This is a genomic window from Frankia sp. Mgl5 (assembly GCF_023242985.1).
Taxonomy (GTDB): domain Bacteria; phylum Actinomycetota; class Actinomycetes; order Frankiales; family Frankiaceae; genus Parafrankia; species Parafrankia soli.
Map to the genome: position 1 here is coordinate 1 of NZ_JALKFY010000809.1, position 57671 is coordinate 57671.

At 71.9% G+C, this 57671-nt stretch carries 50 protein-coding genes (1 of these 50 running past the window's edge); 33 read left to right on the top strand and 17 right to left on the bottom strand.

Annotation, left to right across the window (positions count from 1 at the left end; genetic code table 11):
* The 4 genes from MXD62_RS39925 to MXD62_RS30440 all read right to left on the bottom strand — a co-directional run.
* Positions 1–144, bottom strand: a 144-nt coding sequence (locus tag MXD62_RS39925) for a TetR family transcriptional regulator (protein ID WP_308301354.1), incomplete at its 3' end; no start/stop codon positions are given.
* 382 nt (positions 145–526) lie between these two features.
* Positions 527–1003 carry a VOC family protein gene (locus MXD62_RS30430; RefSeq protein WP_248832810.1) on the bottom strand — a complete coding sequence of 159 codons (477 nt, stop codon included), beginning with the start codon at positions 1001–1003 and terminating at the stop codon, positions 527–529.
* On the bottom strand, positions 981–1901 hold the full coding sequence (locus MXD62_RS30435; protein WP_248832811.1) for an SDR family oxidoreductase: 921 nt from the start codon (positions 1899–1901) through the stop codon (positions 981–983). The genes MXD62_RS30430 and MXD62_RS30435 overlap by 23 nt, the downstream gene beginning before the upstream one ends.
* A 25-nt stretch (positions 1902–1926) precedes the next feature.
* Positions 1927–3390: an aldehyde dehydrogenase family protein gene (locus MXD62_RS30440; protein WP_248832812.1), complete on the bottom strand. Its 1464-nt coding sequence runs from the start codon at positions 3388–3390 to the stop codon at positions 1927–1929.
* Between the two features lie 150 nt (positions 3391–3540).
* Between MXD62_RS30440 and MXD62_RS30445 the strand changes: the two genes are divergently transcribed.
* Entirely contained in the window at positions 3541–4401 is an 861-nt protein-coding gene (locus MXD62_RS30445) for a mycofactocin-coupled SDR family oxidoreductase (RefSeq protein ID WP_248832813.1), read from the top strand.
* A 16-nt stretch (positions 4402–4417) separates the two neighbouring features.
* Here MXD62_RS30445 and MXD62_RS30450 read toward each other — a convergent pair whose 3' ends face one another.
* Positions 4418–4729 (bottom strand): hypothetical protein, encoded by a 312-nt coding sequence (locus MXD62_RS30450; protein WP_248832814.1) that lies wholly within the window; start codon positions 4727–4729, stop codon positions 4418–4420.
* A gap of 110 nt (positions 4730–4839) precedes the next feature.
* Between MXD62_RS30450 and MXD62_RS30455 the strand changes: the two genes are divergently transcribed.
* From MXD62_RS30455 to MXD62_RS30475, 5 genes are all read left to right on the top strand, one after another.
* A complete protein-coding gene (locus MXD62_RS30455) occupies positions 4840–6012 on the top strand; it encodes an amidohydrolase family protein (protein WP_248832815.1) in 1173 nt (390 codons plus the stop codon).
* Between the two features lie 34 nt (positions 6013–6046).
* A complete protein-coding gene (locus MXD62_RS30460; RefSeq protein WP_308301352.1) occupies positions 6047–7747 on the top strand; it encodes an OB-fold domain-containing protein in 1701 nt (566 codons plus the stop codon).
* Positions 7748–7849: 102 nt separating this feature from the next.
* Positions 7850–9082: a CaiB/BaiF CoA-transferase family protein gene (locus tag MXD62_RS30465; RefSeq protein WP_248832817.1), complete on the top strand. Its 1233-nt coding sequence runs from the start codon at positions 7850–7852 to the stop codon at positions 9080–9082.
* Between the two features lie 71 nt (positions 9083–9153).
* Positions 9154–9342, top strand: a complete 189-nt coding sequence (locus MXD62_RS30470) for a ferredoxin (protein WP_248832818.1) — start codon at positions 9154–9156, stop codon at positions 9340–9342.
* 85 nt (positions 9343–9427) lie between these two features.
* Positions 9428–10627, top strand: a complete 1200-nt coding sequence (locus MXD62_RS30475) for a cytochrome P450 (protein WP_248832819.1) — start codon at positions 9428–9430, stop codon at positions 10625–10627.
* 135 nt (positions 10628–10762) lie between these two features.
* Here the strand turns inward: MXD62_RS30475 and MXD62_RS30480 are convergent, their stop codons facing one another.
* The gene (locus MXD62_RS30480; RefSeq protein ID WP_248832820.1) at positions 10763–11539 is read right to left on the bottom strand and encodes an SDR family NAD(P)-dependent oxidoreductase; all 777 of its coding nucleotides are present in this window, start codon (positions 11537–11539) and stop codon (positions 10763–10765) included.
* A 111-nt stretch (positions 11540–11650) separates the two neighbouring features.
* Here MXD62_RS30480 and MXD62_RS30485 point away from each other — a divergent pair, with 111 nt between their 5' ends.
* The 8 genes from MXD62_RS30485 to MXD62_RS30520 are packed head-to-tail and all read left to right on the top strand — an operon-like array spanning position 11651 to position 20562.
* Positions 11651–12766 (top strand): acyl-CoA dehydrogenase family protein, encoded by a 1116-nt coding sequence (locus MXD62_RS30485; protein ID WP_248832821.1) that lies wholly within the window; start codon positions 11651–11653, stop codon positions 12764–12766.
* A 2-nt stretch (positions 12767–12768) separates the two neighbouring features.
* On the top strand, positions 12769–14001 hold the full coding sequence (locus MXD62_RS30490; protein WP_248832822.1) for an acyl-CoA dehydrogenase family protein: 1233 nt from the start codon (positions 12769–12771) through the stop codon (positions 13999–14001).
* 20 nt (positions 14002–14021) lie between these two features.
* Positions 14022–15206 carry an acyl-CoA dehydrogenase family protein gene (locus MXD62_RS30495; protein WP_248832823.1) on the top strand — a complete coding sequence of 395 codons (1185 nt, stop codon included), beginning with the start codon at positions 14022–14024 and terminating at the stop codon, positions 15204–15206.
* A gap of 50 nt (positions 15207–15256) precedes the next feature.
* A complete protein-coding gene (locus tag MXD62_RS30500) occupies positions 15257–16255 on the top strand; it encodes an LLM class flavin-dependent oxidoreductase (RefSeq protein WP_368862470.1) in 999 nt (332 codons plus the stop codon).
* Between the two features lie 14 nt (positions 16256–16269).
* Positions 16270–17106 carry a sugar phosphate isomerase/epimerase gene (locus tag MXD62_RS30505; protein ID WP_248832825.1) on the top strand — a complete coding sequence of 279 codons (837 nt, stop codon included), beginning with the start codon at positions 16270–16272 and terminating at the stop codon, positions 17104–17106.
* Positions 17107–17121: 15 nt separating this feature from the next.
* On the top strand, positions 17122–18288 hold the full coding sequence (locus tag MXD62_RS30510) for a thiolase family protein (protein WP_248832826.1): 1167 nt from the start codon (positions 17122–17124) through the stop codon (positions 18286–18288).
* Positions 18289–18296: 8 nt separating this feature from the next.
* Positions 18297–19385, top strand: a complete 1089-nt coding sequence (locus tag MXD62_RS30515; RefSeq protein ID WP_248832827.1) for an LLM class F420-dependent oxidoreductase — start codon at positions 18297–18299, stop codon at positions 19383–19385.
* 28 nt (positions 19386–19413) lie between these two features.
* On the top strand, positions 19414–20562 hold the full coding sequence (locus MXD62_RS30520) for an acyl-CoA dehydrogenase family protein (RefSeq protein ID WP_248832828.1): 1149 nt from the start codon (positions 19414–19416) through the stop codon (positions 20560–20562).
* On the opposite strand, the gene MXD62_RS30525 is transcribed toward MXD62_RS30520, so the two are convergent.
* Positions 20548–21417 (bottom strand): IclR family transcriptional regulator, encoded by an 870-nt coding sequence (locus MXD62_RS30525; RefSeq protein ID WP_248832829.1) that lies wholly within the window; start codon positions 21415–21417, stop codon positions 20548–20550. The genes MXD62_RS30520 and MXD62_RS30525 overlap by 15 nt on opposite strands.
* Before the next feature lie 65 nt (positions 21418–21482).
* On the opposite strand from MXD62_RS30525, the gene MXD62_RS30530 reads away from it, so the two are divergent.
* The 8 genes from MXD62_RS30530 (at position 21483) to MXD62_RS30565 (ending at position 29442) form a co-directional block, all read left to right on the top strand.
* Positions 21483–22298 (top strand): crotonase/enoyl-CoA hydratase family protein, encoded by an 816-nt coding sequence (locus MXD62_RS30530; protein WP_248832830.1) that lies wholly within the window; start codon positions 21483–21485, stop codon positions 22296–22298.
* Entirely contained in the window at positions 22295–23515 is a 1221-nt protein-coding gene (locus MXD62_RS30535) for a CaiB/BaiF CoA-transferase family protein (protein ID WP_248832831.1), read from the top strand. The genes MXD62_RS30530 and MXD62_RS30535 overlap by 4 nt, the downstream gene beginning before the upstream one ends.
* A gap of 80 nt (positions 23516–23595) precedes the next feature.
* The gene (locus MXD62_RS30540; RefSeq protein ID WP_248832832.1) at positions 23596–24396 is read left to right on the top strand and encodes an SDR family oxidoreductase; all 801 of its coding nucleotides are present in this window, start codon (positions 23596–23598) and stop codon (positions 24394–24396) included.
* A 29-nt stretch (positions 24397–24425) separates the two neighbouring features.
* Positions 24426–25529: a phosphotransferase family protein gene (locus MXD62_RS30545; RefSeq protein WP_248832833.1), complete on the top strand. Its 1104-nt coding sequence runs from the start codon at positions 24426–24428 to the stop codon at positions 25527–25529.
* 71 nt (positions 25530–25600) lie between these two features.
* Positions 25601–26434, top strand: a complete 834-nt coding sequence (locus MXD62_RS30550; RefSeq protein ID WP_248832834.1) for an enoyl-CoA hydratase/isomerase family protein — start codon at positions 25601–25603, stop codon at positions 26432–26434.
* A gap of 224 nt (positions 26435–26658) precedes the next feature.
* A complete protein-coding gene (locus MXD62_RS30555) occupies positions 26659–27633 on the top strand; it encodes an NADPH:quinone oxidoreductase family protein (protein WP_248832835.1) in 975 nt (324 codons plus the stop codon).
* A gap of 95 nt (positions 27634–27728) precedes the next feature.
* Positions 27729–28493, top strand: a complete 765-nt coding sequence (locus tag MXD62_RS30560) for a crotonase/enoyl-CoA hydratase family protein (RefSeq protein WP_248832836.1) — start codon at positions 27729–27731, stop codon at positions 28491–28493.
* Positions 28494–28635: 142 nt separating this feature from the next.
* Positions 28636–29442: an enoyl-CoA hydratase/isomerase family protein gene (locus tag MXD62_RS30565; RefSeq protein WP_248832837.1), complete on the top strand. Its 807-nt coding sequence runs from the start codon at positions 28636–28638 to the stop codon at positions 29440–29442.
* A 109-nt stretch (positions 29443–29551) separates the two neighbouring features.
* On the opposite strand, the gene MXD62_RS30570 is transcribed toward MXD62_RS30565, so the two are convergent.
* From MXD62_RS30570 to MXD62_RS30605, 8 genes are all read right to left on the bottom strand, one after another.
* Entirely contained in the window at positions 29552–30262 is a 711-nt protein-coding gene (locus MXD62_RS30570) for an ABC transporter ATP-binding protein (protein ID WP_248832838.1), read from the bottom strand.
* Positions 30259–33228 (bottom strand): branched-chain amino acid ABC transporter permease/ATP-binding protein, encoded by a 2970-nt coding sequence (locus MXD62_RS30575; protein ID WP_248832839.1) that lies wholly within the window; start codon positions 33226–33228, stop codon positions 30259–30261. The genes MXD62_RS30570 and MXD62_RS30575 overlap by 4 nt, the downstream gene beginning before the upstream one ends.
* 35 nt (positions 33229–33263) lie before the next feature.
* A complete protein-coding gene (locus tag MXD62_RS30580) occupies positions 33264–34538 on the bottom strand; it encodes an ABC transporter substrate-binding protein (protein ID WP_248832840.1) in 1275 nt (424 codons plus the stop codon).
* Positions 34539–34929: 391 nt separating this feature from the next.
* On the bottom strand, positions 34930–35694 hold the full coding sequence (locus tag MXD62_RS30585; protein WP_248832841.1) for an SDR family NAD(P)-dependent oxidoreductase: 765 nt from the start codon (positions 35692–35694) through the stop codon (positions 34930–34932).
* Positions 35691–36992 carry an acyl-CoA dehydrogenase family protein gene (locus MXD62_RS30590; RefSeq protein WP_248832842.1) on the bottom strand — a complete coding sequence of 434 codons (1302 nt, stop codon included), beginning with the start codon at positions 36990–36992 and terminating at the stop codon, positions 35691–35693. Before MXD62_RS30590 ends, MXD62_RS30585 begins: the two co-directional genes overlap by 4 nt.
* 156 nt (positions 36993–37148) lie before the next feature.
* Complete coding sequence (locus MXD62_RS30595; RefSeq protein WP_248832843.1) at positions 37149–38288, bottom strand: acyl-CoA dehydrogenase family protein; 1140 nt, start codon at positions 38286–38288, stop codon at positions 37149–37151.
* Positions 38289–38431: 143 nt separating this feature from the next.
* Entirely contained in the window at positions 38432–39670 is a 1239-nt protein-coding gene (locus MXD62_RS30600; protein WP_248832844.1) for a MaoC family dehydratase N-terminal domain-containing protein, read from the bottom strand.
* 114 nt (positions 39671–39784) lie between these two features.
* Positions 39785–41320 carry a class I adenylate-forming enzyme family protein gene (locus MXD62_RS30605; RefSeq protein WP_248832845.1) on the bottom strand — a complete coding sequence of 512 codons (1536 nt, stop codon included), beginning with the start codon at positions 41318–41320 and terminating at the stop codon, positions 39785–39787.
* A 275-nt stretch (positions 41321–41595) separates the two neighbouring features.
* On the opposite strand from MXD62_RS30605, the gene MXD62_RS30610 reads away from it, so the two are divergent.
* Complete coding sequence (locus MXD62_RS30610) at positions 41596–42744, top strand: acetyl-CoA C-acyltransferase (protein WP_368862471.1); 1149 nt, start codon at positions 41596–41598, stop codon at positions 42742–42744.
* 63 nt (positions 42745–42807) lie between these two features.
* Positions 42808–43575, top strand: coding sequence for an SDR family NAD(P)-dependent oxidoreductase (locus MXD62_RS30615; protein WP_248832847.1), 768 nt, complete (start codon positions 42808–42810; stop codon positions 43573–43575).
* 81 nt (positions 43576–43656) lie between these two features.
* On the opposite strand, the gene MXD62_RS30620 is transcribed toward MXD62_RS30615, so the two are convergent.
* A complete protein-coding gene (locus tag MXD62_RS30620) occupies positions 43657–44454 on the bottom strand; it encodes a FadR/GntR family transcriptional regulator (RefSeq protein WP_112106175.1) in 798 nt (265 codons plus the stop codon).
* Between the two features lie 134 nt (positions 44455–44588).
* Between MXD62_RS30620 and MXD62_RS30625 the strand changes: the two genes are divergently transcribed.
* On the top strand, positions 44589–44786 hold the full coding sequence (locus MXD62_RS30625; RefSeq protein ID WP_248832848.1) for a hypothetical protein: 198 nt from the start codon (positions 44589–44591) through the stop codon (positions 44784–44786).
* Here MXD62_RS30625 and MXD62_RS30630 read toward each other — a convergent pair.
* Entirely contained in the window at positions 44764–46074 is a 1311-nt protein-coding gene (locus MXD62_RS30630) for an SRPBCC family protein (protein WP_248832849.1), read from the bottom strand. The genes MXD62_RS30625 and MXD62_RS30630 overlap by 23 nt on opposite strands.
* 68 nt (positions 46075–46142) lie before the next feature.
* Between MXD62_RS30630 and MXD62_RS30635 the strand changes: the two genes are divergently transcribed.
* From MXD62_RS30635 to MXD62_RS30670, 8 genes are all read left to right on the top strand, one after another.
* Positions 46143–46796, top strand: a complete 654-nt coding sequence (locus tag MXD62_RS30635) for a TetR/AcrR family transcriptional regulator (RefSeq protein WP_248832850.1) — start codon at positions 46143–46145, stop codon at positions 46794–46796.
* Between the two features lie 293 nt (positions 46797–47089).
* Positions 47090–52036, top strand: a complete 4947-nt coding sequence (locus MXD62_RS30640) for a diguanylate cyclase (protein WP_248832851.1) — start codon at positions 47090–47092, stop codon at positions 52034–52036.
* A gap of 63 nt (positions 52037–52099) precedes the next feature.
* Positions 52100–53368, top strand: a complete 1269-nt coding sequence (locus MXD62_RS30645) for a WD40 repeat domain-containing protein (protein WP_248832852.1) — start codon at positions 52100–52102, stop codon at positions 53366–53368.
* 98 nt (positions 53369–53466) lie between these two features.
* Positions 53467–54090 (top strand): TetR/AcrR family transcriptional regulator, encoded by a 624-nt coding sequence (locus tag MXD62_RS30650; protein WP_251082554.1) that lies wholly within the window; start codon positions 53467–53469, stop codon positions 54088–54090.
* Positions 54091–54295: 205 nt separating this feature from the next.
* Positions 54296–55513: an acetyl-CoA C-acetyltransferase gene (locus MXD62_RS30655; protein WP_248832854.1), complete on the top strand. Its 1218-nt coding sequence runs from the start codon at positions 54296–54298 to the stop codon at positions 55511–55513.
* 15 nt (positions 55514–55528) lie between these two features.
* Positions 55529–56284: an SDR family oxidoreductase gene (locus MXD62_RS30660; protein ID WP_248832855.1), complete on the top strand. Its 756-nt coding sequence runs from the start codon at positions 55529–55531 to the stop codon at positions 56282–56284.
* 1 nt (position 56285) lies between these two features.
* On the top strand, positions 56286–57065 hold the full coding sequence (locus tag MXD62_RS30665; RefSeq protein WP_248832856.1) for an SDR family oxidoreductase: 780 nt from the start codon (positions 56286–56288) through the stop codon (positions 57063–57065).
* On the top strand, positions 57065–57671 hold the 5' portion of the coding sequence (locus MXD62_RS30670) for a phosphotransferase family protein (RefSeq protein WP_248832857.1). It continues 416 nt past the right edge of the window; 607 of the gene's 1023 nt are visible here — the first part of the coding sequence; the start codon lies at positions 57065–57067; its stop codon lies beyond the right edge, outside the window. The genes MXD62_RS30665 and MXD62_RS30670 overlap by 1 nt, the downstream gene beginning before the upstream one ends.

Below are 57671 nucleotides of genomic sequence, written 5' to 3' on the forward strand. Positions count from 1 at the left end.
TCCGGCGGCGGCCGCGGTCTCATCGATCGTCGTCGCCTCGTAACCCTTGCGGGCGAACAGGTCCATCGCGACGGACACCAGCTCGGCCCGCACGGCCCGCCGGGTGCGCTCACGGACCCCCAGCTCTCCAGACGCCTCAGCCATCACTTTTGCACTGTACCCCGCACCATAACTGCTTGGCGATGTCCAGAGTGGTACTGAGTGCAGTTTTTGGCGCAGAGTACGACGCGGTGGCCCGGGACATACGCCGAGCCGGCACGCTCGGGTGAGGTGTTCGCCCCTGGCGGTGGCCTGGGCAACCGTTCCGAGCTCGCTCGGCCCGGTCGCCGGCACGGCGGTGAACGGTGGCGGTCAGGCGCCGCGCTGGAGCGAATCGACGATCTTCGTCAGGTCCTGGATGAGCCCACAGGCGGTCTCGACGTCGATTCCGTAGCGACTGACGTCGGTGGCCGGTCCGCAGGTCGTCGACGATTCGCGGGTGGTCCAGGGCGGAGCGCCGATGTCGCGGCGAGACGCACAGCTACCCTCAGTGGCGGGGGAGCTGTGCGAACAGTTCCCTGCCTTCATCGTGGCGGAACACGAACTCGCTGAAGTGCCCGATCCCCGGGCGGGTGTCGGCGTAGATCGCCGACAGTCCCAGCCGCTGCGAGAAACGCATCGGGATCTCGATGCCCGCCGCCTGGAACCGCTCGGCCAGCTCGTCGAGCGAGGCCACGTCGTCGACGAGATAGCCCAGGTGGTGCAGGCTGATGCCGCCGTCGGGCCGCAGCGCGTCGAGGTAGATGCCCTCGCGGCCGGGCACCGGTTCGATGATCTCCACCATCACCCCGCGGCTGTAGGCGAGCGCGATCTGCGAGCCGGGCGGTCCGCCCGGCTCCGTGGTGTCGATCCGGCGGAACTCGGCTACCTGGTGGTCGTCCCGGAACCGCGCGATCGCGCCCTCCAGGTCGCGGGTGACGTAGCCGAGCTGGAAGAAGTTCTCAGGCTGGATCGAGGGTGACATGAGGCTCGCTCACAGGAGTCGGCTGGCTGGCGGGACGGGGGGCGGCGGCCGGATGACGCCTGGCGGCGACGATGCCGCCGTCGACGCGCAGGTCGCACCCGGTGATGTAGCTGGCGCTGTCGGAGACGAGGAAGTCGATCGCGGCCGCGATGTCGGCGGGCATGCCCAGCCGCCGCAGCGGGGTCACCTCCGCGGCCGCGGCGGCCAGCGGGTTCGCCGCCATCTCCTGGCGGCCCATCGGGGTCAGCACGGTGCCTGGCGAGACCGACAGGATGCGGGCACCGCGCTCGGCCCAGGCACCGGCGGACCGTTCGACCAGCCGTAGGACCCCGCGCTTCGACGCTCCGTAGGCGCGCACGGCGAAGAAGTAGGGGGTCGGGTTCGGGTCGGCGGCGAGCAGGAGCCGCTCCAGCTCGACGGCGAGGCCACCGGCGTGCGGGTCGTCGAGCACGGCGTCGACCTCGGCCGACGAGCTGAAGGTGTGGGCCGCCACCGAGCCGATGCAGACCGCCGAGCTGCCGGGGACGGCCAGCGGCAGGAACGCGTCGAGCAGGTGCGCCGTCCCGCGGAGGTTGACCTCCACGATCGTCCGCGGGCCGGCGAGGGCGGGGGAGAGGCCGGCCGTGTGGACCAGCGTGCCCAGGGTGCCGGCCTCGCCCACCGCCGCGGCGAGCCGCTGGACGCTGTCCGGGCTCGCCACGTCGGTGGCGACGGAGAGGGCGATGTCGTAGCCCTCTTCGGTGAGGCTGTCGTGCAGCGCGGCCAGCGCGACCTCGTTGCGGCCGGACAGGACGAGCCGGTAGCGCACGCCGAGCCGCCGGGCCACGGCGCGGCCCGTTCCGCCGTAGGCGCCGGTGATCACGGCTAAGGATTTTCGACTGGTGCCGATCAGGTTCATGACTTCGCCCGAGTCTCCGGCCCGCTCAGCGGGCGCTCCAGATGATGCTCTTGGACAGCAGGAACTCCTCGAGGCCGAACTCGCCGCGCTCGAGCCCGAGCCCGCTCTGCTTGTAGCCGCCGAACGCGGTGTGCGGGCTGGAGCCCGCACCGCCGCCGTTGATGTAGATCATGCCGGTGCGCAGCCGCTTGGCGATCTCGTAGGCGCGTACCGGGGACTGCGCCCAGACCCCGCCGCCGAGCCCGAACTCGCTGTCGTTGGCGAGCCGGACCGCCTCGTCGTCGTCGTCGAAGGCGATCACGACGCCGACCGGGCCGAAGAACTCCTTGCGGGCGACCGTCATCGAGTTGTCGACATCGACGAACAGCGTCGGCTCGACGAAGAACCCCTTGTCGAGATGGGCGGGCCGGCCCCCGCCGTAGGCGACCTGGGCGCCCTCGGCGCGGCCGGCGGAGATGAGGCTCTCGACCTTCGCCCGCTGGGCCGCGCTGATCAGCGGTCCCATGGTCGTGGCGGGGTCGGCCGGGTCGCCGACCGTGATGTGATCAAGGCTCTGCTTGACCAGGCCGACGAGTTCGTCGAGACGTGAGCGGTGCACCAGCGTCCGGGTCAGCAGGCTGCAGCCCTGGCCGGCGTGGGTGGTCATGCCGTTGACGATCGTCGGGACGACGAGGTCGAGGTCGACGTCGGCGGTGATGATGTTGGCGGACTTGCCGCCGAGCTCGAGCACGACCTTCTTCAGCGACTGCGCCGCCTGGGCGTAGACCAGCCGGCCCACGGTGTCGGAGCCGGTGAAGCTGACGATGTCGACCCCGGGATGGGTGGTCAGCGCCTCGCCGGCCGCTATGCCGCCGCTCACGATGTTGAGCACGCCGGGCGGCAGGCCGGCCTCGTCGGCCATCTCACCCAGGACGAACGCCTCGAGCGGGGTGGTCGGCGCCGGCTTGAGGACGACCGTGCACCCCGCGGCCAGTGCCGGGGCCAGCTTCAGGATGTTGAGGAAGAGCGGGAAGTTGTAGGCCGAGATGAGCGCGGCGACGCCGTAGGGCTCGCGACGGACGACCCCCTGGGCGAGCGTCGGCCCCACCGTCGGCAGCATCGCCCGCTCGAACGGGAACTGCCGCAGCACCCGCTCAGCCATGTCCCTGAAATGGTGGAGTGGGACGCTGACCTGCAGCGTGTCGGCCAGGGCACGCGTCGAGCCGGCCTCTCGGACGCTCAGTTCCTTGAGCTCGTCGACGCGTCGCTCCATGACGTCGGCCATGCGCAGCAGCACGGTGGCGCGCTCGTTGGCGGTGAGCGTCGGCCACGGGCCCTCGTCGAAGGCCCGTCGGGCGGCGGCGACGGCCCGGTCGACGTCGTTGGCGGTCCCGTCGGGGACGGCGCCGATGACCTCTTCGGTCGCCGGGTTGAGGACCTCGAGGACGCCGTCGCCGTCGCTGTCCCGCCACGCGCCGTCGATGTACAGCTGGTAGGTCAGCGCCGACATCGGATACCACCCTCTTAGAACACTAGAATAATTGATTGAACTATTTTAGTATGGCGGCAGTCACAGGCGAAGGCAAGCAGCTCACGTGGGGTCGGGCCGAGGTCGGCGCGGGGCGCGGCGTCCTCGGGCACAAGGGACAGGAGCACATCCGTGGGACGCATGGACGGCAAGGTCGTCTTCATCACCGGTGCGGCGCGTGGCCAGGGGCGGGCGCACGCCGTCCGGGTAGCGGCGGAGGGAGGCGACGTCGTGGCCGTCGACCTGTGCGCCGACATCGCCTCCACGCCCTACCCGATGGCGACCCGGGACGACCTGGACGAGACGGCCCGCCTGGTCAAGGAGCGCGGCGGCCGCGTCGTCGCGCAGGTCGCCGACGTCCGCGACCGGGCCGCGCTGGCCGCCGCCGTCGCCGAGGGCATCGCCCAGTTCGGCCGGTTGGACGGCGTGGTGGCCCAGGCCGGCATCTGCCCGCTCGGTACGACGGCGCCGCAGGCCTTCGTCGACGCGGTCAGCGTCGACTTCGGTGGCGTCTTCAACGCCGTCGACGTCGCCCTGCCCCACCTGCAGCCCGGGGCCTCGATCGTCGCGACGGGGAGCCTGGCCGCGTTGATCCCCGGCACATTGGACAACGCGGCCAAGGGGTCCGGCGGCCTGGGCTACGCCTGGGCCAAGCGGGCGGTGGCGTCGCTGGTCCACGACCTCGCCGTCGTGCTGGCCACCCAGAGCATCCGGGTGAACGCCGTGCACCCGACCAACGTCAACACCGACATGCTGAACAACGACGTCATGTACCGGGCGTTCCGGCCGGACCTGGCCGAGCCCACCCTCGCCGACGTGCTGCCGTCGTTCCCGGCCATGACCGCGACGGGCGACCCGTACGTCGAGCCCGAGGACATCGCCGACGCGGTCCTCTTCCTGCTCTCCGACGAGTCCCGCTTCATCACCGGCACCCAGCTCCGCGTCGACGCGGGAGGCTACGTCAAGCTGCGGCCGCAGGTGCCCGCCTTCTGACGGCCCGCCCGACGCGTCACTCCTCGGGAGGTGCGGCCGTCCCGTCGGAAGGCGGGTCGGCCCGGCCGGGGGGGACGTAGGTGAGGAAGCCGGTCTCGCCGGGCCTCGCCGCCGCGTTCCGGCTGTTGCGCGCCAGCGCGGCGCGCAGGGCTGTCAGGCGGGCCTCGGCGGCGGCACGCCGCTCACCCGCATCCGCATCCTCTGTCGCGGCCAGCGCGGCGAGCGAGGCCTCGACAGCCGCGATCTCCGCCCGCAGCCGGTCGCCCGTCTCGTCGAAGTTCAGCAGGTCGTGGTCGTCGTCCAGGGGTCTGGTCGGCTCTTTCTCCATGCATCGCTCCTCGGGTGGAACGCGGGCTGTACCAGTGGCGCTATCGTGCAATGTAGTACAATAGGTTATATGATCGACAGCACAATCGAGGGGACCTGAAGGGACGCTGGATGCCACTCCAGGACTACATGCAGATCATTTCGGTCGACGATCACCTCATCGAACACCCGCGGGTCTTCGCCGATCGGCTCCCGCGGAAGTTCCTGGACGCGGGCCCGCGCATCGTCGAGGACGAGCAGCGCCGGCACGTGTGGCACATGGAGGACCAGGTCTTCCCGTACATCGGGCTGAACGCGGTCGCCGGCAAGACGCCCGAGGAGTTCGGGATGGAGCCGCTGCGCTTCGACGACATGATCCCGGGCTGCTACGACCCGGTCGAGCGGGTCAAGGACATGGACCTCGACGGGATCCAGGCCGCCTGCTGCTTCCCGTCGTTCCCCGGCTTCGGTGGCCGGGTCTTCATGCGGGCCAAGGATCCCGAACTGGGGCTGGCCTGCGTGCGGGCCTGGAACGACTTCAGCATCGACGAGTGGGCGGCGTCGGCGCCCGACCGGTTCGTGCCGCTGGCCCTGCTCCCGCTGTGGGACCTCGACCAGGCGGTGGCCGAACTGCGCCGGGTCGCGGCCAAGGGTGCCCGTACCGTCTCGTTTCCCGACAGCCCGGTCCCGCTCGGGCTGCCGTCGTTCCACGACGACCACTGGGGCCCGCTGTGGGACGTCCTCGAGGAGACCGGGATCCCGGTGAGCCTGCATTTCGGCTCGGGCAGCTTCGTGCCCGGCTTCAACTTCTCGGCCGCCGCGCTCTCGCCCAACCCGCCCGCGCCCGGCCAGGCGCCCCCCGCGACGTCGTTCGCCCTCTACGCGACCAACCTGATGTGGTCGACCGTGGACCTGCTGTTCTCCGGGCAGCTGCAGAAGCACCCGGGCCTGAAGTTCATGCTCTCAGAGGGTGGCATCGGCTGGCTCCCCTACATCGCCGAGCGGACCGACTGGGTCTGGGGCCGCCACCGCTACTACCAGCCCATCGACTTCGACACCCGCCCCAGCGAGCTGCTCCGGAAGCACTTCTGGGGCTGCTACATCGACGACCAGTTCGGGCTGACCAACCGGCACGCGATCGGTGTCGACCGGATCTGCGTCGAGATCGACTACCCCCACTCGGACTCCATGTGGCCGAACAGCCGCAAGGTGATCGCCGAGTCACTCCTCGACGTACCCGACGACGAGGCCCACAAGATCGTTGAGCTCAACGCCCGTGACGTCTTCGACTTCCCGCGTTCCTGAGCGGGCCGGAGCCCCTGCCGCGGGCCCGGCTTCCGTGGGTGCGCCTCCCACCGGTGCATCTCTTACCGGCGCAGCTTCCACCGGCGCGGCTCCCGTCACGCGGCCGCGGCCACAACCGACGCTCGCCAGCAGCGAGTTCTGGACGTCCGGTGCGGACGGTGTGCTGCGCATCCTCCGGTGCGGGGACTGCGGGGCCTACACCCATCCGCCGCTGCCGCGCTGCCGTGTCTGCCGCGGCGGCGCGGTGACGATGGCGGCGGTCTCCGGTCGTGGGGTGGTCGCCGGGTTCACCGTCAACCACCAGCAGTGGTTACCCGACTTCCCGCCGCCGTACGTGGTGGCGGTGGTGGCGCTCGCGGAGGATGACGGCGTCCGGCTGACCACCAACATCGTCAACTGCGAGCCCGGCGACGTGCGCGTCGGCCTGGCGGTGCGGGTGCTGTTCGAGCAGGCCGACGACGTCCACCTCCCGCTGTTCGAACCGGATCCGGACCGCGCGGGCGAGGTGCTCGCGGTGCCCGAGCCGCGCGAGCTGGCAGCGGCGGCGAGGCCGGTGTCGCCGGCGAGGTTCGAGGAGAAGGTGGCCCTCACCGGCGTCGGCCAGTCGCGGGTGGGCCGCCGGCTGATGGTCGACCCGCTCGAACTCACCGTCCAGGCGTGTCTGGCGGCGGTCGAGGACGCGGGGCTCACGCTCGACGAGATCGACGGGTTGTCCACCTACCCGGGCCGGGTCGGCGGGCCGGGCATGTCCGAGGGCGGGATAGCACCGCTCGCCGAGGCGTTGCAGCTGCACCCGACCTGGATCAACGGGGCGGGGGACACGCCGGGCCAGGCCGGGGCGATCATCGCGGGGATGCTGGCGGTGGCCGCGGGGCTGTGCCGTCACGTGCTGTGCTTCCGGACAGTGTGGGAGTCCTCCCACGCCGCGCTCGTCCGCGCCGGCAGGTGGGACGCGCCGGCCGGCCGGGCCACCGGCATGTTCGAGGAGCGGGCGCCGTACGGCGCCATGTCGGCCGCGAACTGGATAGCGCTCCAGGCTTCGCACTACTTTCACCGCTACGGCGGCGACCGGTCGACGCTCGGCTGGATCGCGGTCACCGCGCGCGACAACGCGAGCCGCAACCCCGAAGCCGTGTATCGCGACCCGTTCACGATCGAGGACTACCTCGCCGCGCGGCTGGTCTCGACTCCGTTCGGCCTCTACGACTGCGACGTCCCGGTGGACGGCGCCGTGGCCGTCGTCGTCTCGGCCGTCGAGACCGCCCCCGACCGCCCGCGGCCCGCGGTGCTGGTCGACGCGGTCGGCACCCAGATCCTCGAGCGGATCAGCTGGGACCAGGACACCCTGACCCACGAGCCGCAGACCCGAGGACCCGCGCGCCACCTGTGGACCCGGTCGTCACTGCGTCCCGACGACGTCGACGTCGCGCTGCTCTACGACGGGTTCACGTTCAACGCGCTGTCCTGGATCGAGGGACTCGGCTTCTGCGAGCCCGGCGGTGCGCGCGAGTTCATCGACGAGGGCCGAGGGATCGCCCTGGACGGTCGGCTGCCGCTGAACCCGCACGGCGGCCAGCTCTCCGCCGGGCGGCTGCACGGCTTCGGCTTCGTCCGCGAGGCGATGCTCCAGCTGCGCGGCGAGGCGCGCGGGCGGCAGGTCGCGGACGCCGAAGTGGCCCTGGTCAGCACGGGCGGCGGCGCGCCGGGCAGTGCGCTGCTGCTGAGACGGGCCTGACCCGCCGTCGAGCTCCATAGCCGAGCGACCGACAGACCGGACCGATCGACCGCCCGCCCGCTTCGCGGGAGCACAGCCGGAACCGAGGAGATCCAGAGAACCATGCAGCTACCGATGCAGGGCGTCCGAGTGCTCGAGGTGGCCCAGTTCACCTTCGTCCCGGCGGCGGGTGCGATCCTGGCGGACTGGGGCGCCGATGTCATCAAGGTCGAGCATGCCGTGCGCGGCGACGGACAGCGCGGGCTCACGAACGTCCTGGGCGTCGACGCGATCGCGAAGGGCAGCAGCTTCTCGCCGATCGTCGAAGGCCCGAACCGGGGCAAGCGCAGCGTCGGGCTGGCGCTGGAGAATCCGGAAGCCCGCGAGATCCTCGACGAGCTGATCAAGCAGAGCGACGTCTTCCTGACCAACTTCCTGCCCGACGCGCGCGCCAAGCTGCGGATCGAGCTCGACGACGTCCGCAAGGTCAACCCGGAGATCATCTACGTGCGCGGCTCCGGCTTCGGCACCCGCGGCCCCGAGGCGGGCAAGGGCGGCTACGACATGACCGCCTTCTGGGCCCGCGCGGGCGGCGGGGCGGGAGCCACCCCGCCCGGCGCCGACCGGCTGGCACCGATGCCCGCGGGCGGGTTCGGCGACAACATCGGCGGCATGACCATCGCCGGCGGCGTGGCGGCGGCCCTGTTCGCCCGCGCCACCACGGGGGAGACCTCGGTCGTCGACGTGTCCCTGCTGGGTGTCGGGGCCTGGGCGACGCAGTTCACCGTCAACCTGGCGCTGATGGCCGGCGGTCCGCCGCCGCGGCCGCCCGCCCCGCGGCACGGCTCGGCGCGCAACCCGCTGGTCGGCCCCTACCGCACCGCCGACGACCGGTGGCTGCTGTTCTCGATGCTGCAGCCCGGTCGCTACTGGGCGGAGTTCTGCGAGGTCGCGGGGCGGCCGGAGCTCGTCTCCGACGAGCGGTTCGACACGGTCGAGAAGCTGATGGACCGGGCGCCCGTGGCGGCCGAGATCGTCGCGGAGATCATCGGCGGGCGGACCCTCGAGGACTGGCTGGCCAGGCTCGCGCACATCGAGGGCCAGTGGGCCGTCGTCCAGGACGCCTGGGGCGTGGCCAACGACGTCTCGCTGCGGGCCAACGGCATGATCGCGACGGTCGAGGACGCCGAGGGCGTGCCGAGGGAGCTGGTGGCCAGCCCCGTGCAGTTCGACGAGCAGGCGGTCGCGTTGCGTCGGGGGCCGCTGTTCGCCGAGCACACCGACGACGTCCTGCGCGATTTCGGGCTCAGCGACGAACGGCTGATCGAGCTCAAGCTGGCCGGCGCGATCACCTGATGACGGGCGCCGACCTGCGCGGACGAGCGACCTGCGCGAACGAGCACAGTGAGGCGGAGAGGAGAGGTTCGATGCGGGTGACTATCGATATGGACAAGTGCTCCGGCCACGCGCGTTGCTACGGGACCGATCCGGAGCTGTTCCAGATCGACGACATCGGCTACGCGTCGCGACCGGAGTTCGAGGTGCCGGCGGGGGGCGAGGACACGGCGCGCGAGGCCGCGGCCGCCTGCCCCGAGCGTGCCATCACAGTGCGATGACCCGGCGACGGCCGCGTCAGTCAGCGGCCGGAGCCCGGCCGCTCACCAACCGGCTCACCATCACCAAGCCACGGAGGGAGTCCGCATGTCTGTTACCGAACCGGCGCCGAGCCGGTGCCCGGCCGTGACCTATTCACCCCACGAGCAGCGTCCGGTCGGAGAGTGGACCGCCTTCTTCGACCAGCTGCGCGACGAGGCGCCGGTGGTGCGCAATACCTTCGCCAACGGCTACTACGTGCTCACCCGGTACGAGGACATCCTCAGTGCCTACCAGGACACCGAGACCTTCTCGACCCAGGCGGTCACGGTCCTGGAGCCGGACCCCAGCTACCGCTGGATCCCGCACATGCTCGGCGGCGACGAGCACCGGCAGTGGCGGCGGCAGCTCGGCCCCTACTTCTCGCCGCGGGCGATCGAGGGGCTCGATGACCGGATCCGGGCGCGGGCGGTCGGGCTCATCGAGTCGTTCGTCGACCGCGGGTCCTGTGACGTGATCAGCGACTTCTCGTTCCACTTCCCGACGACGATCTTCCTCGAGCTGATGGGGCTCCCGGTCGGCGACCTCGACCGGTTCATGGCCTGGGAAGCCAACATCCTGCACTCGAACGGCTCGACGCCCGAGGAGATCGCCGACAACCGCATGACGGCGATGGCGGCGGTGTATGAGTACTTCGGCGAGGTCATCGCCGATCGCCGGCGCAGGCCCGGGGACGACCTGGTGAGCCACGCGATCGCCTTCAAGGTCGACGGCCGGCCGGTGACCGACGACGAGGTCCTCTCCTACTGCTTCTTCATGTTCATGGCGGGTCTGGACACCGTCGCGGCCGCGCTCGGCTATTCGCTCTACCACCTCGCGACCCATCCCGAGGACCGGGCGCGGATCGTGGCGGACCCGGGGCTGATCCCGTCGGCCATCGAGGAGATCCTGCGGGCCTACGCGTTCACCATCCCGGCGCGCAAGGTCACCAGGGACATCGAGGTCGCCGGCTGCCCGATCGCGGCCGGATCGATGGTGCAGCTGCCCATCAAGGCGGCGATGCGCGACGGTGACGCCTTCGCCAGCGCCTCGGAGGTGCTGATCGACCGCAAGCCGAACAACCACATCGCCTTCGGTGCCGGCCCGCACCGCTGCCTGGGTTCGCACCTCGCGCGCCACGAGCTGGCGATCGCGCTGGAGGAGTGGCACAAGCGGATCCCCGACTACCGCCTCGCGGACGGCGCCGTCATCACGGAGGTCGGCCGTAGCTCCGGTCCCGACACGGTGCCGGTCGTCTGGGCACGGTAACGGGCGGGTGCGGGCCAGCCGCGAGACCGGGCACGCCCGGCGGCTGGCCCGCTCGTCCGGCGACGGGCGGTCAGCAGATCACCGAGCTGGGCGCGCCCGTCGCGCGGTTCCGGCCGCCCGCGGCCGCGTCGTCGGTCACGCGCCCTTGGGCGTGAACCGGAGTGCGCCGTCGAGGCGGATCGTCTCGCCGTTGAGGTAGACGTTCTCGGCGATCTGCTGGGCGAGCTGGGCGTATTCCGCCGCGCGTCCCATGCGCTTCGGGAAGGGCACGGCCGCGCCCCAGTAGGCGTCGAGCTGCTCCGGGTCGGCGTTGCGGAAGGCCGGGGTCAGGAAGGTGCCGGGCGCGATGGTGACGACCCGGATCCCGGCGGGGGCGAGGTCGCGCGCGAGCGGCAGCGTCATCGCGACGATGCCGCCCTTCGCCGCGCTGTACCCCGCCTGGCCGATGGTGCCGTCGAAGGCCGCGATGGAGGCGGTGTTGATGATGACGCCCCGCTCGCCGTGTTCGAGCGGCTCCGAGCGGGCGATCGCCGCCGCCGCCAGCCGGTCGATGTTGTAGGTGGACGCCAGGAAGATGTCGAGCACGCGGGTGAACGACGCCTGCGGCGCCGGGGCGTTCGACTTGTCGAGGGTGCGCTGGCCGCCCGGCCCGCCGTGGGCGACGACGGCGATGCGCAGCGGGCCCAGCTCGGTGGCCTGGTCGAGGGCCGCCTGGATGGACGCCTCGTCGGTCACGTCGGTGCGCGCGAAGGCCGCGCCCTCGCCGAGTTCCTCGACGACCGCGCGGCCCTTGTCCTCGTCGAGATCGGCGACGAGGACCTTCGCGCCCGCCGCGTGCAGTCGTCGTGACGTGGCGGCCCCGAAACCGCCCCCGCCGCCGGCCACGAAAGCCACCGCGCCCCTGATCTCCATCGCCGTACCGCCCTCTTCCGTTGTCCGTCGATCCCCGTGACGCCAGCTTACAGTTGAACAATTAAACTGAAATAGTTATATTGCGCCAGAGGGTAGAGGGGAGGGCAGCTCATGAGGCTCAGCTTCACCGCCGAGCACGAGCAGTTGCGGCGGGCCGTCCGCGATTTCCTGGCGGAGCGGTCGCCGGCGGCCGCGGTCCGGCGCCTGATGGACTCGACCGCCAACCGCGACGAGGACGTGTGGACCCGGCTGGCCGAGGAGCTCGGCCTGGTGGGCCTCGGCCTGCCCGAGCAGTACGGCGGTTCCGGCTTCGGCGAGGTCGAGATCGGGATCGTGCTGGAGGAGATGGGCCGGGCGCTGCTCGTGGCCCCCTACCTGAGTACCGCCGTGCTGGCGGGTCAGACCCTGGCGAGGTCCGACGACCAGGAGGCGCGGCAGCGGTGGCTGCCGGGGATCACGGCCGGCGCGCTGACCGCGACGCTGGCGGTCGCCGAGGAGTCGGGGTCGTGGGAGCTGACCGACCTGGCGACGAGCGCCGAGCTACGCGGCGGGCAGTGGCTGGTCTCCGGCACGAAGCACTACGTCCTCGACGGCCACAGCGCCGACCTGCTCCTGGTCGTGGCGCGGGCCGCGGACGGGACAGGGGTGTTCGCGGTCGAGGGGGCGGGCCCGGGCGTCGTTCGGGCCAAGCTCGACAGCCTCGATCCGACGCGGGATCTCGCCTCGGTCGTCCTGCGGGAGGCACCCGCGGTCCGGGTCGGCGGGGGCCGGGACGCGACGGTGTGGCTGGGAGAGGTCTACAACCGGGCGCTCGCGGCCCTGGCGTCGGAACAGATCGGCGGCGCGGCGCGGTGTCTTGAGCTCGCCGTCGACTACGCGAAGGTGCGGGAGCAGTTCGGTCGGCCGATCGGCTCGTTCCAGGCGATCAAGCACAAGTGCGCCGCCCTGCTCGTCGAGGTGGAGAGCGCCCGCTCGGCGGTCTACCACGCCAACGCCGCACTGGCCGTCGACGACCCGGAGGGGACGGTCGCCGCGGCCGTCGCGTCGGCGTACGCGTCGCGGGCGTTCACCCTCGCCGCCAAGGAGTGCATCCAGATCCACGGCGGCATCGGGTTCACGTGGGAGCACGACGCGCACCTCTTCCTGCGGCGGGCGAAGTCCTCCGAGCTGTTCTTCGGGGCACCGCGGGCGCAGCGCAGCCGGCTCGCGGACCTGGTCGGGATCTGACGATGACCATGACGCCAGAGGGCTCCGACCGATCCGCCGAGACCACCAGCGAGACGACCACCGAGACCGTCGCCGGGCCGGACAGCGACGAGGAGTTCCGCACCCGACTGCGGGACTTCCTGGTGACCCGGCATCCGGGGCGCCCGCCGAAGAAGCCGGACGAGCGGCTCGCCTGGACCAGGGCCTGGCTCGCGACCCTGTTCGACCACGGCTACGCCGGCCCCAGCTGGCCGCGTGAGTTCGGCGGGATGGATCTGCCGTTCGGGCGGCAGGTGATCTACCAGGAGGAGCTGGCCCGGGCGCGGGTTCCCGGCCCGCTCGGCACCGGCCTCGGCATCGCCGCCCCGACGATCATCCGGTACGGCACGCAGGAGCAGAAGGAACGCTGGCTCGCGCCGATGCTGCGCGGCGACAAGATCTGGGTGCAGGGGTACTCCGAACCCGGCGCCGGCTCGGATCTGCCGAGCCTGCGCACCACCGCCCGCCGGCAGGGCGACGACTACGTCGTCAACGGCCAGAAGGTCTGGACGTCGCACGCGACGAGCGCCGACATCATCTTCACGCTCGTCCGGACCGGCACGCAGCAGAGCCGCCAGCGCGGCATCAGCTACCTGATCGTGGACGCGCACGGGTCCGGCGTCGAGGTGCGGCCGCTGCGCGACCTGACCGGCGGGTACCTGTTCGCCGAGGTGTTCTTCGACGACGTCCGGGTACCGGTCGCCGACCGGATCGGGGCCGAGAACGAGGGCTGGCCGCTCGCGCGGACCAGCCTCGGGCACGAACGCGCCGCCGGGGCGATGAACCAGGCCGCGCTCTACCGGCGGGTGCTCACCGAGCTCGAGCAGCTCGCGCGGGAACGGGGCCTGCTGGGGGACGCGGTCGTCCGGGACCGGTTCGCGGACCTGGAGATCCGGGTGCGGGTCATGCGCTACAACGCCCAGCGGGTCATCTCCGACATCCTGGCCAAGGGCGAGCCGGGCCCGACGTCGTCGGTGTCCCGGCTGCTGATCACGGAGTTCGAGCAGGAGATCCACGAGCTCGCGGTCGACCTGCTCGGGCCGGCCGGCCTGTTGCTCAAGACCGAGCCCGGGTCGGTGCAGGGTGGGCGCTGGCTGCACGGATTCCTGCGGACCAGGGCGTCGACGATCGGCGCCGGCACCCGCGAGATCCAGCTCAACACGCTCGCCGAGCAGGTGCTCGGACTTCCGTACGACCCGGCGATGCCGCCGCGCTGATCATCGTTTGAGGAGACTCCATGCGGTTGGAGACCAGTCCGGACCTGGTGGAGTTCCGGGCCGAGGTTCGCGCGTTCATCGCCGAACACGGCCCGGGACCGCGCCGGCGCACGGGGGTCCGCGCGCCCGAGCCGGAGGAGATGCCCGGCCTGCGGGCCTGGATCGGAAAGCTTTACGCCGCCGGCTACCTCGGCCAGGCCTGGCCCGTCGAGTACGGCGGCCGGCCGGGCGCCCGCCCGGAGCACGGGTTCATCGTCGCGGAGGAGCTCGCGCGGGCCCGTACCTGGGGCGAGGTCGGCGCCGCGGCGCTCGCGGCCGGAGCGCTGATCGGGTTCGGCAGCGAGGAGCAGAAGCGGCGCTTCCTGCCGCGGATCCGGACCGCCGAGGACCTGTGGTGTCAGCTGTTCAGCGAACCGGGCGCGGGCAGCGACCTGGCCGCCCTGTCCACCCGGGCGCGCCTCGACGGTGACCACTACGTCGTCGACGGGCAGAAGGTATGGACGACGAACGGCCACCACGCCGACCTGGGCTACCTGCTGGCGCGCACGAGCACGGACGGCCCCAAGCAGGCCGGCATCACCGCGTTCGCGATGGACATGCGCAGCCCGGGCGTCGACATCCGCCCGCTGCGCGAGATCACCGGCACCAACGACTTCAACGAGGTGTTCCTCGACGGCGTGCGGATCCCGGTCGAGCGGGTGATCGGCCGGGTCGACGACGGCTGGCGGGTCGCCAACCTGAGCCTCGGCCACGAACGCAGCGGTGTGGGTGCCCGGGGGGTCGAGCTGTTCGGCCAGCTCGACGACCTGTTCGCGCTCGCCGAGCAGGCCACCGTCGGCGGCGGGCCCGCCCTGGCGGACGGCGCTACCCGCCAGCGGCTCGGCCGGCTCGCGACCCGCGTCCACGTGGCCGACAAGATGAGCAAGGCGGTGCAGTCGCGCATGGTCAACCGCACCGAGGACCCCGCGGACGCGCCGCTGGCCAAGGTGTTCTACAGCGAGGTCAACCTGGAGGCGGCCGAGACCGGCGTCGCCCTGCAGGGCATCGGCGGCATCGGCGTGGACGAGGACGCCCCCTGGGCGGACGGCTGGTGGCAGGACGCCTTCCTCTACGCCCGTGCCTACACGATCGCCGGCGGTGCGAACGAGGTGCTCAGGACGATCGTCGCCGAGCGGGCGCTGGGACTGCCGAGGGACAAGCGTTGACCGCGAGCGAGATCGGCGTCGCGGTCGAACCGGCAGGTCGGCGGTACGGCATGCCGTGGCGCGGGGCGGACGCCGCGCGGGCGGCCGAGCAGGCCGGCATGACGGCGTTCTGCAGCGGCGAGTTCGTGGACCACGAGGCCTACGCGTCGCTGACCGAGATGGTGCTCGGCACCGAGCGGGCGCTGGTCGGCCCGGCCATCGCGTACGCGTTCGCGCGCACGCCGTACGCCCACGCGGCGGGAATCCGCAGCGCGTGGGCGCATGCCCCCGGGCGGGTGTTCCTCGGTCTCGGCTCGGGGGCCTACCGCATCAACCGGGACTGGTTCGGCGTCGAGGCCGACCGCCCGGTGGCGCGGATGGCGGACCTGGTCGGGGCGATCCGGGCGTGGCTGCACGCCGAGAACGGTCAGCCGGTGACCTACGACGGCGAGTTCTACCGGATCGCCGCGTCGGTCGGCGCGCCCGTCCTCGGCCGGATCGACGCCCCGATCCTGCTCGCCGGGTTCAACCGGCTGATGGCGGCGACCGCCGCGCGGGTGGCCGACGGGGTCGTCGGGCACGGGCTGTTCACCCGTACCTGGTGGGACGACGTGGTGCGGCCGGCGATGGCGCGGGGCGCGTCCGACGCCGCGCGGGACACTCCGGCGCTCGAGCACGGCTGGGTGATCACCGCGATCGACGACGATGACCCCGGGCGCGCGGTCACCGACGCCCGACGGATGATCGCGTTCTATCTGACCGTCAAGACCTACGACCCGTACGTCGCCCATCACGGCTGGACCCGGCAGGTCGAGGCGATCCGCGAGGCCTTCGCGCGCCGCGACAGCGACGCCATGGCCGCGGCGGTCACGGACGACATGGTCGAGCAGATCGCGATCTGCGGCACCACGTCCGACGGCCGCGCGGCACTCGCCCGTCGCGGTGACTCGCTGCCGCGCGACGTCGCCTACCTCGCGCCGCCGTCGTACCTGGTCAGCGGCCGTCGAGGCCGGCGCTACGCGCTCGCGAGCCTCGGCCTGCTCGACGGTTCCTCCCCGGCACAGCGGTGAGTGCGCACCCGCGGGTGTCGGTCAGCGGGCTGTGCTTCCCGGAGCTGTCCGCGCCTGACACCCTGGAGGCCGTCGCGGCGCTCGGGGTCACGAACGCCTCGCTGACCGGGGCGAAGGTGCGCGCCGCCGGCGCCGAGGCCGTCGCCGCCGCGAGTCGTCGGCACGGCGTGCGCGTGGTGACCATGACGGCGGCGCTGGGCCTTGATCTGCGGCCCGGCGCCGAGACTGTCGCGGCACAGCTCCGCAACGCGCGCGTGGACGTCGACAACGCCGCCGCCGTCGGGGCGGGCACGGTGTACGGGCTCACCGGCCCTCGTCCGGGCGCGGACTGGGACGCGGGGGCCGCGGCCTACGCGGACGCCGTCACCGAACTCGTCGACCACGCCGCCGGGCGCGGGGTGACCCTCGCGGTCGAGCCGGCGAACTGGCTCTACGCCGACCTCACGTTCGTCCACTCGTTCCACGACGCGCTGCGGCTCGCCCGCCGGGCCGGGATGGGCGTGTGCCTCGACCTGTTTCACGTCTGGACCGAAGGCGGACTGCGGGCGGAGATCGCCGCCAACGCCGACGCCGTCGTGCACGTGCAGCTCAGCGACATGGTCCTCGGCGACCGGACGCTGCCGTGCCGAGCCGTGCCCGGCGACGGCGACGTACCCCTGGCGAGCCTCGTGGGCTGGCTGCTCGAGGCCGACTACCAGGGCGTTTTCGACTGCGAGCTGAGCGGGCCGCGGATCGACGCGCTCGGGACCCGGACGGCGGCGGCCCGGTCAGTCGCCTGGCTGACGGGCCTGCTCACCGACCTCACCGACCCTCGGCGCCTGACAAGCCCGGCGCCCGAATCAGATCGTTAGAGGAGAGGTACAGCCATGGCCCAGGCCGTGATCGTCAGTGCGGTACGCACGCCCATCGCGACGTCGTTCAAGGGGACGCTGAGGGACACCTCGGCCGAGGACCTGGCCACGGCGGTCGTCCGGGCCGCGGTGGACCGTTCGGGGCTGGCGCCGGAGGACGTCGACGACGTCATCCTCGCCGAGGAGCTGGCGGGCGGCGGCGACATCGCCAGGTACGCCGCCTTCGCGGCCGGGCTGACGGCGGCGCCGGGCCAGGCCGTCAACCGCCACTGCGCGGCGAGCCTCGCGGCGGTGGGCAACGCGGCGGCGACGATCCGGGCCGGGATGGACCGCGCGGTCGTCGCCGGGGGCACCCACTCCTCGTCGATGAACCCGAAACTGTCGTGGCGGGTGCCCGGATCGGACGAGCCGCGCGCCGGGTTCAACCCCACGTTCCCCTACTACGAGGGCGCCACCGACGACGTGACCCTCGCCGTCGGCTGGAACACCGCGCTGGAGGTGGGCATCACCCGCGCGGAGCTGGACGCCTGGGCCAAGCGGTCCCACGACCGGGCGATCGCCGCGATCGACGCCGGCGTCTTCGACGACGAGATCGTCCCGATCGACGTCGTCGCGGCGGGGGAGAAGATCCGCTTCGCCGTCGACGAGCACCCGCGGCGGGGCTCGACGCTGGAGAAGCTGGCCACGCTGAAGCCGCTGCACCCCGAGATCGAGGGCTTCGGCATCACCGCGGGGAACGCGAGCGGCGTGAACGACGCCGCCGCGGCCCTGATGCTGGTCAGCGACGACCTCGCCCGGGAGCGGGGCCTCACCCCGCTGGCCCGGGTGCGAGCCTGGGCGGCACTCGGGGTGGCGCCGCACCGCACCGGGATGGCCGGGGTGGAGGTCATCCCGCGGGTGCTGGAGCGGGCCGGGATCGAGGTGGCCGACGTGGACGCCTGGGAGATCAACGAGGCCTTCGCCTCGGTGCCCATCGCCGCCTGCCGCCTGCTGGGGATCCCGGAGGAGCTGGTCAACCAGTACGGCAGCGGTTGCAGCCTCGGGCATCCGGTCGCGGCCTCCGGGGCGCGGATGCTGACCACGCTGACGCACCACCTGCGCCGGCGCGGCGGCGGGATCGCCGTGGCGGCGATGTGCGCCGCGGGCGGCCAGGGCGGCGCAGTGGTCATCGAGGCGCCGTGAGGGTCGGGATGCCGCTGAAGTACTCCGGCGGTTTCACCGAGACCGTCGCGGACCTTCGCGACTTCGAGGCGGCCGGGCTCGACCTGGTCATGCTCCCGGAGGCCTACAGCTTCGACTCGGTGAGCCAGCTGGGCTACCTGGCGGCCCGGACCTCGACGGTGCTGCTGGCCACGAGCATCCTGAACATCTACTCGCGCACCCCGGCCCTGCTGGCGATGACGGCGGCCGGGCTGGACTACGTGTCCGACGGCCGCTTCGTGCTCGGCCTGGGCGCGTCGGGGCCGCAGGTGATCGAGGGGTTCCACGGCGTGCGCTACGACGCCCCGCTCGGGCGCACCCGCGAGGTCGTCGAGATCTGCCGGGCGGTCTGGCGGCGCGAGCCGCTCAGCTACGACGGCCGCCACTACCGCCTGCCACTGGACGCCGCGCACGGCGGCAGCGGCCTGGGGAAGCCGCTGAAGCTGATCAACCATCCGGTCCGGTCCGCGGTGCCGATCGTGCTCGCCGCGCTGGGACCCAGGAACGTCGAGCTGGCCGCCGAGATCGGCGACGGGTGGGAGCCGATCTTCTACCTCCCCGAGGCGGCGCCGGCCGCCTTCGGTGAGTCGCTGGCGGCCGGTCGGGCCCGGCGGGCGAGCGCGTTGGGGCCGCTCGACGTCGTGGTGCCCACCCAGCTGCTGATCAGCGACGACGCGGAGGAGATCGAGACCGCCCTCCAGGCCGTGCGCGAGCACCTCGCGCTCTACGTCGGCGGCATGGGCGCCCGGGGCAGGAACTTCTACAGCGAGCTCGCCGGCCGCTACGGGTTCGCGGCGGCGGCCGCCGAGGTGCAGGACCACTACCTCGCCGGGCGCAGGGCGCAGGCCGCGGCCGCGGTGCCGGAACGGCTGGTGCGCGGGGTCTCGCTGATCGGACCGCCCGGCTATGTGCGGGAGCGGGTGGCGGCGTTCGCCGAGAGCGGGGTGACGACGCTGAACGGGCTGCCGCTGGCCGGCACCCACCGCGGGCGGCTCGCCGACGTCGAGCGGCTCAAGGAGTACGCGTCGTCGGCGCTTCCCGGACATTACCGTGATAGGTATAATGAGCTAACTAATTGATTGCTATCGCGTGGGGTGAATGATGTCGATGGTTCTCCTCGGTGACGAGGAACGTGCCTTGCGCGACTCGGTCCGGTCGTTCCTCGACAAGGTGGTCGCGCCGGAGGTCGGGGACCACGAGCGGGCGCGCACGTTCCCCTGGGAGCTACTGCCGCAGCTCTACGACTTCGGCTACGTCCGCGGCGGGGTGCCCGAGGCGCTCGGCGGCGACGAACTGCCGATGATGATGCAGGCGATCCTCATGGAGGAGGCCGGCCGCTGCTGGGGTTCGCTGCGCACGACCGTGAACGTCCAGGGCATGGTGGCCCGGACGCTGGCCGCCGCGGCCAGCGAGGACCAGCGGGCGCGGTTCCTGCAGCCGCTGCTGGCCGGGAGCCGCTTCGGCTGGTTCGGGCTCACCGAGCCCGGCGCCGGCTCCGACGCCGGGGCGCTGCGCACGACCGCGCGCGCCAGCGGCGACGGCTACCTGGTGAACGGCAGCAAGCTCTACATCACCAACGCGCTGGGCTGCGACTTCGGCATCCTGTTCGCCCGGGTGGTCGATCACGACGGGACCGATCACGGGGTGAGCGCGCTGTTGGTCGACGCCGCCGAGTCCGAGTTCGGCGTGCACGACATCCCGCACATGCCGCTTCGCTCGACGACCAGCTGCGAGCTGTCCTTTCACGACACCTACGTTCCCGCGGCCAACGTGCTCGGCGCGCTGGGCGGCGGGTTGTCGCTGGGCATGAAGGCGGTGAACGCGGGGCGGCTGAACATGGCGATGGGCGCGGTCGGCCTGTCGCAGGCGTGCCTCGAGGCGTCGATCGCGTTCTGCCGGCAGCGGGAGCAGTTCGGCAAGCCCATCGCCGCCTTCCAGCTGGTCCAGCAGATGGTGGTGGAGATCGCCACGCTCACCGAGACCTCGCGGCTGTTGGGGTACAACGCCGCGCGGGCCGTCGACGCGGGCGAGCCGGGTCGCTACGAGTGCTCGATGGCGAAGTACTACTGCGGGGAGTCGGCGGGCCGGGCGGCGACGCTGGCCCTGCAGGTGCACGGCGGCGCCGGGCTGATGGAGGAGTCGCCGGTGGAGCGCTACTTCCGCGACGCGCGCGAGGCGACGATCCCGGAGGGCACCAGCCAGATCCAGATCCTGCACCTGGGCAAGGCCCTGCTCGGCCACTCAGCCCTGCGGTGAGCGGACCTCGTCGAGGCCGTGGACTTCGTCGGCCGGGTCGAGCGGGCCGGTGGCGGCGGTGACCGCCGCGAAGGGCCGGCCGATCCGGTCGCAGGCCAGCCGCAGTCGCGCGCCGATGTCCGCGGTCAGCTCGTCGGTGAAACGGCTGGTGAAGCCGACGGCCGCCGCGACCAGCGACACCGAGCCGTCGGTGTCGAACACGGGTGCCGCCACCGTGCTCACGCCGAGCGCGAAGCCCTGGTGATCGACCGCCCAGCCGCGCTCGCGGACGGTGTCGAGCTCGCGGGCGAACTCCGCCAGGTCGGTGGTGCTGCGTTCGGTGAACCGGACCAGCCCGCCGGCCAGCACCTCGGCCGCGGTCGCCGGCGGGTCGAACGCGAGGAACGCGCGCCCGAACGAACCGCCCTGGATCGGCAGCCGCGCGCCCGGCTCGACGGTGATGTGCACGCCGTGGTCGCGTTCGAACCGGTCGATGATGGACACCTCGCCGGTGCCGATTCGGCGGTAGAGCACGACCGTGGCCTCGAACTGGGCGACCAGCCCGGCCAGGTCACGGCGGGCCACCGCGACCAGGTCGAACTGGCGGCTGGCGGCGTTGCCGAGCTCCACCAGCGCCGGGCCGAGGGAGTAGGTGCGGGCGCGCTGGTCGTAGCGGACCGCGTCGAGCTCGACGAGCGAACGCAGGATGTAGAAGGCCGTGCTCTTGTTGAGCCGGGTGGCCGCCACGATCTCGGTCAGCGGCGCCGGCCCGGACCGGGTCAGCGAGAGGAGCACGCCGAAGGCCCGCTCGATCGCCGGCACCCGGGAGGCGGGGGCGTGGAGTTCGTGGCCGGTCCGGCTGTCTCGGTCCGGCATACGTCCCCCTCGAAGGCGTGGTCTTGACGGCGTGCGTCGCACCTGGTGATGCTAATGCCAGAACGATGTTCTCTATAGAGAACCTGAGCGAGGAGCCTCCGCTGCCAGCATCAGCCCCCTCGGACGACGTCCTGGTGCGCCACGAGGACGGGGTCCTCACCATCACGATCAACCGTCCCGACCAGCGCAACGCCGTGAACGGCGAGGTCTCCCGGGGCATCGCGGCCGCCCTCGACCTGCTCGACTCGACTCCCGAGCTGCGGGTCGCGGTGCTGCATGGCGCCGGCCCGAGCTTCTGCGCGGGCATGGACCTCAAGGCGTTCGCCGCCGGTGAGAAGACCTCGGACCCGGTGCGCGGCTTCGCCGGGGTGGTCGAACGGCCGCCCGCGAAGCCACTGATCGCGGCGGTCGAGGGGTGGGCGTTGGGCGGCGGCTTCGAGATCGTCCTCGCGTGCGACCTGGTGGTGGCGGGCCGCGGGGCGCGGTTCGGGCTGCCGGAGGTCCGCCGCGGACTGGCCGCGCGCGGCGGTGGCGCCTTCCGCCTGCCGCGCCGGCTGCCCCACATGCTCGCCATGGAGCTGCTCCTCACCGGCGCACCGCTCGAGGCCGAGCACGCGGCCCGGTTCGGCCTGGTGAACCGGCTGGTCGACGACGGCGGGGCGCTGGGCGCCGCCCTGGGGCTCGCGGGCGTGGTCGCCGAGAGCGCGCCGATGTCGGTGCGGGCGTCCAAGCAGGTCGCGGTGGAGTCCGCCGACTGGCCGGTCGGCGAGGGTTTCGAGCGGCAGCGGGCGCTGTTCGAACCGGTCTTCGCCTCCCGCGACGCGGCCGAGGGAGTGGCCGCCTTCCGGGAGCGGCGCGCTCCGGTCTGGCGGGACGCATGACGGAGACGCCCGCCCCCGCCCCGTTCCCGTTCCCGTTCCCGGGCCCGTCCCCGGGCCCGGCCGCTGCCGCGGCGGCCGGGTCGCAGGCGCTGGGCGACGTCACGGTCGTGTGCCTCAGTGCCCTCGGGCCCGTCCCGTTCGCGACCATGCTGCTCGCCGACCTGGGTGCCCGGGTGATCCGGGTCGACCGGGCCGACCGGCCCGGTGGCGTCACCGGGCTGCGGCTCGAGGACGATCCGCGTACCCGGGGCCAGCGCGGCATCGGGGTCGACGTCCGGCATCCGTCGGGCCGGTCCGTGATGCTGCGGCTGGTCGAGACGGCGGACGTGTTCCTGGAGGGAATGCGCCCCGGCGTCGCCGAGCGGCTCGGGCTCGGCCCGGACGATCTGCTGGCCGTCAATCCCCGCCTGGTGTACGGGCGGGCGACGGGCTGGGGGCAGTCGGGCCCGCGCGCGCAGCAGGCCGGGCACGACATCAACTACGCCGGTCTCGCCGGCGGCCTGTACCCGACCGGACCGGCCGAGCTGCCGCCGCTGCCGCCGCTCAACCTGCTGGCCGACTTCGCCGGCGGCGGTTCCTACCTCGCCCTCGGCGTGCTCGCGGCCCTGCACCACCGCGCGGCGACCGGGCGCGGCCAGGTGGTCGACGCGGCCATGGTCGACGGCGTCGCCAACCTCACGGCGATGATGCACGGAATGCTCGCGGCCGGCCTGTGGAGCGATCGCCGCGGCGACAACCTGCTCGACGGCGGCGCGCCGTTCTACCGCACCTACCGCACCGCCGACGACGGCTTCGTCGCCGTGGGCGCGCTGGAGCCGCAGTTCTACCGGCTGCTGCTGGAGAATCTCGGGCTCGACCCCGCGCGGTGGCCGCAGCACGACCGGTCGACCTGGCCCGAGCAGGAGCGCGTCCTTGGGGGTTTGTTCGCCGCGCGCACCCGGGACGAGTGGGCGAAGCTGTTCGACGGCGTCGACGCCTGCGTGACGCCGGTGCTGAGCCTGGCGGAGGCGGCGGCCTCGGCCGAGCTGCGCGAGCGCGGGACGTTCGTCGAGTGGGGCGGCGTCGCGCAGCCGGCGCCCGCGCCCCGGCTGTCTGCGTCCCCGGCCGTCGAACGTCCCCGGTCGGGCTGGCGCAGCCATTCGACCGAAATCCTGACCGAGCTCGGGCTGACCGAGACGGAGCGGGCGGCGCTGCGCGACGCGGGCGTGATCGCTTAGGGCCCCGGCGGCACCGCCGCCCGCGGCCGTTCCAGCCGCGGACCCGCCGGCAGCCGCACGACGACGATCGAAGGAGATCCATGCCCGACGAGACGCCGGTCAACGAGACGCCGGCCCCCGCTACTCCGGCCAAGGAACACGCTGGCAAGGTCGTGCTGATAACGGGGGGCGGCCGCGGCTTCGGCAAGGCGTTCGGTGCCGCGCTGACCGAGCGCGGGGCGCACGTAGTGCTGGCCGACATCGACGGTGACGTCGCCTCGGCCGCCGCGGCCGAACTCACCGCGCTCGGCGGCAGCGCGGCCGGGGTCGCCTGCGACGTGACGGACGAGGCCCGCGTCGGCGAGGTGGTGGCCGACATCGTCCGCGCGCACGGCGGGCTGGACATCCTGGTCAACAACGCGGGGCTGCACTCGGCCGCCTTCAACAAGCCGACCGCCGAGCTCGGCGCCGGCCGGATCCGCCGGCTGTTCGAGGTCAACGTGATGGGCGTCGTCATCTGCACGCTGGCCGCGAAGGACGCGATGAGCGGGCGGCCGGGCGCCGCCGTCGTCAATATCTCCTCCTCGGCGGCCTACGCCAACCGGACCGCCTACGGCGTCTCCAAGCTCGCGGTCCGCGGCTTCACCGCGCAGTTCGCCCGCGAGCTGGCCACGGTCGGCGTCCGGGTCAACGCGATCGCCCCCGGGCTGATCCTCACCGACACCGTGCGGGCCGAGCTGCCCGCGACCGAGGTCGCGCGCGTCCTCGCGCAGCAGGTCCTGGCGCGCGAGGGCGAGGAGCGGGACGTGGTGAACGCGCTGCTCTACCTGGTCTCCGACGCGGCCGCCTTCATCACCGGGGAGACGCTGCGGGTCACCGGCGGGTTCGCGCTCTCGGTCTAGCCGACCCGAGCTGAGGAGATGGGACACGCATGGCAGATCACCAGGCTGGCACGGATCACCCGGCTGGCACGGTTCGCCAGGCTGACGCTGCTCGTCAGGCCGAATCAGCCCTGACCGCCGACCTGGCGAGGCGGCTGGCCGACCGGCTGCCCCAGTGGCGTGGCGGGGCGCGGGTCAGTGAGGTCCGCCCGCTGACCGGCGGCACGTCGAGTCTGACGTTCCTCGTCGACGTGGCCGGCGTGCCGGCGGCGGAGTCCCCGATCGTGGTCAAGCTCGCGCCGCCCGGCCTGGCGCCGGTCCGCAACCGCGACGTCCTGCGGCAGGCTCGCGTGCAGGCGGCGCTGCAGGGCGGGTGGCTGCAGGGCGGGCGGCGGCAGCTGGCGCCCGACGTCCTGTTCTCCGATCCCGGAGCACCGCCCGGGATCCCGCCGTACATGGCGATGAACCTCGTTCCCGGGGAGTGCGTCGAGCCGGTGCTCAGGCCGGTCGCGGACCGGCCCGTCCCCGAGCTGGTGCGCGCCCGGTATCTCGACGCGGCCGGCGTCCTGGCCGACCTGCACGATGTCGTTCCCGCGGCGGCCGGCCTCGCCGACGAACCGGTGGTGGACCTGGCGGCGGAGATCGATCGCTGGCGCCGTGCCTTCGAGACCCTTCCCGACGGGATGCGCGGCGACTACGAACGCGCCGCCGGCGCGCTGGTGGCGACGATCCCCGCGCCGCTGCCGCCCGTGATCAACCACGGCGACTACCGGCTGGGCAACACGCTGTGCGAAGGGGCCCGGATCGCGGCGGTCATCGACTGGGAGATCTGGACCGTCGGCGACCCGCGGGTGGATCTCGCCTGGCTGACGTTCTTCACCGACGACGCCGGCCATCCCGCGGCCGAACCGGGGCCGCCGGCCGGCACACCCACGCCCGACGAGGTCATCCGAGCCTACGAGCGCCGGCGCGGGGTGCCGATCGCCGACCTGGACTGGTTCCACGCCCTCACGCGCTACAAGGAGGCGGCGGCGACCGGGCTGCTGCTGAAGCGGGCGGTCAAGACCGGCCGGGAGGTGAACGGCGCGCTGGCCCGGATGGTGACCGCGCTGCCGGGACTGGTCCAGGAGACGCTGAAGATCGTTGGGGATTGACCCCACGGCAGACGATCCGAGGTCTGTGGACGCTGGCGCCCGCCGACCGCTGTGGCGAACGGGAGAATTCTGTGGACGACGATGTCATTGGGAGCACGCCCCGCCCACCCGACGGCGACTGGCTCGGCACGCCGTACCTGAGACTTGAGCGGCACGAGCCGTTCGGGCACCTGGTCGTCGACCGGCCCGAGGCCCGCAACGCGCTCACTCCCGCGATGTACTTCGGCGTGCGCTACGCCGTCCGGCGGGTCGACGCGGACCCGGCGCTCGCCGGCCTGCTGATCACCGGGGTCGGCGACGTGTTCATCCCCGGCGGCGATCTGGGCAAGAACGCCGGCGACCACTGGCTGCACCTCGGCGGGGTTCCCGGGGCCATCGACGTACTTCCCTTCGATGTCCTGCGGCAGAGCGTCAAGCCGGTGGTGGCGGCGGTGAACGGGATCTGCCAGGGCGGCGGCCTCATCATCGCGCTGTGCTCGGACATCGCGGTGGTGAGCGAGCGGGCGACCTTCCGGGTGCCGGAGCTGCTCCGCGGGATCTCGGACACCTACTTCGCCTCGATGCTGGCACGCCTCGTCGGGCCGGTGCGCACGCGCGACCTGATGCTCACCGGTCGCACCCTCACAGCCCAGGAGGCGGTCGAATGGGGCCTGGTGAGTCGGGTCGTCCCCCATGACGAACTCCTCGACGCGGCCGCTGCGGTGCTCGCCCAGTGCTGCCAGACCGCCCCCGGCGCCCGCCGCGACGTCAAGCGCGTGCTGGACCAGTACGGCGGGCTGCACGACCGCATCGCGTTCTTCGACAGCCTGCAGCGGGATGAGTCGCGCGAGGGCTTCTCCGCCTTCATCGAGAAGCGTTCGCCCAACTGGGTGCCCGAGTCGCTGCGCCGCGACGCCCGCGCCTGACCGGGGAAGCGGCCCAGGGTGGTCGTGCCGGTACCGGTCGCTTGCTGCCGACCACGATCTAATATAACTTAGTTATACAATTAAGGGTCGGTCCGGCGGGTGTGATGTCCCGGCCCGGCTTCGGCCACGTACGGAGGTGCGAGCATCAAGCGACCCGCTGAGAACCCAGGCAGGATCCGAGCCCGAGCCGCCTGCGGGCCCCGCCGCGCGGGTCGGGAGACGCGGTGAGGGCCGCCCGCGTCGAGGCGTACGGCGGTCCGGCCGACGTCGTCATCCGTGACGTACCCGCTCCGGAGGCGACGCCGGGCCACGTCGTCGTCGACGTGGCCGCGGCCGCGCTGAACTTCCCCGACCTGCTGCTGATCGCGGATCGCTACCAGGTGTCGGCGCCGCTGCCCTTCACCCCCGGGTCCGAGTTCGCCGGCCGGGTGGCGGCGGTGGGAGAAGGTGTCACCGGTCTCGCCGTGGGTGATCCCGTTCACGGCTCGGTGTTCTCCGGCGCGCTGGCCGAGCAGGTGCTGGCGCCCGCGACCGCGGTCTCGCCGATCCCGCCCGGGCTGTCGATGGTCGAGGCGGCGGCGTTCCGGGTGACCTACCTGACCGCGTACCACTGCCTGGTCACGATCGGAGAGCTGGCACCCGAGCAGTGGGTCGTCGTCCTGGGGGCCGCCGGCGGCGTCGGTTCCGCGGCGGTCGACATCGCCGTCAGGCTCGGTGCCCGCGTCATCGCCGCGGCCTCGTCACCCGAGCGGCTGGCGGTCTGCAAGGAGCTCGGTGCCGAGGCGTGCATCGACTACACGACGGAAGACCTCAAGCTCCGGATCAAGGAGATCACGGGCGGCGGCGCCGACCTCGTCGTCGACCCGGTCGGCGACCGGTGGGCCGAGCCGGCGCTGCGCGCGATCCGCTGGGGTGGCCGCTTCGTCGTCGTGGGCTTCGCGGGCGGCGAGATCCCGCGGATCCCGCTGAACCTCGTGCTGCTGAAGAACATCACGGTGCGCGGGATCGAGCTGCGTACGTGGTCCGCGCGGCTGCCCGAGGAGACGGCGCGGGCGCGCGAGGGGCTGGCGACACTGGTCGCGCAGGGGATGCGGCCGCTCGTGTCCGAGGTGCACGACCTCGACGACGTGGCCGTCGCCCTGCAGCGCGTCGCCGACCGGGCGCCGACCGCCAAGGTCGTCATCCGCGTCGCGGACTGACGGCGCCGGCCGCAACGCGAGAACTTCGACCGCGACGGCTTCGATCGCGAGAACTGCGACTGCGAGAACTTGGACCGCGAGAACGAGGAGACGGCATGGCAGACTCGGTGCTGGTCGAGCGGCACGGCGCCGTCCTGGTCATCACGATCAACCGCCCGGAGGCCCGGAACGCGCTCGACGCCGAGGCCGCGCGAGGTATCGCGGCGGCAGCCGACGAGCTGGACGGCGACCCGGAGCTGCGGGTGGGCGTGCTCACCGGGGCCGGTGGTTCGTTCTGCGCCGGCATGGACCTGAAGGCGTTCCTGCACGGTGAGACCCCCAACATCAAGGGCCGCGGTTTCGGCGGGATCACCATGACGCCACCGCGCAAGCCGCTGATCGCCGCGGTGGAGGGCTGGGCCCTGGCCGGCGGCTTCGAACTGCTACTGGCGTGCGACCTGGTCGTGGCGGCAGTGACGAGCAAGTTCGGCGTACCCGAAGTCAAGCGCGCGCTGGTGGCCGGCGGTGGCGCCGCGATGCTGCTGCCGCGCCGGATCGCCTTCTCGGTCGCGCTGGAGCTCCTGCTGACCGGTGAGCCCGTGACGGCGGAGCGGGCGGCGGCGCTGGGGCTGGTCAACCGGGTCGTGCCGGAGGGCGCGGCGCTGGCCGGGGCGCTCGAGCTCGCGGCCAAGATCGCCGCCAACGGGCCGTTGGCGGTGGCGACGACCAAGCAGATCGCGCGGGCGCAGGCCGACTGGACGGTCGAGGAGGGCTGGCAGCGGCAGGCCGAGTTGTGCGCCCCGGTGTTCGCCTCCGAGGATGCGCGCGAGGGCGCGACCGCCTTCGCCGAGAAGCGCCCCCCGGTGTGGCTCGGCCGGTGACGGCGCGCTCGGCCGGTGACGGCGGGCTCCGTCGGGTGACCCGCGGTGCCGCGCCGCTCGAGGCCGGCCGCCTGGCCGGCGCCGACGGGCATCGGGCCGGGGCACCACAGGAACGCCATCCCTACGAGAAGCGGGAGCCGTTATGGCCGACGTCAGCCAGACCCGTCGGTCCGAGACCGACGGGATCCTGACGCTCACCCTCACACGCGACGAGAAGCTCAACGCCGTCAGCCCCGAGATGATCGAGGCGCTGCGCCAGGCCGCGACCGATCTGGGTGAGCGCGGCGACCTCAAGGTGCTCGTGATCGCGGCGGAGGGCCGCTACTTCACGGCCGGCATCGACATCCGCCAGAGCGGTGCCGGCGGCAAGCGCGGGTACGCCGCGGACGGCAGCTTCAGCCCGCGGCGGCTGCGCCATGAATACCGGCGGCTGCACCTGGTCTTCGACGAGCTGGAGGCGGTCGAGAAGCCCGTCGTCCTGGCCGCGCACGCGCCGTGCCTGGGCGTCGGCCTCGAACTGGCCGCGTCCTGCGACTTCCGGCTGGCGTCCACCGCCGCGAGGTTCTCCCTGCCCGAGCTGCCCGCGCTCGCCGTCATCCCGGGCTCCGGGGGCATCAGCCGGGTGACCAGGCTGGTCGGCCCGCACTGGGGCAAATGGCTCGCGTTCGGGGAGGAGGTCGACGCCCACCACGCCCGGGACATCGGGCTCGTGCACGCCGTCTACCCGGCGGAGGAGTTCTCCGAGCGGGTGAGCGCCTTCGCTCGCAAGCTCGCCCGGCTGCCCTCGGAGGCGGCGGGCGTGGCGAAGGTGGCCGTCGACGTCGCGGCGAGCGTGGACCGGCAGACGGCACGCGATTTCGACCGCTTCGCCAACACCATCCTGTTGACGTCGGACGAGCACCGGGCGCTGACCCGGGCCTTCGAGACGCGCAAGAAGTCCGCTGAGTAGAGCTGACGTCCAGTAGAGCTGACGTCGAGCAGATCTTCGAGGGATCTGATGCCGAGGGGTGCTGACGCAGGCAGCGTCAGCACCCCTCGGCGTCGCCGTGCGTTCCGGGTCAGCTGGCCTGGCCCAGGTAGGCGCGCTCGATCCGGCTCTCGTCGGCCGCGAGCTCCTTGGCGTCCCCCCGGAGCACGACGTCGCCGTGCGAGAGGACGATCGCGGTGTCGGAGACGCCGAGGGCGAGCGCCACGTGCTGCTCCACGAGGATGCAGGCGACGCCGGACTCGTCCGCGACCCACCGGATGACCGGCAGGAGAGACTCGACGATCACCGGCGCGAGGCCCATGCTGAGCTCGTCGATGAGAAGTACCTTCGGGTCCTGCATCAGCGCCCGGCCGATCGCCAGCATCTGCTGCTCGCCGCCGGAGAGGTTCCCGGCCGCCACCTTCATCCGGGGCCGCAGGCCGGGGAAGTGGTCGAGAACCTGGTCGACCGTCGTGCCGCCGCGACGGGCGGCCAGCTTCAGGTTCTCGTGGGTGGTGAGGCTCTTGAACAGCGAGCGGTCGTCCGGCACGAGCACCAGCCCCGCGCTCACCGCGGAGCGTGCCGAGCCGGGCTTCACCGCCACCCCGCCGATCTCGACGTGCCCCGCCAGCGGCGGCAGCAGGCCGGCGATCGTCATCAGCAGGGTGGTCTTGCCCGCCCCGTTCGGTCCGATCAGCGCGAGCACCTCACCGGCCTTCAGGGTGAGGTCGGCGCCGCGCACGGCCGGCCGGCCGGCCGTGTAGCCGGCGTCCATCCCGGCGCACCGCAATGCGGCGGTCATCGCACCTCCTCCGCGTGCACGCGCTCTGCGTGCCCGTGCTCCGCGTGCCCGTGCGTCGTGCCCAGGTAGGCGCGGGTGACCTCCGGGTTGCGCTGGATCTCCGCCGGTGTGCCGACCACGATTACCTCCCCGAGGTTGAGCACCACGATCCGGTCGCACACGTCCAGGACGAGGCCCATGTCGTGGTCGACCATGACGATGGTGATGCCGGCGTCGCGGATGGCCCGCAGCCGCTCGCCCAGCCAGCGGCTCTCGGTCGTGTCCAGCCCGGCGGCCGGCTCGTCCAGCAGGACGATCGCCGGACGCCCGGCCAGCGCGCGGGCGACGGAGACCAGCTGACGCTGCCCGACGGACAGCTCCCGCACCGGGGCGTCGGCCACCGCCTCGAGATGCAGGATGGTGAACAACCGGTCGATGTCGACATGCGACGGCGTGGCGCCGTCACCCGACGAGCGGGCCGCCATCGTGCCCGTCTGGACGTTCTCCCGGACGCTGAGATCGTCGTACAGCTCGATGCCCTGGAAGGTCCGGCCGAGGCCGCGCCGACTCCGCTGATGGGGTTTGAGGCCGTCGAGCCTGCGGCCGAGGAACTCGATCGACCCGGTCGCGTCGGCATAGCCGCTGACCGCGTCGATCAGGGTCGTCTTGCCGGCGCCGTTCGGGCCGATGAGGCCGACGATCTCGCCGCGGTTGACATCGAAGGTCACGTCCTGGTTCGCGACGACGGCGCCGTAGCGCACGCCGACGCCGCTGACCCGCAGCAGCGGGCCCGCCATGGCCTCGTGGGTGTCGCGGGGTATCGACAGCTCGGAGGCTGTGCTCGCCGCGGCCTCGTCCCCGGACGGCCCGTCCCCGGACGGCCGGGGGCGGGAGGCCGGCGATCGGCGTCCGAGCCAGGTGCGCAGCGCGCCCAGATGTTCGTGCACCGGCCCGACGATGCCCTCCGGGTTGAGGATGACGGTGAGCACCAACAGGACGCCGCTGACGGTCGTGTAGTAGTCGCCCAGGGCCACCGTGTCACGGCGGAGGAGGAAGGCCGCCAGGGTCAGCACCCCGACCACGCCGGACAGCGCCGGGATCAGCTTCGGCCGGATCTCGGCGACGATCGCGAGGACGGGCAGCCCGACCAGCAGGACGTAGACGCCCAGCGGCAGGCCCTTGTCGACCAGGGTGAAGATGATGCCGCCCGCGCCGATGAGCCCGGCGTTGATGCCGCCGGACACCGACGTGACGCCGGCCAGGTACGCGGTGGCGAACAGCGCGACGCAGCCCATCGCGGTGTACGAACTCGAGTCCGCCACGGTCTGCTGGTAGGCCAGCATGGCGCCGCCCAGCCCGGCGAGGAACCCGCCGATGGCGAAGGCGACGAGCTTCACCTGCGACACGGAGATGCCCGAGGCGGCGGCCGACCGTTCGTTGGCGCGCACCGCCAGCATCGCCGCCCCCAGCCGGCTGCGGCGCAACAGCACCACGCCACCGGCCACCAGCAGCAGGACGACCAGGCAGAACAGGCCGAAGGTGAGGCGTGGGTAGCCGGCGCCGGCGCCGATCCCGAGATTGACGCCGAAGATGCTCGGGTCGTCGATCGGCGAGCCGTTGAACCCGCCGTTGAGGTCCTTGTTGGTGAACCACAGCTTCTCGAGCACCACCGCCAGCGCGAGCGTGGTGACCGCCACCGGCAGGCCGCGGATCCGCAGCGCCGGCAGGCCGACCACCACCCCCACCATCGTCGCGAGGACGGCGGCGAGCAGCGGCGCGATCGGGAACGGCACGTGCAGCTGGTGCTGGATCCGGGTCAGCGCGAACGCGCCGACGCCGGCCAGGGTCAGCTGCGCCAGGGAGATCTGACCGCTGAAGCCGGTGACGACCACCTGGGACAACGCGATGATCGCCAGGACGATCGTGGTGATGATCGCTGCCCGGTGGGAGCCGTGCGTCGCCGCCAGCGCGGCGAACCCGACGGCGGCGATGACCACCCCGGGCAGCACCATCGACTTCGGCCGCGGCGCCCGGCCGAGGGTCTGCTGCACGATCGAGCCGCGCGAGGGCAGGGTCTGCCCCCGGAAGACCAGGAAGATCAGGATGACGGCGAGCGGGACGAACTCGGCGAGGCCGGATGACGGCAGCCAGCTCCTGGTCTGCAGGTTCGTGGCCTCCGACTGCAGCATGCCGATGACGAGCCCGGCGGAGACCGCCGTACCGATCCTGGTGAAGTTCCCGACGAGGGCCGTCGCCAGCGCCGGGACGATGAACAGGGTGTAGGACACCGGGGTCAGCGGAACGATGGGCGCGATGAGGATGCCGCCGACACCGGCGATCATGGTGCTCAGGGCCCAGTTGACCAGCGCGATGCGCTGCGGCGACAGCCCGGTGACCAGGGCGCCCTTCTCGGACTCGGCCGCCGCGCGGGTGGCCAGGCCGAACCGGGTGAGCCGGAACCACAGGGTCAGGACGACCGCCATCACGATGATGATGCCGGCGAACCAGAGCCGGTCGCCGGGAACCCGCTGCCCGGCGACGGTGTAGATGTGCGTCGGCAGGATGGCCGCCACCGAGACCGCGGTCGTGCCGACCTGGACCGCGAGCAGCGCCTGCATGACGATCATCACGCCGATCGACGCGACGGCCTTCGCGGCGGTGGGCGCCGTCCGCATCGGGCGGAAGACGGCCGCGTAGAGCAGCGCTCCCAGCGCCGCGGCGACCACCAGCGAGAGTGCGAACGCCGCCGGGAAGCCCATCCCGTCGATCCCGAGATCGACGGTCCCGGTTAAGCCGGGGATCGGGTTGAGCAGTTTCCCCTGCCGAAGGAAGGCATAGGTGTAGGCGGTGTAGAGGGCGACCGCACCGGTGGCGAAATTGACCACACCCGAGCTGCGGTAGGTGAGGACCAGGCCGAGTCCGAGCGCCGCGTAGACGGCGCCATTACCGAGGCCGAGGATCAGGAAGATGAGGTCGGTGCTACCCATGCCGGTGCGGCCGCCCTTCTAGATGAGGCCCGGACTCAGTTGTCGATGGTTTCGGGCTGCGTGCCCACGCCGTCCTTCACCGTCAGGACGATCTCTCCCGCGGAGCACACCGTGGTCAGGCCGGGAAGCTGCTTGCCGTCGCAGGTGAAGGTGATCCCTGCACCGGCCGGCAGCGGGACGTCCTTGGCCTGCGCGATGGCGGCGAGGATCGAGCTGCTGGTGACGGAGCCGGTCAGCTTGGCGGTGGCCCGGACCAGGCCGAGCATTCCCTGGTAGCCGACCGGCGTGTAGCCCGAGATCGACGCGTCGGGCGCGTACTTGGCCATCACGGTCCGGTAGAGCTGTGCCTCGGGATCGTCGGTCGCGATCGAGGAGACGCCGAAGACCTTGGCGCCCTCTATCGCGCCGCCCACGGCATCGACCGTCGCCGGGTCGAGGCAGCCGGTGATGCCCAGCTTGGGAATGGTCGGGTCGACCACGCTGAGCGCCTTCAGCGCCGTCGTGCAGCCGGTGGAGTTGAAGATCAGGATCGCGGCGTCCGGCTTGCCGGCGAGGCCACTGGTCACCTGGGGCGTCGCGTCCGCCGTGCCGGGCGTGACCGGTACGACGGTGAACTCGACCCCGGCCGCCTTGAACGCGGGGACGCCGATCTTGGCCGCCCCGCCGGTCGCGGCCGGCACGTCGGTCACGAAGGCGGCGACCTTCTTGTATCCCTGCTCGGCCGAATACGTGGCCATCGCGGAAAGGGTCGCGGCGAAGCCGCCCGTCCACATGTAAGCGTTCTTGCTCGTGAACTCGCCGCTGCTCGCCCCGGCCACCGAGACGTACGGGATGCCGGCCTTGGTGATGATCGGCACGATGGACTCACCGAAGCCGGTCGTGGTGACCACGACGGCCGCGACCTTGTCCTCGACCATCTGGTTCGCGCACTTCACCGACGAGGCGACGTCCTCGAGGATGCCGCAGCGGTCGATCTCGATCGGGTGGCCGCCGATGCCACCCAGATTGGCGTTGGCGTATTCGGCCGCCGCGACGGCGGCGTCGCCGATCTCAGGGTCGGACAACGCGGGACCACCCTCGGTGTTCAGTAACCCGATCTTCACCGGGTCGCCGCTGGCGGCCTGGCCAGGGAAGTAGGTCGCGAGGGCGGCGGGAATGGCAGTGCTGGCGGTGGTCGGGGCGGAGCCACCGCCGTCCGACCCGCTGTCGCTGCCGCAGGCCGCCACCCCGATCAGCGTTGCCGCGGCGATGGCCGCCACCGCCCCGCGGCGTGTCGCCCGGGTCGCGAGTCTGTGTTCCGTCTGGATCATGTGTCGTCCCGCTCGTGTAAGGCGGGCGGCCGTGCACCCGCGTCAGTGATCAGCCCGCCCGAAAAGCAAGCAGGTAGATGATTGAACTAGATTAGTAGGCCACAAGCTAGATTTTGTCAATGATCTAACTAGGTGACCTGTTTCTGGTCGTTCCGCCCGTGACCTGCGCGTTCGGGTGCGATCGGTGCTCAGGCCGGGTGGGTGAGTGCGCTCCGGGAGGTCCTGGTCCGCAGGTGGGCGGCAGGACGGGGGAGCCCGGTGAGCGTCCGGCAGGCGGCTCGCGGCGGGAGCGGGGCCGGAGCCCGGCGGAGGGCGAGGCACGGACGATGGGCGGGGCACGAGCGCGGGGCAGGGCACAGGTGAGAGGTGCGGCTCGGGTGAGGCGTCGGGGTCAGTGCAGTCCGCCGTCGACCCGGATGAGTGATCCGGTGGTGTAGCTCGAGGCCGGGGAGGCCAGGTAGAGCGCGGTGGTGGCGATCTCCTCCGGGTTCCCGGCGCGGCCGGCCGCGTTCTTCCACGTCCGCTTGCTCTCGTCGGGCCAGTGCTTGGAGATGTCGGTGAGGAACGGCCCCGCCGAGATGGTGTTCACCCGGACGTTGGGGGCGAACTCCAGGGCGAGCACGGTGGTCAGCGCGTTGAGTGCCGCCTTCGCGCCGGCGTACGGCCCGAACCGGGGGGACGGGAACAGCGCGCCGCTGGACGAGATGTTGATGATGGAGCCGCCGTCGCCGTCGTGCATCCGCTGCCCGATCAGCGAGCTCAGCCGGAACGGGCCCTTGAAGTTGACTCCGACCACCTTGTCGAAGAGTTCCTCGGAGGTCTGCGCCGAGGACGGCGCGAGCGGCGACATGCCGGCGTTGTTGACGAGCACGTCGACCCGGCCGAAGTGGCTGTAGGCCCGGTCGACGAGGCTGTCGCACTCCTCCCAGCGCCCGACATGGGCCGCGACCGGCAGGGCTTTCCGGCCGAGCGCCTCGACCTGCGTGGCCAGCTGCTCGCAGCTGTCGAGCTTGCGGCTGGCGATCACCACGTCGGCTCCGGCGCGGGCGAAGGCCAGCACCATCTCCCGGCCGAGGCCCCGGCTGCCGCCGGTGACCAGGACGACCTTGCCGGTCAGGTCGAACAGGCCGGCGGGTTGACCGTCGGCGCTGGTCACAGGCCGAATTCCTGGAGGACGTCCGCGTACCGCTCGCGGGCGGCGGCGCGCCGGGTCGGCAGGTGCTCGGTGGGGAAGAGACCGGGCGCCGGGCGGTAGCCCTTCAGGACCTGCTTGGCCACGGTGGCCTTGTGGACCTCGGTGGGGCCGTCGGCGAGGGCGAGCTGCGGTACGCCGGCCCACCAGGCGCCGAGCGGGGTCTCGTGGGTGGTGCCCAGCGAGCCGTGCAGGTGCAGTGCCCGCTGGATGATGTCGTGCTGTACCTGCGCCAGGGCGACCTTGCACATCGCGATGTGGGTGCGGGCCGCGCCGTGCGGCTGGGTGTCGATGATCCACGCCGTCTGCAGGACGAGCAGCCGGAACTGCTGGAGCTGGATCGCCGAGTCGGCGACGAAGCCCTGCACGAACTGGTGCTCGGCGAGGACCTTGCCCTGCGTGTGACGCGACAGCGCCCGCTCGCACAGCATGTCGAAGGCCCGCTGGCACTTGCCCACGACCCGCATGGCGTGGTGGACCCGGCCGCCGCCGAGCCGGGCCTGGGCGACCTTGAAACCCTCGCCCGGGGCGCCGAGCATGGCGTCCAGCGGGACCCGCACCTGGTTGTAGCGGATGTAGCCGTGAATGCCCTCGTCGAAGTCGTCCCGCTCGTTGATGGTGCCGACGTTGCGCAGGATCTCGATGCCGGGTGTCTCGGCGGGCACCACGAGCATGGACATCCGCCGGTGCGGGGCGGCGTCGAGGTCGGTGACCGCCATGACGATCAGGAAAGCCGCGTAGCGGGCGTTCGACGAGAACCACTTCTCGCCCTCGATGACCCATTCGTCGCCGTCCCGGATCGCCGTGCAGGCGAACTCCTTGGGGTCGGCGCCGCCCTGCGGCTCGGTCATCGAGAAGCAGGAGACGATCTCGCCGTCGAGCAGTGGCTGCAGGTAGCGCTGCTTCTGCTCCGGCGTGCCGAACATCGCGAGGATCTCGGCGTTGCCGGTGTCGGGAGCCGCCGTGCCGAAGACGGTGGGGGCCCAGTAGGAACGGCCGAGGATCTCGTTCATCAGCGCGAGCTTCATCTGGCCGAAGCCGTGGCCGCCCAGTTCCGGCCCCAGGTGACAGGCCCACAGCCCCTGCTCGCGAACCTGCGCCTGCAGCGGCTTCAGGATGGCTCGCGACGCCTTGTTGTGGACGTCGTACGGATCGCCCCCGTGCGGGAAGAGCAGGTCGAGGGGTTCGCACTCCTCGCGGACGAATCGTGCCATCCAGTCCAGCTTCTCCTGGAACTCAGGCTCGGTCGAAAAATCCCACATGCGTCGCTCCGCGGTCGGTCGAGGCTGTCGAGGCCCCGGAATGGTGAGGTCCTGGAATGGCGAGGTCCTGGAATGCAGATGAGCCGCTCCCGGCGGCTGGCGGTGCCGATGGCGGCGGGCAGGTTCGCGGCGGGTCCGGGCCGCGGGGAGGTCGCTTCAGGTGCCGAGGCGCGACCGGTCTCCGGCCGGCCGCCGGTCGGGGGCGGATCCGACCTCGACGCCGCGTGCCTGCGCCAGCAGCGTGACCACCCGCTCGTAGTGCTCGGCGGGTGCGCCGAACAGCACCTCGTCGACCTTCACCCGGCGCAGGTACAGGTGCAGGTCGTGCTCCCAGGTGAAGCCGACGCCGCCGTGCGCCTGGAGCGCTTCGCCGGCGAGTGCGCTCATCCCCTCGGCGGTGAACGCCTTGGCCGCGCTCGCTGCCAGGTCGCCGTCGTCGGCCCCGGCGTCCAGCGCCATCGCGGCGTAGTAGGTCGCGGCGCGGGCGCCCTTGACGAGCGTGAGCATGTCCGCGACCTTGTGCTTGACAGACTGGAAGCTGCCGAGCGGCCGGCCGAACTGCTCGCGCACCAGGACGTGCTCGACCGTCATCTCGAGCAGCCGTTCCCCGGCGCCGAGGGCGTCCGCGGCGGTGAGGACGCCAGCCGCGGCCACCAGCCACCCCACCTGCGCGGGCCCGCTGGCGGCGACGTGGGTCGCGGGTATCCGGATTCCGGTGAGAGCCACGTCGTACCAGCCGCGCGTCTCGTCGAGCGTGCGCCGGCGGCGGGTGCCACCGGGCGGCGTCGGCACCAGGACGGCTGCGGGACCGTCGTCCGTCGAGGCGGTCACGAGCAGCCAGTCGACGGCCGCGGCGGCCTGGACCGCCGTGACGTGGCCGTCGAGAACCAGCGCGTCGCCGTCGCGTGCCGCGCGCACCGTCCCATGGTGGGCCAGGCTGGCCCGCGCCTGGCCGTTGGCCAGCGCGGCTGCCACGGGGCCGAGCTCGGGGTGTCCGAACCGGGCTGCGGCGAGGGCCACCAGCGCGGTCTCGACGACCGGGCCGGGGGCGACCGCCCGCCCGATCTCCTCGGCGACCAGGCTCAGCTCGACGAGTCCCTGGGCCGAGCCGCCCAGCTGCTCGGGCGCCGCGAGGCCGGTCCACCCGAGCTCCACGCCGTGCTGCCACAGCTTGTCGTCGATGTCGCCGCCGGAGCCGACGAGCGAGCGCACCCGGGCAGGAGGGCAGTGGGTGGACAGCATCGTTCGAGACACCTCGCGGAGCATCGCCTGCTCCTCGGTGAGTTCGAAGTCCACTGGGCAGTCGCCCTCCTCGTCGCTGGACGCGCCGGACCGTCACGGGAGGCGGTGACGTGCGCGATATAGACAGATAATCTAATTATTAGTGGTCGCTGGCAAGGGGCCGTGGCGGCGGAGACCCACGGGATCGGTCCGGCCGCTCACGCGAGCCGGGCGATCTCGACTTCGAGGAGTTCGTCGAGCGTGTCGGCCGGTGGCGCGGGGAGCGTGACCGGGGTCTCGCGGGTCGGCAGCAGCACGACGGCCGTCCCGGGAGTCGTCGTCTCACCGCGCTGGTTCTGGCAGCTCAGCTCGAGGTGCACCTCGTTGCGGCCGGCCACCTGCACCTTGTCGACGACCCGCCCACGCACCCAGGTGGTGTCGCCGACGTAGTTGAACCGGCGGTGCTCGCAGCGCAGCCGGAACAGCCAGCCGTCGTCGCCCATCCAGTCGGTCAGCGCGTGGGTCAGCCAGGTCTCCCGCATGGCGCCGTAGTCGTAGCTCATCGGCAGCCCGAGCTCGGCGGCGCGCTCGGGCTCCCAGTGCAGTCGCTGCACCGTGTCCGGGATGTTGCGGGAGTTCGGGGGATAAAGCCCCGGTGCCTTCCTGCGGATCCTGCGCGAGATCCCGAACGCGCCGGGCGGGGTGAGCTGCATGCCCCAGCCGACGTGCCAGACGACGACGTCGGTGACGACGAGCGGGCCCTTTACCCGCGGCTGGATCTCCTCGCCGATCTCGACGTCCTCGAAATAGCGGGTCACGGCGCCGCGACGGGTCTCGCGGTCGTAGGCCGCGTCGATCTCGGCGAGCTGGGAGTCGGAGTAGGGCGAGAAGTCGACCGGCGGCTTGGCCGACGACCGCTGCCGGCTGGTGTGGCGTTCGGCGTTGATCCAGGTACCCCGCTGGACGGCCACGATCTCACCCGCGCCGTTGGCGAACAGGAAGTCGTTGGTCACGTGCGCCGACCGCCCCCCGAAGCTGCTCAGCTTGTCCTGGACGCCGACCTGCGCCCGGATCATCCGGCACCGGTCGCCGGCCCGCAGCGGCCGGTAGTACTCGAACTCCATGGCCGCCTGGTACGAACCCAGGCCGGCGAAGGGGTCGCCCTTCAGCAGCTGCTTCTGCTCCGGCGTCGGGTCCGGCGCGGCGTTCTCGCCCATGCAGTAGAGGAAGTTCGGGGGAGCGATCAGCCCGCCCCAGCGGGTGGTGCGGCCGTAGTCGCGCTCGCAGTAAAGCGGATTGTCGTCGCCGTAGCCGTAGGCGAAATGACGGGTGGCGTCGACGTGCACCTCGGTGATGTGCGGCGGGCGCAGGCGCTGCGGGACCCCGGTCCGTCGCCGCGCCCGTTCGAACGCCTCGTCGGTGAGGACGCCGTAGGCCGAGGTCTGCTGTGTGGTCATACCCGTTCTCCTCTTCTCCCGTCGCGTCGGTCGAGTCCTCGAGCTCCCGCGCCCGTCGCGCCCGTCGAGGTGCGCGGCGTCGTCGCGGCCGCCGTGGTGTCCCCGGCGCGCGTGTCAGGTCGCGGTGGGCCGGCGGGCGAAGATCTGTTCCCGGACGAGGGCGCGGCTCACCTTCAGCGACGGGGTACGCGGCAGCGCGTCGACGATCGCGAGGTCGACCGGCCGCTGGTAGCGCGTCAACCGGGCCGAGAGGAACTCCATCAGCTCCGCCTCCGTCGCGGGCGAGCTCAGCGTGACCGCGACCACCGGGACCTCGCCCAGCCGCGGGTCGGCGATCCCCACGGCCGAGGCCTCGTCGACCGCCGGATGCTGGGCCAGGGCCTCCTCGATCACGCTCGGCGGGATCTTGAAGCCGCCGCGGCTGATCGCGTCGTCGGCCCGGCCGTGGATGAACAGGAAGCCGTCGTCGTCGATCGAGGCCAGGTCGGTGGTGCGGATCCATGCACCACCGTCGTCGGACAGCTGTCCCCCGCGCGCCTCGAGCAGCCCGACCGCGCCCGGCGCGAGAACCGTCGCGCTGTCGCGATCCACCACCCGCAGGTCGATGCCGTCGTACGCGCGCCCGACGCTGCCTCGCTTGCGAGTGCCCCATTCCCGCTTGTCGTCGATGGTCCAGCCGGCGATCGCGCCGGCGAACTCGGTGGCGCCGTAGGTGCCGAGGACCGGGACCCCGTAGCGGTCTTCGAAGGCGTCGGCGAGTTCGGCGGGCAGGGGCGCGGTCCCCGAACCGACGGCGAAGACGTTCTCGAAGACGTCCCGAGGCAGGTCGGCGTTGAGCACCATGCGTATGGCGGTCGGGGCGAGGCGGACATAGCCCGGCCGGTGGCGGCGGACGAGCTCGGCCCAGGCCTGGACCTCGAACTTCTCGAGCAGGGCGATGCCCCTGCCCTCCATCGCGTGGGCGATCGCGAAGTAGAGGCCGCTGATGTGGGCGAGCGAAGCCCAGAGGATGGCGGTCCGCCGGTGCAGGCGAAGCTCCCGGCCCTCGTCGACGGGGGTTCCCGCGGCGCGGAACGCCGCGGCCATCCGCTGGTAGGTGAGCTCGACGCGCTTGGGCCGGCCGGTGGTGCCGCTGGTCATCATGAGGACGGCGACGTCGGCGGCGGGCTTGTACGCGGGGGACGATGGGGCCGGCATCGGGTGCCGGACGAACGCCCGGCCGGGACCGGTGCACAGCGCGATCGCGCCGACAGCCGCCGTGGCCTCGACCATCGCGGCGCGGGCCCAGTCCTCCTCGTCGGCGACCACCACGTCGGGTGCCAGATCGACGATGTCCTCGGCCAGGCCGGTGTCCCCGAGGTGCGGGCTCAACGTCACGACCGTCCGGCCGGTGGCGATGGTGGCGATCACGGAGCACAGCTGGCCGGGACGGTTGCGCAGCACGATCCCGATCTGCCGGGCCCGCGGGTACTCGGCCAGCAGCGCGTCCAGATCGGTGATGGCGTCGGCGTAGTAGGACCAGGGAAAGGTGCGGTCACCGAAGGTCAGCGCGGTCGCGGCGGGGTCGAGCGCCAGCACGCCGAAGATCCGCCGGGCGATCAGGCTGCGGGCGCTGTCCCCGACGGACGACGCCGAGTCATGCGTGCTCATGCGGGCCTTTCCGGATGGTCGATTCCGTGGCGAGCGGGCGGTACCGCGCCATGACCGAGGCGGTCCAATCCGTTCACCGTGCACTATAGGTGCAATAAGATAACTGATAGGTCGGTTGCCGGCGAGCGTCCGCCGTCACCCGGCCGCCCTCGGTGATCTTGTGGTGGCGGTGCGGGCCTCGAGGGCGGCCACGTTGACAGGCGGAGAGCCGCCTCCTAGCTTGTTCTCTCAGCAGAATAATGTTCAAGGTAGTGAACTCGATGAAGGGGGTTGCCGTGCGGGACGCCGTCATCGTCGAAGCGGTACGGACGCCGATCGGTCGGCGCAACGGCACGCTGCGAGGCGTTCACCCGGTCGATCTGGCCTCGGACGTGCTCCGGACGCTCACCGAGCGCGCACAGGTCGCACCCGAGCTCGTCGACGACGTCATCTTCGGGTGCGTCACCCAGATCGGTGATCAGTCGACGAACGTCGCCCGCCTGGCCGTGCTGGCCGCCGGCTGGCCGGAAGGCATTCCCGGCGTGACGCTGGACCGGGCCTGCGGCTCGAGTCAGCAGGCGCTCCACTTCGCCGCGGCCGGGGTGATGGCGGGCCAGTACGACCTCGTCGTCGCCGGCGGCGTCGAGTCGATGAGCCGGGTGCCGCTGGGCTCGGCCCGGGCCGTCGGCGAGCCGTTCGGCCCCCGGGTGCGCGCGCGCTACCAGCGGGACAGCTTCAGCCAGGGTCTCGGCGCCGAGGAGATCGCGCACCGGTGGGGCCTGTCCCGGACCCGGCTCGACGAGTTCGCCCTGGAGTCGCACCACCGCGCGATGGCGGCCGCCGACTCGGGCGCGTTCGACGCGCAGCTCGTTCCCGTCGAGGGACCGGACGGCGTCCTCACCGCCGACGAGGGGGTGCGGCGGGAGACGACGCTCGAGAAGCTCGGTGCGCTGAAGCCCGCGTTCCGCGAGGACGGGGTGATCCACGCGGGCAACAGTTCCCAGATCTCCGACGGCAGCGCGGCACTACTGATCACGACCAGCGAACGGGCGGCCGAGCTGGGCCTGCGACCGCTCGCGCGCTTCCACGCCGGTACGGTCGCCGGTGACGATCCGGTGATCATGTTGACCGCTCCGATCCCCGCGACGGAGAAGGTCCTGAAGCGGGCGGGGCTCACGATCGCCGACATCGGCGTGTACGAGGTGAACGAGGCGTTCGCGAGCGTCCCGCTCGCCTGGGAGATCGAGACGGGCGCCGCCCACGCCCGGCTGAACCCGCTCGGCGGCGCGATCGCGGTCGGCCACCCGCTCGGTGCCTCGGGCGCGATCCTGATGACCCGGATGGTCCATCACATGCGCGACCACGGCATCCGCTACGGCCTGCAGACCATGTGCGAGGCCGGCGGCATGGCCAACGCGACCGTCATCGAGCTGATCGATGCCTGACGCCGGGCCAGACCCGGGCCGCGGCATCGACGGTTTCTCCCGCCCGTCGCCCCGAGGAGCGTCATGAACCTGAAGTCCGTCCCGGCATTCGTCACCGGCGGCTCGTCCGGCCTGGGCCTCGCGACCGCGCGACGCCTGGCCGCCGCGGGAGCGGAGGTCGCGATCGCCGATCTCAACCCGCCGGGAGAGGACGTCCTCGCCGCGCTCGGTGACCGGGCCGTGTACATCGAGACCGACGTCGCCGACGAGGCCTCGGTGAACCACGCCCTGGACGTGGCCCAGCAGGCGCACGGCACCCTGCGCGCGGTCGTGCACTGCGCCGGCCGCGGCGGAGACCGCGTCCGCATCCTCGACCGGGACGACCGGCCGGGTGCCCTGGACACCTTCGCCGAGGTCGTGCGGGTGAACCTGATCGGCACCTACAACGTGCTGCGCCTGGCGGCCGCGCGGATCGCCGCGGGCGAGCTCGTCGACGGCGAGCGTGGCGCCGTCGTGCTGACGGCCTCGGTCGCCGCGTTCGACGGCCAGATCGGGCAGACGTCCTACACCGCGTCGAAGGCGGGTGTGCACGGGATCACGCTCGTGGCCGCGCGCGACCTGGCCAGCCGGCAGATCCGCGTCAACACGATCGCGCCCGGCGTCTTCGACACCCCGATGCTGGCCCGGCTGCGCGCGGACATCCGCGAGGCGCTCGAGCGCACCGTGCCCCATCCCAGTCGGCTCGGCTCACCCGAGGACTACGCCCACATGGCGATCAGCCTGCTCGAGAACCCGTATGTGAACGGCGAGACCGTCCGGCTGGACGGGGCCATCCGGATGGCCCCTCGCTGAACCGTCCCGTCCGCCGGCCGCCGGCGAAACCCGCCTGAACGTCCGTCCGAAACGGGTCCGGCGGCCGGCGCGCCGGCCGGGTCAGGAGAACAGCTCGACGACGGACTTGTTCCTGAGGTCGTCCTTGAGTAGGTACTGGGCTGCGGCCTCCATGTGCGAGCGCCAGTGCCGCTCCGCCATGTCGGCGTTCCGGTTCCGGATCAGGCTGATGAACCTCTCGTACGAGCGGATCACCCGCTGGAAGCGCTCCGGCGTGTCGTTCTCGTCGTAGCGCTGGACCCGCGTGCGGATGTGCGTCGCCACGATGTCCTGCAGGACCGCGCCCTGGACCGCCAGGGTTCTGTTGCCCGAGCGCTGCAGGATCAGTTCGTGGAAGCGGTAGGTCAGCGACGACCAGACGTCGGGGTCCGGCACGAACGTCCCGTGCTTGGCGACCTCGGCCTTCAGCGCCTCGACCACCTCGGTCAGATCGGCGATGTCCTGGTCCTCGCGCCGCTGCGCGAGCAGCCGCGCACAGGCGGGCTCGGAGACCATCCGGGCCTGGTAGACGTCGTCGATCGTCGTCCCCTGGATCTGCAGCTGCAGCCCGACGGCTCGGGCGGCGACCGAGAGGTCCGGCGTGGTCACCTGCGCCCCGCCGCGGCTGCCCCGGCGGACACTGATGAGCGACTCGGCCTCGAGGATGCGGAACGCCTCGCGCAAGGTCGGCCGCGACACACCGAACTGCTCCATCAGCTGGGTCTCGGGTGGCAGAGTCTGCCCGGTCCGCAACTCGCCCCGCACCACCTGACCTCGCAGATGAGTCGCAATGATCTCGGCGGTCTTCGGGGCGCGCACGATCATGCCGACCTGCGCAGTCGAGCTTCTCAAGCCGCTCACGCACGCTCCAAATCGTCAGCTAGGTATGAATAGAGTAGCTGGTGTTCTGATTGGTGTCAGATTCGTACCGTACTGCTCCCCCTGCAGATGGTGATGTAGTAAACTTGTTAAGCTAAGTTAGCGCTAATGATAGCGTGGGTAGCGCCCGAGCCCCGCGCGGGGGCGTGGTGGCCGCCTCGTACTGTGCCCGTGGCGACGGCTTCGACGCGGAGATCGACGAGACGATGACGACTGCCCCGCCGCCGTTCATCTGCATGTGCGGGACGGCGGTGCGGATCGCCCGGACGGCGTGTCCGATGCCGCGCTGCTTCACTGGCTGCTTCGCGCGCTGACCAGATCCTCGCCGAGGCGGCTGCGGGTCTCGGATCCGCGGGCGGTGTCCGATCCGGCGGTAATGTCGGGCCCGCCCACACGGTCCGACCTGGTGCGGAGGTCGTCCCGCAGCCGGGCGAGCGTGCGCGCCATCGCCTTCGGGGTGCTGGTGGTGCGGCCGCTGAGCCGCTCGAACACCATGACGGGCGCCGCGCCGGAGAGCTCGAACGTCTGGCGGAGCCGGGTGCCGGCGGCGGTCGGGGTCAGCTCGAAGCGCCACAGCGTGCTGTCCGGCCTGGTACCGGTACGCACGGTGCGGTACGCGAAGGCCACGCCCGGCTCGGCGGTGACGATCTCGCACTCCCGGCTCCAGTGGGCGCCCCGGAAACGGTTCCAGCCGCGGAAGCGGGCGCCCGGCAGCGGCGCGGCCGCGCCGTCGAGCCACGCGCAGCGGTAGCACTCCGGGCTGTGGCGCGCCATCCGGATGACGTCCGCGATCGCCTCGTACACCTGCTCCGGGGTGGCCTCGATGACGATCTCGGCCTGCCCTCGCAGGGTGACCGGTCCTGGGCTCGCGGCGGTGACGCCGTAGGCGGCGCGGACGCGGCGCTGGTAGCCACGGCGGGTGAGGGTGAGCAGCACCGGGAACGCCGGCCCGAGCTGGGCGGCGGTCTCGGCCATCCGGATCGGGTCGGCCGCGTCGAGCCACGGCAGCACGAAGCCGAGCCGGATCTTGCTCCCGCGCTGCATCCGCTTCTCCATGGCGGCCAGTTCGTCGTCCGGTACCCGCTCGCGCAGGATCGGCACGACGATGGACTCCTCGACGGCAAGGTGCTCGTCCATCAGGGTGAACAGTGCAGTCGCGGCCGCGGCGAACTCGGCGGCGGCACCGGCCGGGCCCTCGGTCGGGCCCTCGGTCGGGCCCCCAGCTGTGGCCCGGTCGGAGGTGTCGTCCGACGCGCCGGTGGTGGCGGTCGCTGCCAGCCGGGCGAGTGCCGTGCGGACCCGTTCCATCAGCGGGTCCAGTGCGTCGTGGTCACCGGCGAGCCCGTCCAGGACGTCGAGCCCGTCCACGCGGTCGAAGGGGTCGGCGAACCGTCGCAGCAGCGGCCACAGGTGCGTGTCCTCGCCGACATGGTGGTGATGGATCACGTTGACGACCTCGTCGAGGTGCGTCCGCAGCGCGGTGAGCTGGACCGGTCCGGCGTAGCGGCGGCCGGCGGCCAGCTGCGCGGCGAAGTCGGCCAGACGGCGCGTCTCCGCGCGGATGCCCTCGTGAATCAGCAGGTAGGCGGTGGCGCTGGCCATCGGAGGTGCTCCCTTCCCTATGATCGATGCAGCGTGACAGTATTGGACCCAGTAGGGCTGGAGTTAAATTGGTCGGCAAGGCGACCCGCGCCTACCACTCGCCGCTGCGGGCCGCCCAGGCCCAGGCCACCCGCGCGGCGATCCTGGACGCCGCGGTCGTGGTCTTCGGTGAGCACGGCTACGCCGGGACCACGATGCGTGCCATCGCGGCTGAGGCCGGCGTCGCGGTCGAGTCGGTCTACGCACTGGCGGGCAAGGCACACCTGCTGGAGCTGGCGTTGGAACGCGCGGTGACCGGGGGAGGGGACGCCGACCGCGCGGACCTTCCCCTCGCCGAGCGGACCGGCTTCCGGGCGGCGCTGGACGCGCCCGACCAGCGTGAACAACTACGCCTGTTCGGACTGATGAGCATCGGCCCAGCCCGCCGTGTGGCGGCGATCAGCCGGGCGTTCATGCAGGCCAGCGTGGTCGACGAGGCTCTCGGGAGGCGTTGGCGGGAGCAGGAGGAACGGCGCTGCGCCGACATGCGGACGTTCGTCGCCGCGGTGGCGGCCCGGGGGCCGCTGCGGCCCGGGCTGACCGTCGACACCGCCGCCCGCGACGTCTGGTCGACTCTCAACTGGTACACCACCTGGCTCCTGCTGGAGGAACGCCGCCTCGACGACCGTGCCTTCGCCCACTGGGTCGAGCACACCCTCGCGGCGCTGCTCCTGCCCGGCTGACGCGGCCTGCCCGGCCACGATCTGACGTGGCGCTCGCCGTCGTGGTCGCTGTGCTCGCGTCGCGGAGCGGCGGGGACTCGGGCGCGCGGGCCGCCGCCCCCGCGGTGACGGCGAGCCCCACCGCGAGCGGGCCCCCCGCGTCGCGGACATCTACCAGTGGGTCGGCCCTCGGTGGCGGCGGTGACGGTACCGGCGCGGGCCGCGGGCCGCGGGCCAGCGGCTCGTTGCTTCGCCCATGATTGCGGGCAGGCTAGGGAAGTGAACTGTTTGTGGCGTGGCACGGGGGTGCGGGCATGGTGGCCAGACAGGTGACCCCAGGCCGGGATCCTCCGATGGCAGCGGCGTCACAAGTGGTGCTGCACGCGACGGATCAGACCCGGATCAGCCGGCTGGTGCTGCCGAGCGGTTGCGTGATCCGGAAGGAGCCGCTGGGCCCGGACGCGCAGCGCCGGGTGCGCCATGAGGTCGAAATCCTCGAACGGCTGGCGGGAGTCGAGGGTGTCGTGCACCTGGCCGCCGGGGCGGCGCAGTGCGCGGGATCGATCCTGCTGGCCGATGTCGGCGGCACGGCGCTGTCCCGGCGGGAGACCCCGCTGGAGCCGGTCGAGCTGATCGATCTTGCCGTGTCGCTGGCGTACGCGGTCGCGGGGATGCACCGCCGGGGGGTGGTGCACCGGGACCTCTGCCCGGCGAACATCGTGGTGAGCGAGGACAGCGGGGCGCCCTACCTGATCGACTTCGCGCTCGCCACGACCTTCTCGGTGGTCCAGCCGGAGTTCGCCCATCACGGGGCCGCGGTCGGGACCGTGCCGTACCTGGCACCGGAGCAGACCGGGCGGACCGGTCGTCCGGTCGACCGGCGGGCCGACCTGTACGCGCTGGGAGCCAGCCTGTACGAGCTGGCCACCGGCGCGCCGCCGTTCGGTACGGAGGACCCGATCAGGATCATTCATGATCATCTCGCTCGGGTTCCGGACCCGCCAGGGGCGGTCGAGCCGTCCGTGCCCCCCGTACTGTCCGAGATCATCATGCATCTGCTGGAGAAGGAGCCTGATGATCGCTACCAGACCGCCGAGGGGCTGGCGCACGACCTCACGCGGGTACGCCGCGGCGTGGCGGTGCGCCCCGGCGAGCACGATCTCCCGACGCGGCCGCTGGCGCCCTCCCGGCTGTGCGGGCGGGACCGGGACCTTGACCAGCTCGACGCGGCGTTCGCCGAGGCCGTCACCGGGAAATCCCGCGGGGTCCTCGTCGCGGGCGCGCCGGGTGTGGGCAAGACATCCCTGGTCAACGCGCTGCGGCCGATCGCTGCTGGCGTCGACGGCTGGTTTGTGGCGGGCAAGTTCGACCAGTACCGCCGCGACCAGGAGTATGACGGAGTCCGACAGGGGCTGCGGGCGCTGGGCCGGCTGTTGCTGGCCGAGCCCGAGGACTACCTGGCCGAGGTGCGGGAGCGGATGCTGCGGGGCCTGGGCCCCAACGCAGGCCTGCTGACGGCCACCGTGCCGGAGCTGGCGACACTGCTGAAGGTTCCGCCGGAGCCGGGCGATCCGATGACCGCCCAGGCGCGGCTGTCACGCACACCGGTCGAGGTGCTGCGCGCCGTGGTCTCCCCGGCGCGGCCGGTGGTGTTCTTCGTCGACGATCTGCAGTGGGCTGGGCGCACCCCCCTGGGCTTCGTCGACCTGGTCTTCACCGGCGAGGAGCAGATCGCCGGACTGCTGCTGGTCGCCGCCTACCGCGAGAGTGACGTCGACGCCGCGCATCCGCTGGCCCCGATGCTGGCCCGCTGGTCCGACCGGACGGCCGGCCCGCACCAGCTGCGCCTGGGCAGCCTGCCGGCAGCGGGACAGGCGGCCATGGTCGCCGACATGCTGCACCTGGCTCCGGAGCCCGCCGCCCGGCTGGCGCGGGCGATCGCGCCGTCCACCGGCGGCAATCCGTACGACGTTGTGGAACTGCTCAACTCGCTGCGGCGCGAGGGCGTCCTGACACCGGGCGCGGGAGGCTGGCGATGGGACGGGAAGGTGCTGCGCCGCCGGCTCGACCGGGTGGAGGTGACCGCGCTCCTGGCCGCCCGGATGGCCGCGCTGCCGTCCGAGAGCGCCGAGCTGCTGGCGGTGATGGCGAGCCTGGCGGGCCAGGTAGATCTTGATCTTCTCGCGGCCGCGACAGGCCTGCCGCCGGGCGAGCTCGAGCGGCGGCTCGCGCCCGCCTTCAGCGACGGCCTGCTGGTGCTGCAGTGCGACGAGCGACCCGGTGTCCGGTTCAACCACGACCGGACGCGCGAGACCGTGTTGGGTGGCAGCCCGGCGGAGGAGCAGCGCGCACGCCGGCTGCGGCTGGCGCGGCGGCTGGCCGGCCGGCCGGAGTTCTTCGCCGTGGCTGCCGAGCAGTACCTGCACGTCGTGGACATGGTGCGCAGCACCGGTGAGCGGCGCAGCGTGGTCGCGCTTTTTCGTCGCGCCGCCGAAGAAGCGAGAGTACTGAGCAACTATCCGCTGGTGGAGAGGTCGCTGAGCGCGGCGGTCGGGCTTGTCGACCCGACCGACACCGACATGTTGATCGCCGTCCACACCGACCGGCATGCCGCTCTGTACTGCCTCGGCCGGCTGGACGACGCGGACGACACCTACCGGACCATCGACCGGTTGTGCACCCGGCCGACCCAGCTCACGTCCGCCACGATGGTTCAGGTCATCAGTCTCACCAACCGGGGCCGCGCCGGCGAGGCGATGCGGCTCGGCCTCGGCCAGCTGCGGCGTCTCGGCATGTCGGTTCCGGAGGAGAACGCGCTCGACGAGGAGATCGACCGCGGACTCGACGAACTTCGTCGGTGGATCGACACCACCGGCGAGTCCGATGATCTGCGCAAACCGGAGATCACCGACCAGTCCCGCCTAAGCACCATCAGGCTCGTCAACCGGGTCATGGTCGCGGCGTTCTTCTACGACCACACGGTGATGGCCTGGCTGGCCATCAGAACTCTGCAGATGTGGGAACGCTACGGCCCGGATCGTGCCCTGGTGGGCCCGGCCAGCCACATCCCGATCGTGACCATTGTGCGCAGGGGTGACTACCACACCGGGCCACGCGTCCTGCGACGGATCCTCGCGGTTGCGCGGGCTCGCAGCTATGAGCCTGACGTGTGGCAGGCACTCTTCATCTACGTGATCACCTGTGGCCACTGGTTCGAGCCTCTGGAGGACAACCTCCCCGACGGCCGTCGTGCGCTGGAGGGCCTTCTGCTGGGCGGCGACCTGCAGAACGCGTGCTGGACCCACTACGCGCTGGTGTGCGACCTGTTGGACTGCGCTCCGTCGCTCGACGTCTTCGCCACGGCGGTCGAGGAGGCACTCGCCTTCGCCCTGCGCACCGGAAACGGGCACGCCGAAGCAACCTTCCGGTCCTACCTCTGGATGGTGCGGGCGCTACGGGAACCCGTCGAGCTGGCCGGTGGCGACGCGGCCGAGCTGAGCCTGCTGGCGGCCGACCCGTTCTCCCTCGCCAACCAGCATGTGGCCCGGGCTCTCGCCGCGGCGGTTCTCGACCAACCGGCCGATGCGGCGCGGCATGCCGCGGCCGTGATGCCCTGCGGGGCCGCGATCGGGACGAACTATCCCATGGCGGTGGCGCGGGTGCTGCTCGCGATGACGCTGGCGGCACGGGCGCGGGCCGCCGGAGCGGATCAGCGCGACGCCGTGCTGGACGAGCTCGACGAGCTGATCGAGTGGTTGGCCGCGCGCGCGGCAGACGCACCGAGCAACTTCCTGCATCTGCTGCGCCTGGTGGAGGCGGAACGGGCGTGGGCCGTCGGGGACTTCCACGAGGCGGCGTACACGTTCGACGTGGCGCTGCGCGAGGCGTCAGCCCGGATGCGCCCATGGCACCGGGCGTTCACTCTGGAACGCGCCGCACGCTTCTACCTGTCACACAGCATGGAGGCGGCCGGCCTCGCGTTCCTGCGGGCTGCCCGGGGCCAGTACCTGGAATGGGGCGCGACGGCGAAGGTCAGCCAACTCGACTGGGCCTACCCGGCGCTGCGGACCGCCGCGATGGCCGCGCCCGCGGGGCCGATCGTTCTCCCGCAGGCGGAGCAGTCCGGGCGCCGCTCGACCGTGGCGACCGGCACTGTCGACCTGCTCGCCGTGGTCGCCGCATCCCAGGCGCTCAGCTCCGAGACCAGCGTGGACGGCCTGCAGGCGAAAGTGGTGGGAATACTCTCCGAAATGACCGGCGCCACCAGCGTCCACCTCCTGCTGCGAGAAAAGGAGCAGGACCGATGGCTGGTACTCACCGGAGCCGGCGGCACCGTTTCGCTCCAGGAAGCCGGCCGGCGGCGCCTGCTGCCGGTCTCGGTCATCCGCTACGCCACCCGCACCCACGAACCCGTCGTCGTCGCCAACGCCACCCGGGACGACCGCTTTCACCGCGACCCCTACTTCGCCGGACTCAACCGCTGCTCGCTGCTCGCCGTCCCCGTCATGACCCGGGGCAGCCTGCGGGCGATGCTTCTGCTGGAGAACCGGATGATCCGCGGCGCGTTCTCCACCGAACGCCTCGAAGGCATGATGATCATCACGGGGCAGCTCGCGGTCTCGCTCGACAACGCCCTGATCTACGCGTCGCTGGAACGCAAGGTCGCCGAGCGAACCAGGCAGCTGGCCGCCACGAACAGGCAGCTTGCCGCGGCGAACCACCAGCTCGAACAGCTTTCGATCACCGACCCGCTCACCGGGCTGGCCAACCGGCGGCGTCTTGAGGAGGTACTGGCCGTCGAGTGGGAACGGGCCCGGCAGCACGCCGGGCCGATTGCGCTCGCCATGGTCGACATCGACCACTTCAAGCTCTACAACGACCATTTCGGGCACGCCGCCGGTGACCGGTGCCTGCAGCGGGTAGCCGCATGCCTCGCCGGGAACATCGGCGACACCCTGCTCGCCGCCCGCTACGGGGGAGAGGAGTTCACCGTCGTGATGCCCGACACCGACCTGGGCACCGGTGCCCAGGTCGCCCGGCATCTGTGCCGTGCCGTCGAGGACCTGGCCGAACCACACCCGCTGACGGCCGAGCGCATCATCACCGTCAGCATCGGCGTCACCGCGACAGTCCCCGCCGCCGCCGCGGCCTCCGACGCGGCGACGGGCGACGGCATGGTCGCCTTTGTCAAGGCCGCGGACACCGCGTTGTACCGGGCGAAACACAGTGGACGTAACCAGGTGGAGACCGCGGTGCGTTGACGCTCGCCGCGGCCGGCGTCGCTCGTCGTATTATCCGGATTTGTGTCCAGCAATGTGGAAATAATGTTCAGTGTCCCCTCGCTTCCGAATGGCGAGCGGGCACAGGAGGTCGTCGAGGCGATCCGGGTCGTGCTGCGGAAACACGGAATCGACGAGAGTGTCGCCGTCACCGTCGAGGGAGAATGCGAAGTTGTCGGAAAGACGACACCGCACCCGATCATCGTAAGCCGCCTGGCTGGTGAATGGACGGCCGAGGTGGAGGCCGATATCGCCGAGGCGGCCCGGGGAGCCGAGCCGTCCGCCGTGCCGTCGGTGTCCCACCACTATCCGGACCAGGACGATGTCGTGGGTGTGCTGCCGGCCGACGGCGGGACGTTCACCTGGGTCGCCGCCGTGGCGTTCGATTCAACGGGCACGCTCCTCGCCGCAGCGCACCAGGACGGGACGGTACGGATCTGGGACACCGTGGAGGGGCGGATCCGTCATCGGCTGAGTGCTCACGACGGTCGCGCCGAATCCCTCGCGTTCAGTCCGGACGGCCGGCACCTCGTGACCGGTGGCGACGACCACAAAGTCCGGATCTGGGATGTCGAGACGGGGTCGCGGACCGAAGCCCACACCCCGGATGAGCACCACCGTAAGGTGACACACGTCGCGTACCATCCCGACGGTCGCAGAGTGGCAAGCGCCAGCCATGACGGGAAGGTACGGATCTGGGACACCGCCGGCGACGTCCAGCCCGTCTGGCTTTCCGGCCACCGGGAATTCGTCGACATGGCGTCGTTCCACCCGGACGGTCGGCTGGTGGCCAGCGCCGGCCATGACAAGAAGGTGCGGATCTGGAACGTCGAGACCGGCCGGTGCCTACGGGTCGTGCGCAACAACCCGACCTACGCGACCGCCGTGGCGTACAGCCCGACCGGGGAGTACCTGGCAGCCGGCTCCGACCGTGGCGTCGACGACACGGGACGGGGCGACTCCGACAAGGGGCGGGTCGTCATCTGGGACGGAGCGGGAAAGAGCCAGCTGGTCGAGCTGACGCCCCTGGACAGTCACGTCCGTGACCTGGCGTTCTCGCCCGACGGGAGGGAACTGGCCACGGTGGCGTTCACGACGTCGGTGGGGGAGCGGCAGGACCGCCAGTCGGTGCAGGTCTGGGCGGTGCCCTCCGGCGAGCTGCTGCGTACGGTCGACGACCCGGGCGGGATCGCGTCCATGGCCCTGTCGGCGGACGGCCGGCGTCTGGCCACCGGCGACATCGAAGGGTTCGTGACGGTACGCGACCTGACGACAGGCGAGATTGTCCAGACGCTTCCGCCACGGGCCGGCTGAATCGGCCGTCCGCCCGCGACACCGGCCCGGCTTCCGTCATACGGTTCACCGTCGGGTCCGCATATTCTGACTGTGTCGCCTCCAGGAGGAGTGGTCGGATGGCAGACCAGTCCGCGCGCCGCGTGGGGCGCCCGCCGTCCACGGTCGACGGGCGGACGGTGCCCGAGCGGCTGCTTGGCGTTGCGCTCAGGCTGTTCGCCGAAAAGGGCTTCGAAGGGACCTCGGTCCAGGACGTGGTGGCGGCGGCCGGAGTGACCAAGGGCGCGATGTATCACTACTTCGGCTCCAAGGACGACCTGCTCTACGAGATCTACGGGCGGGTACTGCGCATGCAGACAGACCGGCTCGAGAAGGCCGCCGCCCACGAGGGGCCGGTCGAGGAACGTCTTCACGCGGCGGCCGCCGACGTGGTGGTCACGACGATCGAGAACCTCGAAAGCACTACGATCTTCTTCCGTTCGCTGCACCAGCTGAGCGAGGAGAAGCAGAAGGCGGTGCGCCGCGAACGCCGGCGTTACCACCAGACCTTCCGCGCCATGATCGAAGAGGGGCAGGCCTCCGGCGTCTTCCGTGACGACCTGGACGCGGACCTGATCGTCGACTACTTTTTCGGCTCCGTGCACCACCTGCCGATGTGGTGGAAGCCCCAGGGCAGGCTCTCCGAGCGCGAGATCGGCCGGTCATTCGCCGACCTCCTGCTGGCCAGCCTGACCTCGCGCTGACCTCGCGCTGGCCACGCGCGCCGGCCTCGGCCGACCAGGCTCCCCGCCATCGGCGATGTAACCGTTGACAGGCCTGGTCGGCTCCCGCATCCTAAATACCGACCAGACGGTATGTACCTCGGGTGGTGACGACCCCGTCGAGGTTTCGCAGCGGAGTGGATCAAGCGGATCCAAACAGCGCCTGGTTCACAGGGAAGGAATCTCGATGCCGGAAGCCGTGATCGTCGCCACCGCCCGCTCGCCGATCGGCCGCGCGGTGAAGGGCTCCCTGAAGGACATGCGTCCGGACGACCTCACCGTCCAGATGGTGCGGGCGGCGCTGGCCAAGGTGCCCGAGCTCGACCCGGCCGAGATCGACGACCTGGTGCTCGGCTGCGGCCAGCCGGCGGGGGAGTCGGGCAACAACCTGGGCCGTGCTGTCGCCGTGCTGGCCGGTCTGGACCACGTGCCCGGCACCACCGTGAACCGCTACTGCTCCTCGAGCCTGCAGAGCACCCGGATGGCGATGCACGCGATCAGGGCGGGGGAGGGCGAGGTGTTCCTCTCCGCCGGGGTCGAGACCGTGAGCCGGTACTTCAAGGGCAACGCCGACAACCTGCCCGACACCCGGAACCCGGTGTTCGCCGAAGCGCAGGCCCGCACCGAGAAGTTCGCCGCCGGTGGCGAGACCTGGGCAGACCCCCGCGGCGAGGGCTGGCTGCCTGACCTCTATATCGCGATGGGGCAGACCGCTGAGAACGTCGCCCAGCTCAGAGGCGTCACCCGGGCGGACCAGGACGCGTTCGGCGTGCGCAGCCAGAACCTCGCGGAGAAGGCGATCGCGGACGGCTTCTGGGCCTGTGACATCACCCCGGCGACCCTTCCCGACGGCACCCGGGTCACCGGGGACGACGGGCCACGGGCCGGCGTCACGCTGGAGGCGGTCGCGGCGCTGAAACCGGTGTTCCGCCCCGACGGCACGGTCACGGCCGGCAACTGCTGCCCGCTCAACGACGGCGCCGCCGCGGTGGTGATCACGTCTGACGCGAAGGCGAGGTCGCTGGGCGTCACGCCGCTGGCCCGGATCGTCTCCACCGGCGTCACCGGTCTCTCGCCGGAGATCATGGGGCTCGGCCCGGTCGAGGCCTCAAGGCAGGCGCTGGCCCGGGCCGGTCTCACCATCGACGACATCGACCTGGTCGAGATCAACGAGGCCTTCGCCGCCCAGGTGATCGCGTCGGCCCGTGAGCTCGGCATCGACGAGGACAGGCTGAATGTGAACGGCGGCGCGATCGCGGTCGGCCACCCGTTCGGCATGACCGGGGCCCGGATCACCAGCACGCTGATCAACTCTCTGCGGTACCACGACAAGCAGTTCGGACTGGAGACCATGTGCGTCGGCGGCGGGCAGGGCATGGCGATGGTCATCGAGCGGCTGAGCTGAACGGGAGGTCAGGTGATGAGCGCGAGATTCTCGGGAAAGACCGCGATTGTCACCGCGGCCAGCCGTGGCATCGGCCTGGCCGTTGCCGAGCGACTGGTCGCCGACGGAGCGAAGGTCGTCGTCACCGCCCGTAAACGGGAGCCGCTCGAGGAGGCCGTCGCCCACCTCGGTGGACCTGAGCACGCGCTCGGCGTGGCCGGCCACGCCGACGACTTCGACCACCAGGCCGAGGTGGTCAAACGGGCGATCGACGCCTTCGGAAGCGCCGACCTGCTGGTCAACAACACCGGCATCAACCCCACCTACGGCCCGATGATCGAGATGGAGTCGTCCGCCGCGCGGAAGATCGTCGAGGTCAACTGCATCGCCGCGCTGTCCTGGGTGCGGCAGGTGCACCAGGCCTGGATGAAGGAACACGGTGGCGCGGTCGTCAACGTCTCCTCGGTCGCCGGCCTCAGGACCGCGCCCGGGATCGGCTTCTACGGCGCCAGCAAGGCGATGCTGACCCACATCACCCGGCAGCTCGCCGTCGAGCTCGGCCCGGACATCCGGGTCAACGCCGTCGCTCCCGCGGTGGTGAAGACGGCGTTCGCCACCGCGCTTTACGAGGGCCGCGAGGAGGAGGTCGCCGCGGCGTACCCGCTGAAGCGACTCGGGACGCCTGCGGACATCGGCGGCGTGGTCGCGTTCCTGCTCTCCGACGACGCCGCGTGGATGACCGGTCAGTCGCTCGTCGTGGACGGCGGCGTCACCCTCACCAGTGGCTTCTGACATGCCCGAGAGCGACCAGGGCGTGGTTGTCACCGGCGCCGGGAACGGCATCGGCCGGGCGATCGCCACCCGGCTGTCCGCCGAGGGCGCGCGCGTCGTGGTCAACGACCTTGACGCCGAGGCGGCCGAGCGGGTCGCCGCCGAGATCGGTGGACACGCTCTCCCAGGGGACGCCGCCGCTGAGGACGGGCTCGCGACGCTGGTCGAGTCCGCCCGCGGACATCTCGGCGAGATCGACATCTGGTTCGCCAACGCCGGCGTCGATCGAGGCAAGGGCCTGGCAGCCACCGAGGCGGACTGGACGGCCAGCCTGGAGGTCAACGTGCTCGCGCATGTGCGCGCCGCGCGCCTGCTGCTGCCGGGCTGGGTGGAGCGTGGGGCGGGCAGGTTCGTGGTCACCGCGTCCGCGGCCGGACTTCTCACCATGCTCGGCAGTCCGACGTACTCGGTCAGCAAGCACGCCGCGGTGGCCTTCGCCGAGTGGCTGTCAGCGACCTACCGGCACAGGGGCGTGATCGTCCAGGTGGTCTGCCCCCAGGGGGTGAAGACCCGGATGTTCGACGAGGCCGGCGAGCTCCAGGATCTCCTCAGCCTGGACACCGTGCTCGCCGTGGAGGACGTGGCCGAGGCGGTGTGGCAGGGCCTGCGGGACGGCCGGTTCCTGGTGCTGCCGCATCCGGGCGTGGGCGACTACTACGCCGCCCGGGCCGCGGACCCGGACCGGTGGCTGACCGGGATGAACAGGCTTCAGCAACGACTGGAGAGCCGAAGGGCCGTCTGATGATGCCGCGGAGCCTGCCCGGCCTCGACCTGCCCCGGCTCACCGACTGGTTCACCACCTCGGTGCCCGGAGCGCAGGGGAACCTGTCCGCCCGCCTGATCGCCGGCGGCAAATCCAACCTCACCTACGAGGTGGCCGACGGGAAGAACACCTGGATCGTCCGCCGCCCGCCGCTTGGGCACGTGCTCGCGACCGCGCACGACATGGCGCGGGAATTCCGGCTGATGTCGGCGCTGCAGGACACCGGGGTGCCGGTTCCGAGGACATACGCGCTGTGCCGGGACGAGTCGGTGCTGGGTGCGCCGTTCTACGTCATGGAGCGGGTGGCGGGCACGCCGTACCGCCACGCCGCCGAACTGGAAGCGCTCGGCCCGGAACGCACCCGGCTGATCTCGGGCAGCCTCGTGGACACCCTTGCCGCGCTGCACGAGGTCGACCCGGCGGCGGTCGGGCTGGCCGACTTCGGCCGCACCGAGGGGTTCCTGGCCCGCCAGGTGGGCCGGTGGAAGAAACAGCTCGACGCGTCGCGCAGCCGCGACCTGCCCGCCGCCGACGAGCTGCACGCCCGCCTCGCGGCTGATGTTCCCTCGGACTCGGCGCCGGGCA

Bases quoted from the DNA above. Each gene is read 5' to 3' on its own strand.
- MXD62_RS30430 (WP_248832810.1), bottom strand. From the start codon at position 1,003: ATGTCACCCTCGATCCAGCCTGAGAACTTCTTCCAGCTCGGCTACGTC.
- MXD62_RS30435 (WP_248832811.1), bottom strand. From the start codon at position 1,901: ATGAACCTGATCGGCACCAGTCGAAAATCCTTAGCCGTGATCACCGGC.
- MXD62_RS30440 (WP_248832812.1), bottom strand. From the start codon at position 3,390: ATGTCGGCGCTGACCTACCAGCTGTACATCGACGGCGCGTGGCGGGAC.
- MXD62_RS30450 (WP_248832814.1), bottom strand. From the start codon at position 4,729: ATGGAGAAAGAGCCGACCAGACCCCTGGACGACGACCACGACCTGCTG.
- MXD62_RS30455 (WP_248832815.1), top strand. From the start codon at position 4,840: ATGCCACTCCAGGACTACATGCAGATCATTTCGGTCGACGATCACCTC.
- MXD62_RS30465 (WP_248832817.1), top strand. From the start codon at position 7,850: ATGCAGCTACCGATGCAGGGCGTCCGAGTGCTCGAGGTGGCCCAGTTC.
- MXD62_RS30470 (WP_248832818.1), top strand. From the start codon at position 9,154: ATGCGGGTGACTATCGATATGGACAAGTGCTCCGGCCACGCGCGTTGC.
- MXD62_RS30475 (WP_248832819.1), top strand. From the start codon at position 9,428: ATGTCTGTTACCGAACCGGCGCCGAGCCGGTGCCCGGCCGTGACCTAT.
- MXD62_RS30480 (WP_248832820.1), bottom strand. From the start codon at position 11,539: ATGGAGATCAGGGGCGCGGTGGCTTTCGTGGCCGGCGGCGGGGGCGGT.
- MXD62_RS30485 (WP_248832821.1), top strand. From the start codon at position 11,651: ATGAGGCTCAGCTTCACCGCCGAGCACGAGCAGTTGCGGCGGGCCGTC.
- MXD62_RS30490 (WP_248832822.1), top strand. From the start codon at position 12,769: ATGACCATGACGCCAGAGGGCTCCGACCGATCCGCCGAGACCACCAGC.
- MXD62_RS30495 (WP_248832823.1), top strand. From the start codon at position 14,022: ATGCGGTTGGAGACCAGTCCGGACCTGGTGGAGTTCCGGGCCGAGGTT.
- MXD62_RS30500 (WP_368862470.1), top strand. From the start codon at position 15,257: ATGCCGTGGCGCGGGGCGGACGCCGCGCGGGCGGCCGAGCAGGCCGGC.
- MXD62_RS30510 (WP_248832826.1), top strand. From the start codon at position 17,122: ATGGCCCAGGCCGTGATCGTCAGTGCGGTACGCACGCCCATCGCGACG.
- MXD62_RS30515 (WP_248832827.1), top strand. From the start codon at position 18,297: ATGCCGCTGAAGTACTCCGGCGGTTTCACCGAGACCGTCGCGGACCTT.
- MXD62_RS30520 (WP_248832828.1), top strand. From the start codon at position 19,414: ATGGTTCTCCTCGGTGACGAGGAACGTGCCTTGCGCGACTCGGTCCGG.
- MXD62_RS30525 (WP_248832829.1), bottom strand. From the start codon at position 21,417: ATGCCGGACCGAGACAGCCGGACCGGCCACGAACTCCACGCCCCCGCC.
- MXD62_RS30530 (WP_248832830.1), top strand. From the start codon at position 21,483: ATGTTCTCTATAGAGAACCTGAGCGAGGAGCCTCCGCTGCCAGCATCA.
- MXD62_RS30535 (WP_248832831.1), top strand. From the start codon at position 22,295: ATGACGGAGACGCCCGCCCCCGCCCCGTTCCCGTTCCCGTTCCCGGGC.
- MXD62_RS30540 (WP_248832832.1), top strand. From the start codon at position 23,596: ATGCCCGACGAGACGCCGGTCAACGAGACGCCGGCCCCCGCTACTCCG.
- MXD62_RS30545 (WP_248832833.1), top strand. From the start codon at position 24,426: ATGGCAGATCACCAGGCTGGCACGGATCACCCGGCTGGCACGGTTCGC.
- MXD62_RS30560 (WP_248832836.1), top strand. From the start codon at position 27,729: ATGGCAGACTCGGTGCTGGTCGAGCGGCACGGCGCCGTCCTGGTCATC.
- MXD62_RS30565 (WP_248832837.1), top strand. From the start codon at position 28,636: ATGGCCGACGTCAGCCAGACCCGTCGGTCCGAGACCGACGGGATCCTG.
- MXD62_RS30570 (WP_248832838.1), bottom strand. From the start codon at position 30,262: ATGACCGCCGCATTGCGGTGCGCCGGGATGGACGCCGGCTACACGGCC.
- MXD62_RS30575 (WP_248832839.1), bottom strand. From the start codon at position 33,228: ATGGGTAGCACCGACCTCATCTTCCTGATCCTCGGCCTCGGTAATGGC.
- MXD62_RS30580 (WP_248832840.1), bottom strand. From the start codon at position 34,538: ATGATCCAGACGGAACACAGACTCGCGACCCGGGCGACACGCCGCGGG.
- MXD62_RS30590 (WP_248832842.1), bottom strand. From the start codon at position 36,992: ATGTGGGATTTTTCGACCGAGCCTGAGTTCCAGGAGAAGCTGGACTGG.
- MXD62_RS30600 (WP_248832844.1), bottom strand. From the start codon at position 39,670: ATGACCACACAGCAGACCTCGGCCTACGGCGTCCTCACCGACGAGGCG.
- MXD62_RS30605 (WP_248832845.1), bottom strand. From the start codon at position 41,320: ATGAGCACGCATGACTCGGCGTCGTCCGTCGGGGACAGCGCCCGCAGC.
- MXD62_RS30615 (WP_248832847.1), top strand. From the start codon at position 42,808: ATGAACCTGAAGTCCGTCCCGGCATTCGTCACCGGCGGCTCGTCCGGC.
- MXD62_RS30630 (WP_248832849.1), bottom strand. From the start codon at position 46,074: ATGGCCAGCGCCACCGCCTACCTGCTGATTCACGAGGGCATCCGCGCG.
- MXD62_RS30640 (WP_248832851.1), top strand. From the start codon at position 47,090: ATGGTGGCCAGACAGGTGACCCCAGGCCGGGATCCTCCGATGGCAGCG.
- MXD62_RS30645 (WP_248832852.1), top strand. From the start codon at position 52,100: ATGTTCAGTGTCCCCTCGCTTCCGAATGGCGAGCGGGCACAGGAGGTC.
- MXD62_RS30650 (WP_251082554.1), top strand. From the start codon at position 53,467: ATGGCAGACCAGTCCGCGCGCCGCGTGGGGCGCCCGCCGTCCACGGTC.
- MXD62_RS30655 (WP_248832854.1), top strand. From the start codon at position 54,296: ATGCCGGAAGCCGTGATCGTCGCCACCGCCCGCTCGCCGATCGGCCGC.
- MXD62_RS30660 (WP_248832855.1), top strand. From the start codon at position 55,529: ATGAGCGCGAGATTCTCGGGAAAGACCGCGATTGTCACCGCGGCCAGC.
- MXD62_RS30665 (WP_248832856.1), top strand. From the start codon at position 56,286: ATGCCCGAGAGCGACCAGGGCGTGGTTGTCACCGGCGCCGGGAACGGC.